General features: G+C 63.8%; 57 protein-coding genes, 1 tRNA gene, 1 pseudogene and 1 riboswitch (1 of these 60 running past the window's edge). Of the genes and pseudogenes, 30 read left to right on the top strand and 29 right to left on the bottom strand.

Going from position 1 to position 53,954, the window contains the following annotated elements:
- Positions 1-436: the 3' portion of a DinB family protein gene (locus Mgrana_RS05600; RefSeq protein ID WP_119356620.1), read on the top strand. Its footprint begins 32 nt before the window's first position; the window shows 436 of its 468 coding nt (coding positions 33-468); its start codon lies beyond the left edge, outside the window; the stop codon is at positions 434-436.
- 18 nt (positions 437-454) lie between these two features.
- Here the strand turns inward: Mgrana_RS05600 and murA are convergent, their stop codons facing one another.
- Positions 455-1,738 carry a UDP-N-acetylglucosamine 1-carboxyvinyltransferase gene (murA, locus tag Mgrana_RS05595; RefSeq protein ID WP_119356619.1) on the bottom strand — a complete coding sequence of 428 codons (1,284 nt, stop codon included), beginning with the start codon at positions 1,736-1,738 and terminating at the stop codon, positions 455-457.
- A gap of 198 nt (positions 1,739-1,936) precedes the next feature.
- Between murA and Mgrana_RS05590 the strand changes: the two genes are divergently transcribed.
- The gene (locus tag Mgrana_RS05590; RefSeq protein WP_119356618.1) at positions 1,937-2,164 is read left to right on the top strand and encodes a transcriptional regulator; all 228 of its coding nucleotides are present in this window, start codon (positions 1,937-1,939) and stop codon (positions 2,162-2,164) included.
- Positions 2,165-2,179: 15 nt separating this feature from the next.
- On the opposite strand, the gene rsmF is transcribed toward Mgrana_RS05590, so the two are convergent.
- On the bottom strand, positions 2,180-3,559 hold the full coding sequence (gene rsmF / locus Mgrana_RS05585) for a 16S rRNA (cytosine(1407)-C(5))-methyltransferase RsmF (protein ID WP_119356617.1): 1,380 nt from the start codon (positions 3,557-3,559) through the stop codon (positions 2,180-2,182).
- An 18-nt stretch (positions 3,560-3,577) separates the two neighbouring features.
- Here rsmF and acpS point away from each other — a divergent pair, with 18 nt between their 5' ends.
- Entirely contained in the window at positions 3,578-3,943 is a 366-nt protein-coding gene (gene acpS, locus Mgrana_RS05580; RefSeq protein ID WP_119356616.1) for a holo-ACP synthase, read from the top strand.
- Positions 3,944-3,963: 20 nt separating this feature from the next.
- Here the strand turns inward: acpS and Mgrana_RS05575 are convergent, their stop codons facing one another.
- The gene (locus Mgrana_RS05575; RefSeq protein ID WP_119356615.1) at positions 3,964-6,408 is read right to left on the bottom strand and encodes a BamA/OMP85 family outer membrane protein; all 2,445 of its coding nucleotides are present in this window, start codon (positions 6,406-6,408) and stop codon (positions 3,964-3,966) included.
- 87 nt (positions 6,409-6,495) lie between these two features.
- Between Mgrana_RS05575 and gpmA the strand changes: the two genes are divergently transcribed.
- Entirely contained in the window at positions 6,496-7,242 is a 747-nt protein-coding gene (gene gpmA, locus Mgrana_RS05570) for a 2,3-diphosphoglycerate-dependent phosphoglycerate mutase (protein WP_119356614.1), read from the top strand.
- 40 nt (positions 7,243-7,282) lie between these two features.
- Here gpmA and yqeK read toward each other — a convergent pair whose 3' ends face one another.
- The 7 genes from yqeK to Mgrana_RS05535 form a co-directional block, all read right to left on the bottom strand.
- Complete coding sequence (yqeK, locus tag Mgrana_RS05565) at positions 7,283-7,849, bottom strand: bis(5'-nucleosyl)-tetraphosphatase (symmetrical) YqeK (RefSeq protein ID WP_119356613.1); 567 nt, start codon at positions 7,847-7,849, stop codon at positions 7,283-7,285.
- Positions 7,824-8,396 (bottom strand): nicotinate-nucleotide adenylyltransferase, encoded by a 573-nt coding sequence (gene nadD, locus Mgrana_RS05560; RefSeq protein ID WP_119356612.1) that lies wholly within the window; start codon positions 8,394-8,396, stop codon positions 7,824-7,826. The genes yqeK and nadD overlap by 26 nt, the downstream gene beginning before the upstream one ends.
- 50 nt (positions 8,397-8,446) lie before the next feature.
- On the bottom strand, positions 8,447-9,697 hold the full coding sequence (gene obgE / locus Mgrana_RS05555) for a GTPase ObgE (protein WP_119356611.1): 1,251 nt from the start codon (positions 9,695-9,697) through the stop codon (positions 8,447-8,449).
- A gap of 75 nt (positions 9,698-9,772) precedes the next feature.
- Entirely contained in the window at positions 9,773-10,048 is a 276-nt protein-coding gene (gene rpmA / locus Mgrana_RS05550) for a 50S ribosomal protein L27 (protein WP_119356610.1), read from the bottom strand.
- Between the two features lie 19 nt (positions 10,049-10,067).
- Positions 10,068-10,373 (bottom strand): 50S ribosomal protein L21, encoded by a 306-nt coding sequence (gene rplU / locus Mgrana_RS05545; RefSeq protein ID WP_119356609.1) that lies wholly within the window; start codon positions 10,371-10,373, stop codon positions 10,068-10,070.
- Positions 10,374-10,528: 155 nt separating this feature from the next.
- Positions 10,529-10,604, bottom strand: a tRNA-Ala gene (locus Mgrana_RS05540).
- A 41-nt stretch (positions 10,605-10,645) separates the two neighbouring features.
- Positions 10,646-11,233: a Uma2 family endonuclease gene (locus Mgrana_RS05535; RefSeq protein ID WP_119356608.1), complete on the bottom strand. Its 588-nt coding sequence runs from the start codon at positions 11,231-11,233 to the stop codon at positions 10,646-10,648.
- Positions 11,234-11,503: 270 nt separating this feature from the next.
- On the opposite strand from Mgrana_RS05535, the gene Mgrana_RS05530 reads away from it, so the two are divergent.
- The 3 genes from Mgrana_RS05530 (at position 11,504) to Mgrana_RS05520 (ending at position 13,861) form a co-directional block, all read left to right on the top strand.
- A complete protein-coding gene (locus Mgrana_RS05530; RefSeq protein ID WP_119356607.1) occupies positions 11,504-11,884 on the top strand; it encodes a prepilin-type N-terminal cleavage/methylation domain-containing protein in 381 nt (126 codons plus the stop codon).
- 68 nt (positions 11,885-11,952) lie between these two features.
- Positions 11,953-12,318 (top strand): type IV pilin protein, encoded by a 366-nt coding sequence (locus Mgrana_RS05525; RefSeq protein ID WP_119356606.1) that lies wholly within the window; start codon positions 11,953-11,955, stop codon positions 12,316-12,318.
- Between the two features lie 94 nt (positions 12,319-12,412).
- Positions 12,413-13,861, top strand: a complete 1,449-nt coding sequence (locus tag Mgrana_RS05520; RefSeq protein WP_119356605.1) for an O-antigen ligase family protein — start codon at positions 12,413-12,415, stop codon at positions 13,859-13,861.
- Here the strand turns inward: Mgrana_RS05520 and Mgrana_RS05515 are convergent.
- From Mgrana_RS05515 to ispD, 4 genes are all read right to left on the bottom strand, one after another.
- Positions 13,858-15,369: an ABC transporter permease gene (locus Mgrana_RS05515; RefSeq protein WP_119356604.1), complete on the bottom strand. Its 1,512-nt coding sequence runs from the start codon at positions 15,367-15,369 to the stop codon at positions 13,858-13,860. The genes Mgrana_RS05520 and Mgrana_RS05515 overlap by 4 nt on opposite strands.
- Entirely contained in the window at positions 15,370-16,368 is a 999-nt protein-coding gene (locus Mgrana_RS05510) for a thiamine ABC transporter substrate-binding protein (RefSeq protein ID WP_240631263.1), read from the bottom strand.
- Between the two features lie 124 nt (positions 16,369-16,492).
- Positions 16,493-16,590, bottom strand: a riboswitch (TPP riboswitch).
- A gap of 35 nt (positions 16,591-16,625) precedes the next feature.
- Entirely contained in the window at positions 16,626-17,456 is an 831-nt protein-coding gene (ispE, locus tag Mgrana_RS05505; protein ID WP_119356602.1) for a 4-(cytidine 5'-diphospho)-2-C-methyl-D-erythritol kinase, read from the bottom strand.
- 4 nt (positions 17,457-17,460) lie between these two features.
- Positions 17,461-18,099, bottom strand: coding sequence for a 2-C-methyl-D-erythritol 4-phosphate cytidylyltransferase (gene ispD / locus Mgrana_RS05500; RefSeq protein ID WP_119356653.1), 639 nt, complete (start codon positions 18,097-18,099; stop codon positions 17,461-17,463).
- A gap of 96 nt (positions 18,100-18,195) precedes the next feature.
- Between ispD and uppP the strand changes: the two genes are divergently transcribed.
- Both uppP and Mgrana_RS05490 read left to right on the top strand, forming a co-directional pair.
- Positions 18,196-18,966, top strand: a complete 771-nt coding sequence (gene uppP / locus Mgrana_RS05495) for an undecaprenyl-diphosphatase UppP (protein ID WP_119356601.1) — start codon at positions 18,196-18,198, stop codon at positions 18,964-18,966.
- Between the two features lie 71 nt (positions 18,967-19,037).
- Positions 19,038-21,815, top strand: coding sequence for a DNA translocase FtsK (locus tag Mgrana_RS05490; protein WP_119356600.1), 2,778 nt, complete (start codon positions 19,038-19,040; stop codon positions 21,813-21,815).
- Positions 21,816-22,389: 574 nt separating this feature from the next.
- Here the strand turns inward: Mgrana_RS05490 and Mgrana_RS05480 are convergent.
- On the bottom strand, positions 22,390-22,620 hold the full coding sequence (locus tag Mgrana_RS05480; protein WP_119356599.1) for a hypothetical protein: 231 nt from the start codon (positions 22,618-22,620) through the stop codon (positions 22,390-22,392).
- 150 nt (positions 22,621-22,770) lie between these two features.
- The gene (locus tag Mgrana_RS05475; RefSeq protein ID WP_119356598.1) at positions 22,771-23,448 is read right to left on the bottom strand and encodes a hypothetical protein; all 678 of its coding nucleotides are present in this window, start codon (positions 23,446-23,448) and stop codon (positions 22,771-22,773) included.
- A 42-nt stretch (positions 23,449-23,490) separates the two neighbouring features.
- Between Mgrana_RS05475 and Mgrana_RS05470 the strand changes: the two genes are divergently transcribed.
- Positions 23,491-24,162 (top strand): DsbA family protein, encoded by a 672-nt coding sequence (locus Mgrana_RS05470; protein WP_119356597.1) that lies wholly within the window; start codon positions 23,491-23,493, stop codon positions 24,160-24,162.
- 64 nt (positions 24,163-24,226) lie between these two features.
- A complete protein-coding gene (locus tag Mgrana_RS05465) occupies positions 24,227-24,916 on the top strand; it encodes a DsbA family protein (RefSeq protein WP_119356596.1) in 690 nt (229 codons plus the stop codon).
- Positions 24,917-24,934: 18 nt separating this feature from the next.
- Here Mgrana_RS05465 and Mgrana_RS05460 read toward each other — a convergent pair whose 3' ends face one another.
- The gene (locus tag Mgrana_RS05460; protein ID WP_119356595.1) at positions 24,935-26,065 is read right to left on the bottom strand and encodes a cysteine desulfurase family protein; all 1,131 of its coding nucleotides are present in this window, start codon (positions 26,063-26,065) and stop codon (positions 24,935-24,937) included.
- Between the two features lie 7 nt (positions 26,066-26,072).
- A complete protein-coding gene (locus Mgrana_RS05455) occupies positions 26,073-26,546 on the bottom strand; it encodes an RrF2 family transcriptional regulator (protein ID WP_119356594.1) in 474 nt (157 codons plus the stop codon).
- A gap of 139 nt (positions 26,547-26,685) precedes the next feature.
- On the opposite strand from Mgrana_RS05455, the gene Mgrana_RS05450 reads away from it, so the two are divergent.
- Positions 26,686-27,672, top strand: a complete 987-nt coding sequence (locus Mgrana_RS05450; protein ID WP_119356651.1) for a malate dehydrogenase — start codon at positions 26,686-26,688, stop codon at positions 27,670-27,672.
- Positions 27,673-27,720: 48 nt separating this feature from the next.
- Here Mgrana_RS05450 and Mgrana_RS05445 read toward each other — a convergent pair whose 3' ends face one another.
- Both Mgrana_RS05445 and Mgrana_RS05440 read right to left on the bottom strand, forming a co-directional pair.
- Positions 27,721-28,239 (bottom strand): phosphoribosyltransferase, encoded by a 519-nt coding sequence (locus Mgrana_RS05445; protein WP_119356593.1) that lies wholly within the window; start codon positions 28,237-28,239, stop codon positions 27,721-27,723.
- A gap of 2 nt (positions 28,240-28,241) precedes the next feature.
- Positions 28,242-29,468 (bottom strand): aspartate kinase, encoded by a 1,227-nt coding sequence (locus tag Mgrana_RS05440; protein ID WP_119356592.1) that lies wholly within the window; start codon positions 29,466-29,468, stop codon positions 28,242-28,244.
- A 128-nt stretch (positions 29,469-29,596) separates the two neighbouring features.
- Here Mgrana_RS05440 and Mgrana_RS05435 point away from each other — a divergent pair, with 128 nt between their 5' ends.
- The 6 genes from Mgrana_RS05435 to Mgrana_RS05410 are packed head-to-tail and all read left to right on the top strand — an operon-like array spanning position 29,597 to position 33,289.
- Positions 29,597-29,929 carry a cupin domain-containing protein gene (locus tag Mgrana_RS05435; RefSeq protein ID WP_119356591.1) on the top strand — a complete coding sequence of 111 codons (333 nt, stop codon included), beginning with the start codon at positions 29,597-29,599 and terminating at the stop codon, positions 29,927-29,929.
- The gene (locus Mgrana_RS05430) at positions 29,929-30,408 is read left to right on the top strand and encodes a DinB family protein (RefSeq protein ID WP_119356590.1); all 480 of its coding nucleotides are present in this window, start codon (positions 29,929-29,931) and stop codon (positions 30,406-30,408) included. The genes Mgrana_RS05435 and Mgrana_RS05430 overlap by 1 nt, the downstream gene beginning before the upstream one ends.
- On the top strand, positions 30,405-31,175 hold the full coding sequence (locus Mgrana_RS05425; protein ID WP_119356589.1) for an enoyl-CoA hydratase-related protein: 771 nt from the start codon (positions 30,405-30,407) through the stop codon (positions 31,173-31,175). Before Mgrana_RS05430 ends, Mgrana_RS05425 begins: the two co-directional genes overlap by 4 nt.
- A 42-nt stretch (positions 31,176-31,217) precedes the next feature.
- A complete protein-coding gene (locus Mgrana_RS05420; protein WP_119356588.1) occupies positions 31,218-31,862 on the top strand; it encodes a CBS and ACT domain-containing protein in 645 nt (214 codons plus the stop codon).
- Positions 31,863-31,867: 5 nt separating this feature from the next.
- Positions 31,868-33,004 (top strand): acetoin utilization protein AcuC, encoded by a 1,137-nt coding sequence (locus Mgrana_RS05415; RefSeq protein WP_119356587.1) that lies wholly within the window; start codon positions 31,868-31,870, stop codon positions 33,002-33,004.
- A gap of 54 nt (positions 33,005-33,058) precedes the next feature.
- On the top strand, positions 33,059-33,289 hold the full coding sequence (locus tag Mgrana_RS05410; protein WP_119356650.1) for a DUF1653 domain-containing protein: 231 nt from the start codon (positions 33,059-33,061) through the stop codon (positions 33,287-33,289).
- Between the two features lies 1 nt (position 33,290).
- On the opposite strand, the gene Mgrana_RS05405 is transcribed toward Mgrana_RS05410, so the two are convergent.
- The 3 genes from Mgrana_RS05405 to dnaJ form a co-directional block, all read right to left on the bottom strand.
- Entirely contained in the window at positions 33,291-33,767 is a 477-nt protein-coding gene (locus tag Mgrana_RS05405; RefSeq protein ID WP_119356586.1) for a GNAT family N-acetyltransferase, read from the bottom strand.
- A 123-nt stretch (positions 33,768-33,890) separates the two neighbouring features.
- Positions 33,891-34,115 carry a cold-shock protein gene (locus tag Mgrana_RS05400; RefSeq protein WP_119356585.1) on the bottom strand — a complete coding sequence of 75 codons (225 nt, stop codon included), beginning with the start codon at positions 34,113-34,115 and terminating at the stop codon, positions 33,891-33,893.
- Between the two features lie 169 nt (positions 34,116-34,284).
- Positions 34,285-35,364, bottom strand: a complete 1,080-nt coding sequence (gene dnaJ / locus Mgrana_RS05395) for a molecular chaperone DnaJ (RefSeq protein ID WP_119356584.1) — start codon at positions 35,362-35,364, stop codon at positions 34,285-34,287.
- Between the two features lie 107 nt (positions 35,365-35,471).
- Here dnaJ and Mgrana_RS05390 point away from each other — a divergent pair, with 107 nt between their 5' ends.
- The 5 genes from Mgrana_RS05390 (at position 35,472) to Mgrana_RS05370 (ending at position 41,412) form a co-directional block, all read left to right on the top strand.
- The gene (locus Mgrana_RS05390; RefSeq protein WP_119356583.1) at positions 35,472-35,822 is read left to right on the top strand and encodes a PadR family transcriptional regulator; all 351 of its coding nucleotides are present in this window, start codon (positions 35,472-35,474) and stop codon (positions 35,820-35,822) included.
- A 9-nt stretch (positions 35,823-35,831) separates the two neighbouring features.
- On the top strand, positions 35,832-36,701 hold the full coding sequence (locus Mgrana_RS05385; protein ID WP_240631262.1) for a hypothetical protein: 870 nt from the start codon (positions 35,832-35,834) through the stop codon (positions 36,699-36,701).
- 47 nt (positions 36,702-36,748) lie between these two features.
- Positions 36,749-37,759 carry a permease prefix domain 1-containing protein gene (locus Mgrana_RS05380; RefSeq protein WP_119356582.1) on the top strand — a complete coding sequence of 337 codons (1,011 nt, stop codon included), beginning with the start codon at positions 36,749-36,751 and terminating at the stop codon, positions 37,757-37,759.
- Between the two features lie 333 nt (positions 37,760-38,092).
- A complete protein-coding gene (locus Mgrana_RS05375) occupies positions 38,093-40,741 on the top strand; it encodes a valine--tRNA ligase (protein ID WP_119356581.1) in 2,649 nt (882 codons plus the stop codon).
- A 2-nt stretch (positions 40,742-40,743) separates the two neighbouring features.
- Positions 40,744-41,412 carry an HD domain-containing protein gene (locus Mgrana_RS05370; protein WP_119356580.1) on the top strand — a complete coding sequence of 223 codons (669 nt, stop codon included), beginning with the start codon at positions 40,744-40,746 and terminating at the stop codon, positions 41,410-41,412.
- On the opposite strand, the gene Mgrana_RS05365 is transcribed toward Mgrana_RS05370, so the two are convergent.
- From Mgrana_RS05365 to rocF, 4 genes are read right to left on the bottom strand one after another with little or no spacing between them, the layout of a single operon-like run.
- A complete protein-coding gene (locus tag Mgrana_RS05365; protein WP_119356579.1) occupies positions 41,370-43,328 on the bottom strand; it encodes a single-stranded-DNA-specific exonuclease RecJ in 1,959 nt (652 codons plus the stop codon). The two genes, Mgrana_RS05370 and Mgrana_RS05365, sit on opposite strands and share 43 nt — an antisense overlap.
- A gap of 7 nt (positions 43,329-43,335) precedes the next feature.
- Positions 43,336-43,653: a LapA family protein gene (locus tag Mgrana_RS05360; protein WP_119356578.1), complete on the bottom strand. Its 318-nt coding sequence runs from the start codon at positions 43,651-43,653 to the stop codon at positions 43,336-43,338.
- Between the two features lie 31 nt (positions 43,654-43,684).
- Positions 43,685-44,392 (bottom strand): 1-(5-phosphoribosyl)-5-[(5-phosphoribosylamino)methylideneamino]imidazole-4-carboxamide isomerase, encoded by a 708-nt coding sequence (hisA, locus tag Mgrana_RS05355; protein ID WP_119356577.1) that lies wholly within the window; start codon positions 44,390-44,392, stop codon positions 43,685-43,687.
- A gap of 27 nt (positions 44,393-44,419) precedes the next feature.
- Positions 44,420-45,310, bottom strand: coding sequence for an arginase (rocF, locus tag Mgrana_RS05350; RefSeq protein ID WP_119356576.1), 891 nt, complete (start codon positions 45,308-45,310; stop codon positions 44,420-44,422).
- A gap of 142 nt (positions 45,311-45,452) precedes the next feature.
- Here rocF and Mgrana_RS05345 point away from each other — a divergent pair, with 142 nt between their 5' ends.
- On the top strand, positions 45,453-46,013 hold the full coding sequence (locus Mgrana_RS05345) for a YceD family protein (RefSeq protein ID WP_119356575.1): 561 nt from the start codon (positions 45,453-45,455) through the stop codon (positions 46,011-46,013).
- On the opposite strand, the gene Mgrana_RS05340 is transcribed toward Mgrana_RS05345, so the two are convergent.
- On the bottom strand, positions 46,010-48,067 hold the full coding sequence (locus Mgrana_RS05340; RefSeq protein ID WP_119356574.1) for a (Fe-S)-binding protein: 2,058 nt from the start codon (positions 48,065-48,067) through the stop codon (positions 46,010-46,012). The genes Mgrana_RS05345 and Mgrana_RS05340 overlap by 4 nt on opposite strands.
- A 102-nt stretch (positions 48,068-48,169) precedes the next feature.
- Here Mgrana_RS05340 and Mgrana_RS05335 point away from each other — a divergent pair, with 102 nt between their 5' ends.
- Genes Mgrana_RS05335 through Mgrana_RS05325 form a run of 3 tightly spaced genes read left to right on the top strand, consistent with a single transcriptional unit; the run spans position 48,170 to position 49,789 of the window.
- Positions 48,170-48,418, top strand: a complete 249-nt coding sequence (locus tag Mgrana_RS05335; RefSeq protein WP_119356573.1) for a hypothetical protein — start codon at positions 48,170-48,172, stop codon at positions 48,416-48,418.
- 53 nt (positions 48,419-48,471) lie between these two features.
- Positions 48,472-49,554: a rod shape-determining protein RodA gene (rodA, locus tag Mgrana_RS05330; RefSeq protein WP_119356572.1), complete on the top strand. Its 1,083-nt coding sequence runs from the start codon at positions 48,472-48,474 to the stop codon at positions 49,552-49,554.
- 52 nt (positions 49,555-49,606) lie between these two features.
- Entirely contained in the window at positions 49,607-49,789 is a 183-nt protein-coding gene (locus Mgrana_RS05325) for a Sec-independent protein translocase subunit TatA/TatB (RefSeq protein ID WP_119356571.1), read from the top strand.
- A 35-nt stretch (positions 49,790-49,824) separates the two neighbouring features.
- Here Mgrana_RS05325 and Mgrana_RS05320 read toward each other — a convergent pair whose 3' ends face one another.
- Positions 49,825-50,619: a class I SAM-dependent methyltransferase gene (locus Mgrana_RS05320; protein ID WP_119356570.1), complete on the bottom strand. Its 795-nt coding sequence runs from the start codon at positions 50,617-50,619 to the stop codon at positions 49,825-49,827.
- A gap of 170 nt (positions 50,620-50,789) precedes the next feature.
- Here Mgrana_RS05320 and Mgrana_RS05315 point away from each other — a divergent pair, with 170 nt between their 5' ends.
- The 3 genes and pseudogenes from Mgrana_RS05315 to Mgrana_RS05305 form a co-directional block, all read left to right on the top strand.
- Positions 50,790-52,850, top strand: coding sequence for a zinc metalloprotease (locus Mgrana_RS05315; protein ID WP_119356569.1), 2,061 nt, complete (start codon positions 50,790-50,792; stop codon positions 52,848-52,850).
- Between the two features lie 75 nt (positions 52,851-52,925).
- Positions 52,926-53,438, top strand: a complete 513-nt coding sequence (locus Mgrana_RS05310) for a hypothetical protein (RefSeq protein WP_119356568.1) — start codon at positions 52,926-52,928, stop codon at positions 53,436-53,438.
- Positions 53,439-53,475: 37 nt separating this feature from the next.
- Positions 53,476-53,954, top strand: a pseudogene (locus Mgrana_RS05305) (PASTA domain-containing protein); the annotation flags it as partial.

Below are 53,954 nucleotides of genomic sequence, written 5' to 3'. Positions count from 1 at the left end.
ACAACTCCTGCGCGGCGGAAACGCCCACGTCCCCTTCGCCCAAGCGGTGGAGGGTTTCCCCCTCGAGCGGGTCAACCAGCGGCCCCAGGGTCTGCCCTACTCGGCCTGGGATTTGCTCGAGCACCTGCGCATCGCCCAGCGGGATATCTTGGACTTCATGGTCAACCCCCACTACAAGGAGCCCCATTGGCCGCAGGATTACTGGCCGAGCCGTCCAGGCGATGCCCAAACCTGGCAGGCCAGTGTGCATTCATTTGAGGGGGACCTCGAGCGCATAATCCACCTGGCCCTCGACCCGCAAATTCAGCTCGACGCGGCAATCCCCCACGGCCAAGGGCAGACCTACCTGCGGGAGTTCCTGCTTGCCGCCGACCACAACGCCTACCACATCGGGCAGTTGGTCTTGCTGCGGCGGCTCCTGGGGGCCTGGGGTTAGATACCCTCTGAGAACGGGTTAGTCTGCTGCCAGCGAGAGTTCGGGGACCCGAACTCCGATCTGTGCGCCCAGGCTGTGCAGGCGATTCTCGATATCGTCATAGCCACGCTCGATGTAGCGCATCCCGCTGATGTGGCTTTCCCCCTCTGCGGCCAAGGCCGCGATGATCAAGCCCCCCCCCGCCCGAATATCCTTGGCCTCGACGGCCGCCCCAGTGAGGGTACGCCCCTGAATCATCAGGGTGCGGTCTTTGAGGGTGACCTCGGCCCCCATGCGGGCCAGCTCGCTGGCGTGGGTAAACCGATCGGGGTAGATGCGATCCGAGACCAACGAGGTGCCGCTGACCGTAGCCAGATAGGCCGAGACCGGCGGCTGAAGGTCGGTGACAAACCCAGGGTATTCCCGAGCCTCAACGTTGAAGGGCTGTGGATGGGGGGTGGCCTCGAGGCGCACCCAATCCTTCCCCGTCTCAATTTTGTGGCCTGAGTGGGCCAGCTTGTCGAGCAAGGAGTCCATGTGGAAAGGCTCCACATGGGTCAGGGTGACGGATCCCCGGGTGGCCGCGGCCGCCAAAAGGTAGGTTCCGGCCTCGATCCGGTCGGGGATCACGCTGTAGGTGCCCCCCCCCAGCACCGGCTTGCCCTTGACCTGCAGGATGCTGCTGCCACACCCTCTGACCTCCGCTCCCAGCTGGGTTAGGAAGTTGCACAAGTCCACGATCTCCGGCTCCTGGGGGGTGTTGACCAATACCGCCTCACCGCCCAGCGCAGCCGCCATCAGGGCCTGCTCCGTGCCCCCCAGGGTGGGCAGGTCGTAAACCACCCGGCCCGAGGCCGGCTTGTGGCGCCTTGCAGTGTAAGCCACGCCCTGCTCCGTAATCTCGGTGGTGACCTCAAACCCCAGCGCGCGCAGGGCTTTGATGTGCTGATCCACCGGTCGCTCAGCAAAGTTGCAACCGCCCGGCAGCGGCACCGTCCCCTCTCCCGCCCGCGCCGCCAGGGCTCCCAGCACGTTGAAGCTGGCCCGCATCTTGCTGACCAGCTCGAAGGGGGCATCGGTTCGGATGATTTCGGGGGTGTGCAGGTGGAGGGTGCGCCCTTCCCAGGCATGGCGGGTGCCCAGGTGGCCCAGAAGCTCGAGCAGCACCTCGATGTCCCGCAAGCGGGGGACCTCGGTGAGGGTCACCGGTTCAGCGGTCAGCAGGCTCGCAGCCATCAGCTTCAGGGCTGAATTCTTAGCCGGGAACACCCGCAGCTCCCCCTGCAAAGGCTGTCCACCACGGATGGTTAGGGTTCGGTCCATATCGGCGAGATCATCTCCAGGTGCAGCGTACCGCAAAAAATGTGTAGATCCTGTGATCCTTGGAGTCTTACACATCTTACTCACTTTGAGTATGAATAGCATCTCCCACATTGTCAAGCGCAAACGTACCGTGCTAAAGTGTAGGCATAAGCGCACTTGAGTATTCGTGCAGGGTCATACTCAGGGTCGCGGGTTCTTATGCCGAAGAAAGAGAAAAAACGGCTCCAGGTGGTCATTAGCGACGAGCAGGATGCCCTCCTAACCAAGCTGGCCTACGAGCTTTCCAGCCCCGAGCAGCTGGTCTCGAAGTCGGAGGTCATCCGGCTGCTGATCGCCACCGGCAGCCAGGAAACCGAAGGGCGCAAGGAGGAACTGCGGGAGCTGTTGAAGCGGCTCGAGGCCGAGGACAGCGAAAAAGGCTCTTGAGGCTGAGGGATCCGTTTATAGCCCGGTCTTTCCTGGACGCAGGATCCCGCCCTTGAGTTTTCCCCATCCCAGTGGGAACTCCCCCACCTCGGTTTGCAGGGCCGCCAGCGCCCAGCCTGGCTCCCCTTCCGCTTCCACCGGCTCGCCCAGGGCAAACTTGAGGGCTCGAGGGTCCTCCGCCCCCAACCGCACCACCGGCCCCACCTCTGCCGGCCTTAGCGCGTGGGCCAGCGACTTGGCCGGCAGAAAGCGCCCCGAACCCCGGTGTTGTCCGGTGCGGGCCTCCCCCAGATAGAGTCCGGGGGCCGGGGCCTTGAGGCCGGAGAGGCTGGGTAGATCCTGGGGGAGAAGGTACAGGTGGCCGGAGCGCTGCCAGATTGGGCCTTCAGGAGGGGTTTTCAGATGCTCCGTGGCCCAGGCGCGCCAAAGGGCCTCCACCTCACGCGGGAGCGGGGAAGGGCGCTCGAGGGGCGGGCGATTCTCTAGGCCCTCGGTCTTTCGTAGCCTGGCCAGAAAATGCCCTTCCCCCCGCAGTTTATGCGGCCACAGCCGGGCCGTGCGGGAGAGGGCGGGGTTCCCATCGCCCCACTGGGGAACCCCAGGGGAGAACGACGGGTCAAGGTGGGCGTTCTCCAGTTCCCAGCCTGGATTACCCCGCAGGAAGGCTGCGATCACCTGTTCGTTTTCTTCCGGTGCGAAGGTGCAGGTCGAGTAGACCAAAATTCCCCCAGGGCGCACCAGATCGCCCGCCGCCCCGAGCAGGCCGCGCTGAACTCGAGCCGCCCGGGCCGGAGCCCCCGGCCCCCAGTGGCGCACCACCTCGGGGTCCTTGCGAAACATCCCCTCCCCTGAACAGGGGGCATCCAGCAACACCCGGTCAAAAAAGGCCCCCCACTGGGCTGCCAGCCGCTCGAGGGGGCTCGAGACCACCGCCACCCCCATCCCCCAGCGTTCCAGGTTTTCCAAAAGCCCCGGCATCCGCCCGCGATCCACCTCATTGGCCACAAGCAACCCCTGCCCCTGCATCCTCGAGGCCAGATGGGTGGTCTTACCCCCCGGAGCCGCGGCCAGGTCCAGCACCCGCTCGCCCGGCTGAGGATCCGCCAGCACCCCTACCGCCTGAGCGGAGGGCTCTTGAATGTAGTAAAGCCCCGCATAGTAATAGGGATGGGGTCCGGGCCGGGCCTCCGCCGGATAGTAAAAACCTTCCGGGGACCAGGGAATGGGCTCGAGCCGCCAGGGGCTGAGCTCCTGCAGTTGTGCTGGGCTGAGCTTGAGGGTGTTGGTGCGCAGGCCATAGCTGCGGTCCTCTGAGGCCAGCGCCGCCCTAAACGCAGGATACTCGGCCCCCAACAGTTCAGCCATGCGGCTTAGAAACGGCTTGGGCAACTCCACAGCGTACAATCGTACCCGATGGCCATCCTCGCAATTGGAACCGATCTTGTGGCCCTGGAGCGGCTACGCGGGGTCTGGCAGCGCCACCCCCAACGCTTCTTGCAGCGCCACTTTACCCCCATAGAGCTGGAGTACTGCCTGAGCCAAACCGACCCGCTGCCCTCGCTGGGCGCTCGATTCGCCGCCAAGGAAGCCTTCCAAAAAGTCTGGCCCCAAAGCTTCGGTTGGCGTGAGGTTTGGGTAGAAAATCGGGGACGAAAACCCGAGCTCAACTTCAGCACAGCCATCGCTCAGCACATGCGCTTAGAGGGCTTGCGTGCGCACCTCTCGCTGTCACATGAGCGGGCCTACGCCCTGGCCGTCGTGGTCCTGGAGCAGCCATAAAGCAGCCGCTCCCCATCTACCTAGTAGGAGACCCCCAAGCGCAAGCTCAGTTTGCCGGTGGGATTTCTCTGGCTAAACCCATAATCTATGCGCAGCGGCGGCAGCACCGCCCCCAGCAAGTCAAGGTTAAGCTGAACCCCTACCCCAGCCCCCAGATAGAAAGCATCCGGCTGGGTCGTCGCCGGCCAAATGCGGCCAAAATCAGTGAACACAAAACCGTAGAGATTGGTTCCACCCTGGGGGTTAAGGCCAAAGTCATAGCCGTATTCGACCGTCCCGGATACAAGCGAGGTCCCCTTGTCCAGGAAGCGAGGATCATAGCCCCGCAGGGTGGTGATGTCGGAACTATTGCCGCCCAAGCTAAACTTCTGGCTATCCTGGGCGGTCCCCAAAATGGTACCCAGCGAAAGCCGTACCGCTATAGCCTGCCGCGCCGCCTGGTCCAGGCGGAAATAGGTCTTTCCCGTAATCACTACCGGCACGTACTGAGTTGGCGCGCTTCCGCTGGGGAAGGTGAGGCCATAACCGGTGCTGACCCCCACCGAGAACCCCTGGGTGGGGAAGTCGGGCCGATCCACATCCGAGTAGGTGGCCGAAAGGTTAAGGCTCAAGCTGCCATAGCTATTGGGCAGGAGGGCCTGGGCCGCATCCTGGAAGGGCTGGCCGATCTGCACATCGGTGCGGGACTGGAGGAAGTCGGTAACGTACTCATAGCCAAACCCAGCCCCTATGAGGAGTTTGGGCAAGCTCGCCGACCAAGGGCGGCTGGCGCTGATTCGGAAGCCGGTGCGCCGCTCGGTGTACTGCCAACCGGTGTTGTTGTTGTTGGCGTCGTAAAGGGTAATGTTGGGATTAAGGCTGCTGTAAACACCGAAGGTCAGCGAGGTTTTAACCTCCTTGAGGTCGGCGAAATCGGTGTAGAGCCAGGGTATGGTGTAGGAAGCGCTGAAGGTGAAGAGCTGTCCGGTGGGGTTGGGGTTAGCCCCTATGGTGATGTTGTACTGGTGGGCCAGCCCCCAGAGGTTAATATCGTTCACCCCAAAGCTGCCTTCCCAGCCCGTGGTGCTGCTCCAGCCAATCGCCGGCTGAAAGGTACCGGTTCGGGCTTCCTTGAGGCTCAGCACCACCGTAATTTGTCCAGGCTGGTCGGTGCCCTGGAAGGTTACGGTAGGGGGTTCAGAGAATAGACCGGTACGCAAGAGGTTGGAGATCCCCTGCCGCAGCGCCGGGACCGAGAGCAGGGTTCCCGGTTTGGGCAGCTCACGAAGCACCACCTCCGGTTGGGTACGGGTCAGGGGTGGGTCTATGCGGTAGCCTGCGATGTGCAGCTCAGTGATCCGCTGGGTATAGGTTCCGTTATCAAAGCTGGGACTGGGTTGCTGCACCAGGTCATAGCCCGCGTCCCGGTACAGGCGCAGGATACGGGCGAAGTCTTCTTGGGCCAGGGTGGGGTTGTACTCGTCCCCAGGCTTGAGCCGTAACACGGAGAGGATCTGTTCACTGGGGATTGCGGTATTCCCTTCGATCACTACCTTGTTGATGGTGCCGTAGCGCTGTGCTCCAGCCTGGAAGGTCAGCCGCACCCCATCCTCGCCGACCGGCTCGGGGGTAAAGTTGACCACCCGGCCAATCTGCTTGGACAGGGCGTTCACCCCGTCTAGGATCTGGTCTACGTTAAAGGGATCACCCACCTTGAGGCCCAGCGAGCTGATATTGAGGTCTGGAGCGTTGATCTCAGCGATCTTCAACTCTTTAAAAGCCACCTTGAGGACCCCGTCCTCGAGCGCCGTTTTGGCCAGATCCACCCCGCTGCCCCGAAACCCGGCGTTGGCATAGATCTCCCCGACCTGCTGTACCGCGCTGCGGAAGCGCTCAAAGCTGAACTTGCCGTTCTCGGGAATGTTCTGCAACAGCCCTTCCACCTTGTCTTTGGGCACATAGGTGGGGTTGGCCACCTGGACGCTTTTGACCTCGGGGCTCTCGTTCACATTGAAGTTCAGCTCCACCCCCTGAGGGGTGTCCTTGGCCTCGGGGGTGATGGTGGGAACGAAGGGGAAACCCTGGTTTCGGTAAATCTGCGCCAGGGCATCCGCAGCCTCAGTGGCTTTCTTGGCGTTGAAGGTCGAGCCCACTCCGATGGCCTGCTCGGTCTCGAGATACCTGAGCACCGCGTCGGGCGGAAAGGCTTTGGAGTTGGTGGAGACCTTGACGATGGGCGGGTTGGGGGTTACCTCGACAATCAGTTTTTGACCCTCGAGGCTCACCTTGACGTCTTTAAAATACCCGGTCGCCAGCACCGCGGCTTTAGCCTGGGCTAGATCCCCCGGCTCGTCACCCACCCCAAAGGGCAGGGCAATGCGGGCAAGGGCCTGGAGCACGGGATCAGCCCCGCGCACCTCGACCTCTTGAATCGGCGCTGCGAAGGCAAAGCACACGAGTAGCAGCAGCGAGGATAATCGCTTCATGGCTTCAACAGTATTGAACTCTGGTGAACGCGGTGTGAGAGGGAGCAAAAGCCTGTAGTACCCTATATGAGGTTGGAGGCTATAGACATGCACAAAATCGTACTGCTGCGGCACGGAGAAAGCACCTGGAATCAAGAAAACCGTTTCACCGGCTGGACCGACGTAGACCTAACCGAGCGGGGGGTCGCTGAGGCTCACGAAGCCGGGCGGCTGCTGCGCGAGGGGCAATACACCTTCGATGTGGCCTACACCTCGGTGCTCAAGCGGGCCCTGAAAACCCTCTGGATCACCCTCGAGGAGCTCGATCAGCTTTGGATTCCCGTACACCCCTCCTGGCGGCTCAACGAGCGGCACTACGGGGCCCTGCAAGGGCTGAACAAGGCCGAGACCGCGGCCAAGTACGGCGAGCAACAGGTGCTCGAGTGGCGCCGCAGCTACAGCATCCGGCCCCCCGCCCTGGAGCCCTCGGATCCCCGTTATCCAGGTCACGACCCACGCTACGCCCACCTAGACCGCCACACCCTGCCCCTCACCGAGTGCCTGGCCGATACCGTGGCCCGCTTCCTGCCCTATTGGCAAGACACCATTGCCCCCGCGGTGCGCGAGGGCAAACGGGTGTTGATTGTGGCTCACGGCAACAGCCTGCGGGCACTCATCAAGTACCTGGATGGGATCTCCGATGAGGAGATCGTGGGCCTCAACATCCCCACCGGCATCCCGCTGGTCTACGAGCTCAACGCGCACCTCGAGCCCCTGCGCCATTACTACCTAGGGGACCCCGAAGAGGTAGCCAAACAAATGCAGGCCGTGGCCAACCAAGGCAAGGCCCGGTAGGTCACCGGCCTAACCTTAGGTCGCTGCTCCGGCTTGGCCCTCAGTGGGAACCCGTTCCATTCTTGAGCCGGCGGTAGGCTTCCACGGTGCGCGGGTGCGGGGTGATGCCTTTCCCCTGCAGATAGGTAACCTTGCTGACCACGGCCCGCTGATAGGCCTCGAGCAACGCCCCCTTCAAGGCCAGCTCGCGGATGTCCTCGTTAACCCCACGCCCCGGCTCACTGCTGTCGGCCACATAGACCGCCATGCCAATCTGGTGGGCCGGGTTCACCCCGTACACATGCCCCTCGATGGCCTCGAGCACCTCTGGGTCGTGTACCCCCCACCCCTCGGCCAGCCGCCTCGAGACCCGACCGTGCAGGGCCAGCGGGTGGCTGCGCTCCACCTCGTTTTCCGGAGGGGCCTGCTCGATCAGCTCCTCAGGGCTCATATCCCGGGCCGCATCGTGCAGAATCGCCGCTAGGTAGGTTTTCTCTTCATCGAGGCCATTGGCCCGAGCAATCTCCAGGGCCAGATCCGCTACCCGCAAGATGTGCGCAAAGCGGTTCGGGCTTACCCGCTGCTGCACCTGCTGCAACAGCTCAGCGGTAGAGACGGTGTTTGACAATGTATTCCTCCACCAACCGGGGCACCAGGTAGCGGATGCCCTGGCCTTCTCGTAAACGGGAGCGTATCATACTGCTGGAAATTTCCAAACCGGGGATCTCGAGGGTGTGCACCCGGCTGGAGAAAAAGGGATCCATCCGGTAGGTATACCCTGGACGGGTCACCGCCACCAGCTGAGCCAGCTCGGTCAGCCGCTCGGCCTGGTGCCAGGTGTTCACGTCGTTGTAGGCGTCTGCCCCGGTGATGAAAAACAGCTCGAGGGGGGGGGGCCACCCCCGATGGAGTCCCTCCAGGGTGTCCACCGTGTAGCTGGGGCCTGGGCGGTCCAGCTCTAAGCGGCTGGCCACCAGCCGCTCATCGTCGGCGGTGGCCAGCACCGTCATTTCATGGCGGGCCTCCGGCGGGGCGATGGGGGTTTTGTGGGTGGGGCGAGCGGTGGTGATAAACAGCACCCGCTCCAGCCTCAGCGCTTCACTGGCCTCCGAAGCCACCAGCAGATGGCCGTTGTGAATGGGGTCAAAGGAGCCGCCGAATATCCCCAGTCGCATCGCGCCCATCCTCCCCATTCCGGCCCTCAAGCCCCCGAGCTTGTGCGGGCCTAGTCCACCTCAGGAATATACTCGAACTCCTGATCCCCCAAGCGAACGGTATCCCCCGCACGCACCCCATGCCTTTTGAGCACCGCCTCAATGCGGTAGCGCTTGAACAGATCCTGCAGGTAGCCGCTGGCCTCGAACACATCGCCTTTGAGCCGGCTCAGGTGGCGCTGAAGCTGAGGGGCCTCGAGCTCATAAACCCCCTCCTCGACCTCGGTCACCTTGACATAGTCGGCCTCGGGCGGCTGGGGCACCGGCGCCTCGAGCCGGGGTTTGGGGGCCGCCTCAACCAATGAGAACAACACCCCGACCAGCTCGGGCAACCCCTGGCCTTGGGTGGCCGAGACCGCCAACACCGGCAGGCCAAACCCGGTCAGCTCCGCGATACGCTCCTGTAGTTCCCCAGGCTCCAACAGATCGGCCTTGTTGAGGGCGATCACCGATGGGCGGCTCAGCAGTTGAGGGTCATAGGAGCGCAGTTCAGACCGCAGCAGCTCGAGGGTCGCCCGGGGCTCCTGGCTGGCGTCCAGCACATAGAGCAGCACCCGGGTCCGGGCGATGTGTCGCAGGAACTCCAGCCCCAACCCTTTCCCCTGTGCGGCCCCCTCGATGATGCCGGGGATATCGGCCATGGTGATCCGCCGGTCCTCCCGCTCGATCACCCCAAGCTGCGGGGCCAGGGTGGTGAAGGGGTAGTTGGCGATCTTGGGATGGGCTGCGGTCAGCGCCGCCAGCAGGCTGCTCTTACCGGCGTTGGGGTACCCCACCAGCCCCACATCGGCCAGAAGCATCAGCTCGAGGCGTAGCCTGCGCTTTTCCCCCAGCTCACCCGCCTCAGCAAAGCGCGGGCCCTGACGGGTGGGGGTGACGAAGTGCAGGTTACCCCGTCCACCCTCCCCACCCCGGGCGGCCACAAAGGTCTGCCCCTCTTCAATCAAGTCGGCCAGCAGTTCACCGGTGGCGGCGTCAAAGACTCGAGTGCCTCGAGGCACCTCTACCACCAGATCTTTACCGTCGCGGCCATACATCCCCTTGCCCAGGCCATGCTCCCCCTTTTCGGCCTTGTACACCCGTTTAGACAGGGTAGAAAGCGAGTCAACCTGGCCCAGCGCCCGCAGGATTACCGAGCCGCCTCGGCCCCCATCGCCACCATCCGGCCCCCCTTTGGCAATGTAGCGCTCCCGGCGAAAGCTAATGCTGCCGTCACCGCCATTTCCGGCGGTGACGCTAATTTCTAGGGTATCGCGAAACATACGCTCAAAGATAAAGGCCGAAGGCAGGTGCGCGGCCCAGGGGCCTCTCGCCTCGGCTTTCGGCCTTTGGCTGGATTAGTCGCTGGCAGCAGCGGGCTCAGCGGCCTTCACGGTCACATAGCGGCCCATCCGGCCCTTGTCCCGAAAGGCCACCACTCCATCGGTCAGGGCAAACAGGGTGAAGTCGCGGCCCATCCCCACCCCTTCCCCAGCCTTGAACTTGGTGCCTCGCTGGCGCACCAACACATTCCCCGCCAACACCTGCTGCCCCTCGAAGCGCTTGACCCCCAACCGCTTGGACTGAGAGTCGCGCCCGTTCTTGGTCGAACCTAAACCTTTTTTATGTGCCATATCAATCGCCCCCTATAGGCTAGGCGCGGATCTCCTTGACCAAAATTTCGGTGTAGGGCTGACGGTGGCCCTTCTTACGGCGGTAGTGGATCTTGGCCTTGAACTTGGCCACGATGACCTTCTTGCCCTTGCCCTGCCCCAGCACCTCGGCCACCACCTTGGCCCCAGGAACCGTGGGGGTACCCCAGACCGTTTTTTCTCCGCCCAGCATCAGGGCATCGAACTCCACGGTCTCGCCGGGGTTGGCCTCGAGCTTCTCCACCCGCAGCTTGGCCCCAGCCTCGGCGCGGTACTGCTTTCCACCTGTTTTGATGATCGCAAACATAATCACTCCGTAAGGGTCGCCGCTGGGGATGCTATAGCAATCGAAACCAGCGGCTCGGGCCTTTCAACCCAGCCAACTGACCACTATAGCGGCTGCCGGGAGATCCTTCAAGCCCAAAGAGAAAAACCCCGGCTTGCACCGGAGTTTTTATGAGGTGGTGGAGCTGAGGGGATTCGAACCCCTGACCTTCTGAATGCCATTCAGACGCGCTCCCAACTGCGCCACAGCCCCGCAAACAGCAAAGGTAATGTTAGCGGCCCTGCTGGGGGTTGTCAAGCCTGAAACTCGGGATCGGGGCGCTCGAGCGGCACCTCCAAGCCCTCATACACTTCGTCTAGGCTGAGCTCCATCTCTGGGCAGGGCACCGGGAAGCGGCCCTCCCCCGCCACATCCAGGTAGAGCCACCGCTTGCCCTCGCGGTAGTAGCCCTCGACCCTGCGCGAGAGCGAGTCCACCAGGATGTACGCTTTGAGGCTGGCCATCTTCCGATACTTGTGCAGCTTTTCGCGCCGGTCGGAGCCTTCGGTGCCTTTGGAGAGCACCTCCACAATCAGGCACGGAGACTTTTTGTAATAGGTCTCGTTGTCATCTGGGTCGCAGACCACCATCACATCGGGGTAGTAGCCGGTAAGCCGGTCTACCTTGAGCTTCATGTCGTTTGCATACACCCGGCACGGCCCTTTCCGCGCAGCCTGCCAAAGATGCCCGGCGATGTTCATGAGCACCCGATTGTGCCGGTCGCTGGCCCCCGCCATCGCGTAGAGGATCCCGTCCACCAGCTCGTGCTTGGTCTGGGCCTTCTCCTCAAAGGCCAGGTACTCCTCGAAGCTCACCGGCTTCAAGACCTTAGCGAGGCTCATGTCCTCAGTCTAGCCAGGCCTGAGGCCATGTCAAACCGCCTTCCTGGAGGGCATAACTTACACCCGTGACCGAAGATTAAGACGCTGTAACGCCGGAGGCCCCAAGTTGGGTTATTTGCCGCATCGCCCCTGAAGTCCCCAGGCTATACTCATCCTCGGAGGTCGGGAAGAGCCCGGCCCCACCATAGGCAAACCGGCCCGAAGCCCTCTTTAGCACTACCGCAATACCGCGCCCATATAAATCATCTCGCGCGGAGCCCAAGGAGAACCATGAAGAAGCAAGGCTTTACCCTGATCGAGCTGTTGATCGTGATCGCCATCATCGCCATCCTGGCCGCGGTGCTGATTCCCAACCTGCTCTCGGCTCGCCAGCGGGCCAACCTGACCGCCGCCCAGGCCTACGTGCGCAACGTAGCCACCCAGTTGGAGGCCCAGCGTGACCCCTCCACCGGCGCTCTGCCCACTGGCATGAACACCTGCGCTCTGGCCAACCCCGGGGCTGCTGTCCCGGCTGCAATCACTCCTGGCAGCTGCACCATTACCTTTACCAACAACAACAACGACTTCACCATCACCGCGAGCAGCTTGAGCAACGCCGGCAAATCCACCATCACCTACCAAAGCCAGAACGGGGCCTTCAGCTTCAAGTAAACCGCAGGCCTTTCCTGGGAGGTGGGGCAGCCAAGCCTCACCTCCCTTGCTCTAAAAAGAACCCGGCTATGAGCAAACATGGCTTCACCCTGATCGAGTTGCTCATCGTCATTGCGATCATCGCGTTGTTGGCGGCGGTTCTGCTCACCAATGTCCTGGCGGCCCGCCAAAGGGCCAACCTAACCGGCGCCCAGGTGTATGTGCGCAGCGTGGCCACCCAGCTCGAAGCCACCCGGGACCCGCTGACCGGCGCACTGGACCCATCGGTCCAAACCTGCACGAGCAATTTCGGCCCCAAGCCTTCATCGGTTACCGCTTGCAGCATTGCCTACACCAACAACACCAATGATTTCGTCGTCACCAGCACGCTGAGCAACGCCGGCAAATCCACCCTCACCTACCAAAGCGAGAGCGGGGCCTTCAGCTTCCAGTAAACCACCGCCGGCCCCAAAGCCCCTGGGAAAGCCCCCAGGGGCTTTTAGGTCATATAACCCCACTGAACCCCCAGCCAAAGCTAAATTGGGCTCGATGCCCTCTACCCAGTATCTGCCCTTTGCCCAGCGCAGCCTGTTCATCTTCGCCCTGGTGTACCCTTTGGTTTTGTTTCCTGGGGCCCCCTTCATGCCTTTGGCCCAGTGGCAAAACTCCGGTTATGACTCCGCCGAGCTTTTCCAGCTCTTGCCCAAGATTTGCTTTCTGTTTCTGGCTGGGCTGATTGGTTTTATGGTCTCCCGCCCGATCCCCTGGCGGGAGCCTCTGGTCTGGCTGCTGGGGGGGCATCTGGGCTTAGTGGTTTTGGGGGCGATGCTCTCCGGAGATGACTTCACCTTCAACTTCCTGGGCCCTCCCCGAAGGATGGACGGCATCTTCTATCATCTTGGGTTGGTGCTCCTGGGGATCTTCGTGTACTCCACCCTTCGCCGGGACCCCCAAAGGGGGCTGCGCATCGCGCTGTTGGGGCTTTTTTGGTCGGGGGTCGTTCAGGCCGGGGTGGCCCTGCTCCAACGCCTCGGGGTAGATGTGTTTAGCCCCCTGGTGCGCTACTTTCCCTACAACGCCCCGGTGGGGACCATTGGCCAGCCGGGAATGCTGGCCGGGTTGCTGCTGGGCAGTTTTCTGGCTGCATTGGTTCTGTACCGGCTGTCTGAAGGAAAACCCCGCTGGGGAATCCTGCTGGGGGTGCTGGTGATCGCCGCGGCCATTGGGGTCAGTACCAATCGCTCCGCGCTCATTGCGCTGGTGGTGGGCCTGGTGGGGCTCAACCTTTCCCAGCGCTCGCTGGGGCTTTTCGGGGCCTCCATTCTGGCCATGCTGGCCCTGTTGGGGGGTAAATACCTCCTTCCCAACCCGCATGGATTTGCACGGGGATACGGGGATACCCTGACCTTTAAGATCCGGCTGCAGATCTGGCAGATCGCGCTCGAGGAGATCCAGAAAAACCCCCGGCTGCTCCTGACCGGCGGAGGCCCCGATGCCTTCAAGCTGGCCATGCTGCGAAATCCCCCGGTGGATCGGCTAATGGAGGCCTATCGCCAGGAGTTGAACTGGCCCTCCAACGCCACCATCTCCAAGGTGCAGGTCGTGCAAGACCCCGATGCCCCCCTCCGCACCAAGCAGCTCTGGGTCACGTTTAGCACCTATGGGGAATATAAGAACCACACCGTCGTCTACGATTTCCTTCTGGATAAAGCCCACAACTTCCTCTTGGACCGGCTCCTGGACTATGGTTTGCTGAGCGTGCTGATCTGGATACTGCTGTACCTATTCCCCTTATGGCGGGATATCCCCCACAAGACCTCGAGCTTTGGAGGGTTGGCCTGGATTCTGGTGGGGTTGTTTGTGTACTACCTGGCCTGGTTCCCTGTGGTGCAGGTGGAGCCCCTGCATGTCCTCCTCATCGCCGTCACCTGGGCCCTGCTCGTGCCAGAACGCATTTCTATCCGCTCGGTGAGGACGGTAGCGGCCAAAGCGGGTTAGTCCTCCTTTCGCCGAGCGATTCCAAGAAACAACCCACTTCCCACAAGGCACAGCAGCGCAGCCAGCACCAAGGCCTCGCCAAAAGGCGCTTGCCCCGGCCTCCCCAGGCGCTCGTAGATCGCCAGCGATAGGGTCGTCCATTCGGGCCGCTGAAGCACCAGCGTGGCCCCAAACTCCCCCATCACCGCGGCCAGGGCCAGAGCCAACCCACCCCGAAACCCCGGCTGCACCAAAGGCCATTCCACCCGCCAAAAGCGGCGCCAGGGGGTGGCCCCCAGCACCCGGGCGGCCTCGAGCAGGCTTTTGGGCATGGCCCGTAGGGAGGGCAGCCAGGCCCTGGCCAGCAGGGGATAGCTCAGCAGGGCGTAGGCCGCAATCAAGAGGAAGAGCGAGCCGCGCAGCCCAGGATAGGCCAGCAGGTATCCCAACCCAACCGCTACCGGCGAGACCAGAAGGGGCAGTAGCCCCAGCCCATCCAGAAAACGGTTGCCCCGCCAAACCGCATAGGCGTATAGCCCGGCCAGGGGCACCCCCATCAAGAGCGCAAGCCCCGCAAAAGCCAGGGTGTGGCCCAGGGCCAGCCCTGCCGGGGTGAAGTCTGTGCTGTGCCAAACGCTCTCCCAGGCCCCTGGGTATTGTAGGGCCCGGAAGAACAAGCTCAGCAGCGGGCTGTAGAGGAGCAGAAAGACCATCCCCAAACCCCCGGTAAGGGCCCAGGCCCCTCGAGCCGAGACGGGCCTGGGCGGCCCAAAGGTTCCAACCTGCAGGGCGAAGCGCTCCTGCAGGCGCAGGTAGAGAAGGAGCACCGGCAGGCTCACCGCTAGCTGCATCAAAACCAGGGCCGTGGCCTGGGGAAAGGCCAGCCGGTAAGCCAGGGCGGTGTAGGTCTCGACCTCGAGGGTCCCCCAGCGTATCCCGCCCAACAGGAGCGGCACCCCAAAGCTGGTGAAGCTGTAGAGGAACACCAGGCTCCCACCGGAAAGCAACCCCGGCATCAGCAGCGGAACCCCTACCCGCCAATAGGCCCGCAGCGGGGTGGCCCCCAAGGTGCGGGCTGCCGCCAGGGGGGGCTCGAGACCCGGCAACAGGGCTACCAAGGGGCGCAGCACCAGCCCCAGGTTGTAGAGCACGCTGGCCCAGAACAAAATCCCAGGCGTACCGTACAGGTTAACCCCCAGCACCCCCCTCGGCCCGACCAGGCTCAGAAACCCGATCGCCACCACCACCGTAGGGAGCACAAAAGGCACCGTCGAAGCGGTCAGAAGGAACGCTCGCCCCGGAAAGCGGTAACGAAAAGCATAGGCCAGGGGCAGGGCCAAGAGGATGCACAACAGCGAGGAGCCCAGCCCATAAACCAGGCTCCAGCCCAGGCGGCCCCAGTAATAGGGATTGGAGAAGGTCGCCCCTATCCCCTCCCCCAGGCCTAAAGCCAGAATCCGGCCCAGCGGATACAGCAAGGCCCAACCCAAAAAGGCCAGTACCGGGAGGGCCAGCAACCAGCGCGACATTCAGCGGCTCGGGGCCTGACCTTGCAGCACGGTGCGGGTCCACTCCTCGATCCAACGGTCGCGGTTTGCGGCAATCCACTCCGGGGAGAGCCGGACCGGTTGGCTCGGGGTCTCGGCCCATTTGAAAACCTCGGGCAGGGCCGCCCCGCGCAGGGCCGGAAACACCCACATCTGGGTGGGAATGGCCTCCTGCACCGGCTTGGAGAGCAGCCAGTCAATGAACTTCTGTGCCGCGGCTAGGTTCTGGGTTCCTTTGAGGATCCCGGCAAACTCAACCTGGAAAAACGTGCCCTTGGGGAAGAGCAGGTTTCCGGTAGGCGGGGTGCTGGGCTTGGGCCGGGCCTCGCTGTAAAACAGTTCGGCGGCGGGGCTGGTGGTGTAGGAGACCACCAACGGGCGGTCTCCCCCGGCTCGAGTGAAATGAGTATAGTAGGCCTCGCTCCAACCGTTGGCCACCAGGACCCCATTCTTCCGCAGGTCGGCCCAGAAACCCAGGTAGCGATCCTCACCAAACGCCGCCACCGTAGTCAGCAAAAAGGCCAGCCCCGGCGAACTGGTGGCCGGGTTTTCCACCACCAGCAGCTTGGCGAACTCCGGCTTGGCCAGATCGGCCAGGCGGGTGGGCAAGGGCTTATTCCTGAAGTAGTCCTTGTCGTAGTTGAGGGCCACAAAACCATAGTCCACCGGGGTGGCGTAGCCCTGGGGGTCAAGGAGGGTCTCTGCCCGCAGGTTTTTGAGCTGGGGCGAGAGGTAGCGCTGCAAGATTCCCGCAGCCAGGGCCCTCGAGAGCAGGGTGTTGTCGAAGCCGTAAATTACATCGGCAATGGGCGCCCCTTTGCTCAGAATGGCCTTGTTGAGCATGGCCCCTGCGTCGCCGCCTTTGAGAAACCGGAGCTTGATCCCGGTCTGGGCCTCGAACTGGTCCACCAGGCCCTTGTCCATGGCCCAGCTATCGTGGGTCAGAACGGTCAGGGTGGTCGCCTGGGCCCAACCGGTCATGAACCCCTGAAAACCGATCCCCCAGAGCACCGCCCCGAGCAGCAGGGACCAACCTCTAACCTTTGGCTTTACCAACATAAATCCCCTCCGGTCACCGGGGAGGGGATGAACCCAAGCGTCAGGCTTTAGCCTGTTGTCACGCTCCCTACGTCGGTGCTAACCGATTCAGGTTCCAAGGGACTCTCTCAGCCGCCCTTCCGGGCAGCACCCCCGATGACTCCCCCAGTATACCAAGCCCCCCTGAGCCACAAAACCCCTTACCCCACGGTGCGGGTGGCCTGAACCCAGAATCCGGGGTGGCGCTTTCGCAGCCCCTTGGCGATGGCGGCAGCCTCAGCCGCATCGCGGGCCAGCCCGAACAAGGTCGAGCCCGACCCCGACATCAAGACCCCAAAGAGTCCGGCCTTTTGCAGTTCGGATTTGAGCTGGGCCAGCCCAGGCTCGAGCCGAAAAACCGGCCCCTCCAGGGTGTTCCAGTAAGGCGGTGGATCCCCGGCGCGCAGGGCCTCGAGGATGGCCGGCACATCCAGCGCGGGCTGCCACTCCCGAGGTTGCAGGTGGGCATAGGCCTGCGCAGCAGAGATGGCGATTCCGGGATTGATCAGCACTAGGTGCAGCCGAAGGGGCTCGAGCGGCCGCAGCCTCTCCCCCACCCCACGCCCCTCCGCCAGGCCAGGGTTGAGGAAAAAGGGCACATCCGCCCCCAGCCGAAGGGCCAGGCCCGGCAGGTCGAGGGGGGCGGGATAGAGTTCGGCCAGGGCCCGCAGCACCGCCGCAGCATCCGAGGAGCCTCCCCCCAATCCCGCCGCCAGCGGGAGGTGCTTCTCCAGCCGAATCCGCACCCCCCCAGGCCGACCGGCGGCTTTCAGGTAGGCCTCCGCGGCACGGTAGGCCAGGTTGGCAGGCCCCGGGTCCAGCAGGGCCTGGGTCACCTCGAGCTCGATCCCCTGGGGGGTGGGCTCGAGCCACAGCCGGTCACCCACCTCCAAGGCGGCGAAAACCGTGTGCAGTTCATGGTAGCCGTTGGGCAGCCTACCCAGCACCGACAAGCCCAGGTTAACCTTGGCTGGGGCTAAGACCTCGAGCATGCCCTCAGCCTTCCCACACCTGGGCCAGCCCCTCGGCCAGCAGCAAGTCTTCGGGATAGGTCACCTTGAACATCCGCCGATCCCCCTCCACCAAGGCCACCGGGTGCCCCAGCGAGATCACCAGCTGGGCATCATCGGTGAACTCTGTCGAGGCCGCCTGAGCCGCCAGATGGGCTCGCCAAAGCAGCTCGCGCTCGAAGCCCTGGGGGGTCTGCACCAGGCGGTAGCGCTCGCGGGGAAGGGTCTCCCCGTACTCGTGGTGCAGGTTTTCCACCAAGGTGTCCGGAACCGGAGCCACCAAGGTGGCCGCACCCCTGCCGCGCACCGCTTGCAAAAGCCGCTCCACCGCTGCCCGCACCACAAAGGGGCGGGCCACATCGTGCACCAGCACAAGGGTGCCGCTGGCCACCCTGAGGGCGTTAAACACGCTCCCTTGGCGGGTCGGGCCTCCTACGACGGTTCGCACACCCGGCCGGGTAAACCCCGCCCCCGGCGGCAGGGCCACAATCCGCTCGTCGGCCCACTCGAACCCCTCCAGAGCCCATTCCAAAAGGGTTTTGCCCCCGACCTCGAGGAAGGCCTTAGGCCCCCGCCCCAAGCGTTCTCCAGAGCCCGCAGCGGGAAACAGTACCGAAATCTTCACGGGGGAATCGTACACCATCCACCGCAAAGCCCGGTTTAGGCGGCGGTGAAGTAATTTTCACCGACCCTTCACGCTGGGCATGGTATCCTCGCGCTCGTGAATGTCTTGGATACAGTGGTCTTGGGAATTGTTGAGGGGCTCACGGAATTCCTGCCGGTTTCCTCCACCGGGCACATGAACCTGGCCCGGCACCTGCTGGGCATTAACCCCTCCAGCGAATTCGCCAACAGCTTCGAGGTCATCATCCAGCTCGGCGCTATCCTGGCCATCGTGGTGCTGTACTGGCCCCGCTTGATCCGCGACGGTGAGGCCTGGAAGCGAATTATCGCGGCCTTCATCCCCACCGGGCTCATCGCCTTTGGTTTGCGCCACCAGATTGACCACTGGATCAGCAGTGTGCCCCTCACCGTGCTGATGCTGGTGCTGGTGGGGGTGGTGTTGATCATCGCGGATCGCCTGCTGGCCGGACGGATACAGTACAAAGACATCAACGAGGTGCCCCTGGGCTGGGCTGTGGGCATCGGGGTCATCCAGGCCTTCTCGGTGATTCCAGGCACTTCGCGCTCAGGGGCCTCCATTTTGGGCGGGATGCTGTTTGGGATGAACCGCACCGCCGCGGCTGAATTCTCTTTCCTGCTGGCAATTCCCACCATGATTGCCGCCAGCGGCTACAAGTTCGTCACCGGAACCCATGCCTTTACCGCTGGGGAATGGGGCTTGCTGGGTTTGGGATTCGTCATTGCCTTTGTGGTGGCTATCGCCTCGGTGCGCTTCATGATGGGGCTGCTGCCGCGCTATGGTTTTGTCCCCTTCGGCTGGTACCGGGTCATTTTAGGGGTTCTTTACGCCGCGTTTTTCTTGCGCTGAGTCCCCTCGAGCCAACCGCCTTTTATTCGTGCTTCTCTCGGCAATTCCGCAATATGTTACAATCGTAAGCGATGGCGAAGCCGAAAACCAAAGGCGACAGGGCTAAACCACCAACTCCAATCGAACGCAAGCGAGACCTCGAGGCCCTCTCCCTGCTTAGCCTGGGACTGGCGGTGGCCAGCGGGGTGGCCATCTACACCGGCTCCAGGCTAGCGGGGGGGCTGGGAGCCAGCCTGCAAACCCTGCTATGGGGCAACCTGGGGGTGGTGGCCTGGCTGATCCCCCCGGCGCTGGCGATCCTGGGCGGGCTGCTGCTGCTGGACCGCCCCTTGGGGGGGTTCGTGCGCACCAGCGGGCTCATCTTTGCGGGAGGGGTTGTGGCGCTACCGCTGGTGGCGCACGTCTCCAAGCCTCATGGGGGGACACTGGGAACGCTGAGCCACGGCTTTCTGTTGGCCAACCTGGGGCCCTTAGGGCTGCTGCTCCCGATGCTGGCCCTCAGCGTTGTGGCGGACCTAGCCCTGCGCCAGCGACCGGGATACCTGCTGGGGCGGGGGGCCCGCCGGGTGGCGCTGGCGGGGCACCGCCTGGTACGCGCCTTTCGGTTGGCCCAGGGGGCGACCCGCTTACAGGTTGAGGCTCGAGCCCTGGCCGAGCGCTATCCAGAGCACAAGGCCCTGCACACCCTGGGGGAAGACCTGGAGCGCTTCCGCAAAGCCCCCCGCGACGAGGCCGAGCTGGCTGGGTTTGCTGGGGTGCTCGAGGGCTTCCGAGCGGAACGGGCCCGGGAGCTGGCCGAGAAGCTCCAGGCCGAGGTGCGCCCCCTCCCGGCCCGCCTCGAGCGCCTGGCGGCGGCCCTGGCCGCCCCCTTGAAGGGAGAAGGCCTGGCTCAGGCCCTGGAGGAGCGCCGGGCCGCCTTGCTGCTAGAGATCAACACCCTGCAGGCCAAAACCCAAACCCTGATCCGCCAAACCGACCAGGCCGCTAAAGGGCTGGGGCATCCCAGCACCAAAAGTCTTCTGGAGGCCTGGGATGCCCACAGTGCCCGACAGGAGGAGTGGCGCAAGCTGGAAGGCCTCACCGGCGACCTCGAGGCCCGGGTAGATGCCTGGCTGCGCTGGGCGGAGTGGGCCGAGGCCGCCCCCACGGAAGCCCAGCCGGCTGGGCTGCGGGCCCTGTTGGAGCGGGGCCTCTCCACCGACCCACCGGCCTTCGAGGTGGCTACGGCCAAGCCCGAACCGGTGATTGACTTCGATTTCGTATTCCCTGAACCGGAGTCAAAAGAAAAAGTTAGCCAATCGGCGATCCCCGTTCTGGAGGTGAAACCGCTCGCGCAGCCTAAGCCCTCCAGCCCGCAGCCCGCTCCAGTCCCCAGCCGCAAGAACTCCACCGCCCTGGCCCTGCCTGGCTTCGACCTGCTGGACAAGCCCGAACCCCCCAAATACGACCCTCGAGCCCTCGAGGCCAGCACCCGCCGCCAGGTAGACCTGATCAACGAGACCCTCAAGCACCACGGGGTGGAGGCCAAGGTGGTGAGCTGGTCGCGCGGCCCCACCGTGACCCGCTTCGAGCTCGAGCCCGCCCCCGGCGAAAAAATCAGCCGGGTGCAGAACCTCCACAACGACCTGGCCCTGGCCCTGGCGGCGGGCTCGGTGCGCATCGAGGCCCCCATTCCCGGCAAGAGCGTGATTGGCCTCGAGGTGCCCAACACCGAGCGCGAACTGGTGCGCTACAGCGAGGCCATCCAGTCCAGCGCCTTCGCCCGCAGCAAGGACACCCTGCCGATGGTGCTGGGCAAGAGCATTGACGGCGAGGTCTGGGTGAAAGACCTGGCCCGCATGCCCCACCTGCTGATTGCCGGCTCTACCGGCTCGGGCAAGTCGGTGGCGGTGAACACCCTGATCACCAGCCTGCTCTTCAAGTACCTCCCCACCGAGCTGCGCTTCCTGATGATTGACCCCAAGATGGTCGAGCTGACCCCCTACGAGGGCATCCCCCACCTGGTGCGCCCGGTGGTCACCAACCCCGCCGACGCCGCCGGGGTGCTGCTGGGCGCGGTGGCCCACATGGAGCGGCGCTACAAGATGCTCAGCCAGGTGGGGGCGCGGAACCTCGAGCAGTTCAACCAAAAGATGAAGTTGGCTGGGGAACCCACCCTGCCCTACCTGGTGATCGTGATTGACGAGCTGGCTGACCTGATGATCACCGCCCCCAAGGAAGTCGAGCAGGCCATCCTGCGGCTGGCGCAGATGGCCCGGGCTACTGGGATGCACCTGATCTTGGCCACCCAGCGCCCCTCGGTGGACATCCTGACCAGCCTGATCAAGGTGAACGTGCCGGCCCGCATGGCCTTTGCGGTCTCCTCGGGCTTCGACTCGCGCACCATCCTGGACACCTACGGGGCTGAGCGATTGGTGGGTCAGGGTGACATGCTCTTCCACCAGCCGGGTCTACCCAAACCGGTGCGTCTACAGGGGCCTTTCCTGTCCGAGACCGAGGTGCACCGCATCGCTGAGTTCTTGCGCACCCAAAGCTTTGAAGACGCCTTCGCCCAGCAGTACGCTTCGGATTTCGAGGGGCCGCTGCAGGTAGCGGGTGAGGGCGGGGGCAGTGGGGAGGTTGACTTCGGCGACCCGCTCCTCAAGAAAGCCGCCGAGATCGTGATTGAGGAGGGCTACGCCTCGGTCAGCAGGCTCCAGCGCCGCCTCTCGGTGGGCCATGCCCGAGCGGGCAAGCTGGTAGATGCCCTCGAGGCCATGGGCATTGTGGGGCCCCACCAGGGCAGCAAACCCCGCGATGTGCTGATCACCCGCGACCAGCTCCCCGAATACTTCGGTGGTGAAGCCTAGCGTGTAGGGCTCCCCAACCCACCGAAGCTCAACAATGGCCGGTGGGGCGTGAGGTGTGGCATGGAAACCCCCACAATAGACGAAGTTCAGCAAGCGCTTCAGCCCATCGCTTCGCTCATCAGCAAGTCGGAAAAGGCCCAACAGAAGCTCGCATCTGGAACGTAGCAATACACGATGTTAGGGGATAACCTCAAGGCCCTACGCACCGCGTCTGCGCTGATGAATAAGGCAACGGATGCTGGCGAGAAATTTACCCGGGACGACTTGCAAAAGGCTCGGAGGGCCTTTGCCTCGATGATCAGCAGGGTCGAGGAATCGCAGGCAAAGCTCGCACCCGGAACCCCTCAGCACACTTTGCTGCAAAGTAGGCTCAGGGCCCTGCGGGTGGCAGAAGCCCTGATACGGGCGGAGTTGGGTAGGGTCTCAGAACAAGCCAAACCTTGAACGCAAAGAGCAAGCCGGCCCTCGAGCCAGCCCCAACATCCGCCGAGGAATTCAAACTCGAGGGCGCGGTATTTGAAACACCCATCCAAAACCGCACCCTGTACCGGGCCGCATTTGGCGGGGAGAAACCCTAAGCCACCAGCCTCGAGGTCTTGAGACTGTGCCAAACCCCGGGGGTACACCACAGTTCGGCCTGACCCTTGAGGTAGAGGCCCTCCAGGACTTCTCGAGGGGCATAGCGGTACAGCCAGGAAACCTGAACCTCGGCGCGCTCGCCCGAATCCTCGTGGATGAGTTCTACCCGGTCAAAGGTGGCCGGAACCCAGCGACAGCGCAGACGAAACTCCAAGAACGAACCCATACTTCCTCCGTTCTCGGGTCTGGCCCTTGTGTCCAGCGCGGGCTGCCTCTAGCAACCGTATTGACGCAGCAGGACTCCCGTTTCGGGCGGCTACTCCCCCAAATATTAAAGCTCAGGATAGACCGGCGTGCGGTGAGAAGTTTTAACAGTTTACCCAAGCCAAGGGAATCCCCGTGGGTCTGTGGTAAATCTTCGCACCAGGGTTTCATCATCATGGGCTCGAACCTGGGCTAGAAAGGGAAAGTCCTCAGGCCGAACGCGGAGCTTGGCTCGAGGTTTGACCGGCTTGAGGCTGGCCCAATGCGGATCGTGAACAGTCCAAGCTTGCACCCTGTAGGGCGGCTGCTGAACAAAGCCTTCACGGGGTAAAACGTATACCACCCCTTCGCGCCAAGGTTTCTTAGCCAAGGCGTGGTCGCTAATGGAGAAAAAATAATGGGTATCGCTCAAAGTCCCGTTAGGTAGCTCAAAGCGCAAGGCGGAATTGAGCATCCGCATGGGTCCCCGGGTGCGATCCAATATCGCGTAGAACATCGGCCAGATGCCATCTGATGAGGCAAAGACCGCCGTCTGCTGGCTAAACTCATCGTCATCCGCTGCATTGGGTAAACGCGGCTCAAACGCGGTGATATCTGAGTCTACCGAGCCATGCAGCAGCAAGTCTTTAGACTCAGCCAACCAGTTCAAGAAAACCCATTTGGGGACAGACAAATCTTCGGGCAACCAATCCCCCTCGGGCACGCTGGCGAGGACGGCCTCGAGCTCCCCCTCTAACTCAGGGCTCAGCCTGAACTCGGGCCGGGGTAGCCAGTAGTCAGGAATTTCCACCCTTTCAGAATAAACCTCACCCTTGGCAGCTACACTGGGCTTATGCAACGGAGGCTTTTTATCGGGGTGCTGCTGACCGCACTGGTTCTGGCTGGGGTGCTGCTGTTTGTCACCCGCCCGCGCCCCACGGCAGCATCCACCCCCACAACAAGCACAAACCCCGCCGAGGGTGCCCGTTTCGCCTTCGGTCCAGAAGGCGCCAAGGTGACGGTGGTGGAGTTTTCCAACTACCTCTGCCCGCACTGCCGCGACCACGATAACGAGGTCTTCCCCCAGATCCAGCGGGACTACATCAATACCGGCAAGGTGCGCTACCTCTTCCGCGACCTGCCCTTTAGCCTCCCAGATGGCTCCCCCCAGCCGAATGTGGTTCGAGCCGGAGAGGCCGCAGCCTGTGCCGCTGAGCAAAACCGCTACCTCGAGTACCGTGAGATCCTGTTCCGCTCGCAAACCCTCTGGGGAGGGCTGAGCCTGGATAACCTGGACAAGTTCCTCGAGGACCTGGCCCGGCAGCTCAGCCTGGACACCGCCAAGTTCACCGCCTGCCTGACCTCCGGTAGCCAGCGCGCCGGGGTGCTGGCCGACCAACAGCTAGCCGGGCGGCTGGGCATCAGCGAGACCCCCACCTTTATCGTCAATGGCCAACAGTATGTCGGGGCCCGCAGCTACGAGGAGTGGAAGGCCCTACTGGACAAAGCCCTGGCTCAGAAATAACCCCCTTCCCCGGTTCCTCGCAGCTCCTGTCGAGCTCTCACCTGAAGCTGCTAGACTACTCTTCATGCAACGAACCCTCTTTATCGTGGTCGCTGCCGTCGCGGTCATCCTGGCCGGGGTGCTGTTCTTCGCCCTGCGACCCAAGCCCACCGTTTCACTCAACGACGCTGCCCAAGGAGCACGATTTGTCTTCGGCCCAGCGGATGCCAAGGTCACGGTGGTAGATTTCTCCAACTACCTCTGTCCCCACTGCCGCGACCACGCCCTCGAGGTGCTTCCGGTGATCAAGAAGGAATACATCGACACCGGAAAGATCCGCTATGTTTTCCGCGATTTTCCCTTCACCGGGCAAGACAGCGTCATCCGAGCTGGGGAGGCCGCGGCCTGCGCTGCCGATGCCAACCTCTTCTTTGAGTATCACGAGGCCCTGTTCCGCTCTCAGGCCCAGTGGGCCAACCTCTCCGGCGACGCCCTGGATCAGTTCTTTGCCGATGTGGCCGGGCAGCTTGGGATGGCCCCGGCCACCATGCTGGAATGCCTCAAGTCCGGCAAGAAGCAGGCCGGGGTGCTGGCCGACCGCGACATGGCCGCCAAGCTGGGGCTGGACTCCACCCCAACCTTTATCGTGAATGGGGTCAAGTTCAGCGGAAGCCGGGGCGCCGACTCGCTCAACGGCTGGCGCAAGATGCTCGACGACGCGCTGGCCGGTAAACCGGTACAACCCCCGCAGGACGGGGTCTCGAGCCAGCAGTAACCCCCCAGTAACCCCCGATTAGGCCACTGCCTGGGCCCGCGCCACCGCTTGGCTAAAGGCCTGAACGGCCTTATCCACCTCGGCCTCGGTGCTGAAGCGCCCCAGGCTGAAGCGCACCGAGGCTTTGGCCTCGGCTTTGCTCCGTCCAATGGCCAGGAGCACATGCGAAGGCTCCAGGCTGCCCGCCGCGCAGGCCGAACCTGAGGAAGCCGCGACCCCCATCAGGTCGAGGTTGAGCAAAAGCCCCTCCCCATCCACACCCTTTGCGGTGACGTTGACGTGCTTGGGGCTGCGCCGGCTGGGGTGCCCGTTGCGCTCAACCCCAGGGATGCCCAAGAGGCCCTGCTCGAGCCGATCCCGCAGGCTCAGCAACCTCGAGGTCTCCTCTTCCCACAGCCGCATGGCTTTCTCGGCGGCTAGCCCCATGCCGTAGACCCCAGGCAGGTTTTCCGTGCCGCCGCGGTAGCCCTGTTCCTGCTTACCCGGCAGCAGCGGAAACAGCTCGAGGCCCTTGCGAACGTACAAAGCCCCCACCCCCTTGGGGCCGTAAAACTTATGGGCGGCGATCGAGACCAGGTCTGCCCCCAGATCCTCGACCCGGCTGGGCACAACCCCCACGGCCTGCACCGCATCGCTGTGGAGGGGGATTCCCCTGTCTTGGCAGATCTGGGCAATCTCTCGCAGCGGATACACCGTTCCTAGCTCGTTGTTGACCGCCATCACGCTGACCAGGAGGGTCTCGGGGCGCAGGGCCTCGGCCACCTGCTGGGGGTAGATCATGCCAGAGCGGTCGGGGGGCAGAAGGGTCACCTCAAAACCCAGGCGCTCGAGGTTGCGGAGCGCGCCGAGGACCCCCGAATGTTCAACCTGGGTGCTGACGATATGCCCCCCGCGCGGGGCCTTGGCCAGGGCCAGCCCGAGAATCGCCAGGGCGTTGGCCTCGGTGCCCCCGCTGGTGAGGATCAGCTCGCGAGAACGACACCCCAGCGCCGCCGCGACCCGCTCCCGGCCCTCCTCGAGCAACCGCCGGGCCTCGCGTCCGGCCGCGTGCACCGAGCTGGGGTTGCCATAGACCTCGAGCACCCCCTCCATCCCCGCCTTCACCTCGGGGTCGAGCGGGGTGGTCGCGGCGTAATCCAAGTAGACCATGCCCACCCTAATGACCGGCCTGCAGGGGCGAGGGCTGAGGGCTTGGCTCGAGCTGAACCAGCCTGCGCTGCTCGATCTGCCGGCGCTCCTCCACCAAATCCTTCAGCGAGGTGCTGCCCAACACCCCCCGCATGGCCAGGTCAACCTTCTTCCAGAGCATTTCCGTAGAGCAACTGCCGGTCTGCCAGCAGGACTCGGGATCGCTCACGCAGATGACCGGGGCCAGGCTCCCCTCGAGGGCCTCCACTACCTCCAGGGCAAAGATCTGGTCGGTGGGGCGGCCCAGCTTGTAGCCGCCCTTGGCCCCCCGCACACTGCGGATAAACCCGCTGCGGCGGAGCTGAGCCGCGATCTGCTCGAGGTAGTGCTGCGAGATCCCCTGGGCCTCCGCCACCACCTGCAGGGGCACTGCTGCCGGCGCCCGCAACCCGATCTCCACCAGGGCCCGAAGGCCATACTGCGCTTTGGTCGAAACCCACATGCCTCTACTATAAAATGCCAAATCCCGTGTGGAAATCCAGGGATTACATTTAGGTGTGGAGCGCTTTGAACCCTTCGCCCCGCTCGGCGTATGATTGGGGATGGTGCCTGGACCCCAGGCTATTCGAAAGGAGTTGCTGATGAAATCTCCCGTCCGTGTCGCTGTTACCGGGGCCGCCGGTCAGATCGGCTACAGCTTGTTGTTCCGCATCGCTTCGGGCGAGATGCTGGGCAAAGACCAACCGGTGATCCTCCAGCTGCTGGAGATTACCCCGGCCCTCAAAGCCCTTCAGGGCGTGGGGATGGAGCTCGAGGATTGCGCCTTTCCGCTGCTCGCGGGCGTAGTGCAGACCGATGACCCCAACGTGGCCTTTGGCGACGCCGATTATGCCCTGCTGGTGGGGGCTATGCCCCGCAAGCAGGGCATGGAGCGCTCGGACTTGCTGCAGGCCAACGGGGCCATCTTCACCGTACAGGGCAAAGCCCTCTCCGAGAATGCCAAGAAGGGGGTCAAGGTGCTGGTGGTAGGAAACCCGGCCAACACCAACGCCCTCATCGCCTATCACTCGGCCCCCAACCTCTCCCCCCGGCAGTTCCACGCCATGACCCGCCTGGACCACAACCGGGCCCTCTCCCAGCTGGCCGCCCGCCTGCACAAACCAATCTCCAGCATCAAGAAGATGACCATCTGGGGCAACCACTCGGTCACCCAGTACCCCGACCTCTTCCACTGCGAGGTAGATGGGCAAAACGCCTATGAGCTGGTGGGCGACCACGAGTGGTACGCCAACACCTACATCCCCACCATCGCCAAGCGCGGTGCCGCCATCATTGAAGCCCGGGGGGCCTCTTCCGCCGCCTCAGCCGCCAATGCCGCGATTGACCACATGCGCAGCTGGGCTCTGGGCACCCCGGAAGGGGACTGGACCAGCATGGCCGTAGCCTCCGATGGTTCTTATGGCGTGGAGGAGGGGCTGGTGTACAGCTACCCCTGCGCCTGCAAGGACGGGGATTTCCGCATCGTAGGGGGGCTCGAGATCAACGAGTTCAGCCGGGCCAAGATGGACGCCAGCGCCAAGGAACTCTCCGACGAGCGCGATGCGGTGAAAGCCTTGGGGTTGATCTAGTCGCCCTGCCCCCCTGCACGGACGCACCCTGGGTGCGTCCGTGTTTGCTTAGGCCTGACTGGGGGCCTGGCCCAGGCTGGCCCACCCCTGGGCCGGGTCCCAGGGGTAGACGATCCAGGCATCGGTCTCGCTGGCATAAAGGTCGGGGCCGTCGCCGGGGAAACGATTCTTCTTGGGCTTGAAATGGAGCACCGCCAGAGTGGGCTTCCCCCCGGCCAGCTTGACTCGAGCCCGCACCGCCACCGCGGTCTTGCCCGAGTCCCACACGTCGTCCACAATCAACACCCGCTTGCCCAGCAGAAGGGTATCGCCGGGGAACTGCAAAAAGTGAGGTTCCTCCAAGGTCTGGCCCTCTGCGGTGTAGAACATCACCGCGGCGGTAAGGATATCGCGTAGGTCGGTGGCTTCAGAGAGCAGACAGGCCGGGATCATCCCGCCTCGGGTCACCGCCAGGATGCAGTCATACTCGCGCGGGTTGATCTTGCCCAGCAGCTTGTGGACCAGATGGGTGATGTCCTGCCAGGACAGATATTGCTTGCCGGTGTAGCCCTGTAGCTCTTCGGACATGGCTAGGCCTCCACCGGCTTGTCCAGCTCAAAGGCCCGGTGCACCGCCCGGAGCGCGGCCTCGGCAAACTGGGCAGGGATGACCACCGAGATGCGCACCTCGCTGGTGGCGATCATCTCGATGTTCGCCCCCACGCTCGAGAGGGCCGTGAACATCTTGGCTGGGATGCCCGGGGTCGAGGCCAGGGCTTGCCCCACGATGGAAATCTTGGCGATATCGCGGCGCAGGTTGGCCTCCCCCCCGATCTCGCGCAGCAGGGGCTCGAGGGCCTCCAGAGCGTCTTCGGCGAAGTCCTGGTTCACCGTAAACGCCATCTGGGTGCGGCTGGGGTCGTGCCCAGGCACCCCCTGGATGATCATGTCCACCGCGATCCCAGCCCGTCCCAAAACCTCGAAGACCTGCGCGGCCACCCCAGGCCGGTCAGGAATGCCCACCAAGCCAATCTGGGCGTGCTCATCGTCGAGGGCCACGCCGGTCACTGCCCGTCCAAGTTCCATCTTTGCCTCCGTTACCAGGGTTCCAGGGTTGTAAGAAAAGCTGCTGCGCACGTGAATGGTCACCCCATACTTCTTGCCGTACCAGACCGAGCGGGGATGCAGTACCCCTGCGCCCAAGGCGGCCATCTCGAGCATCTGGTCATAGCCGATCACCGGAAGCTTCTGGGCCTCAGGAATCATGTGCGGGTCGGTGGTGTACACCCCTTCGGTATCGGTGAAGATCTCGCACTCCTTAGCCCCCAGGGCCGCAGCCAGGGCCACTGCGGTGGTGTCCGAGCCACCCCGGCCCAAGGTGGTGAGCTCCCCCTCGGGGGTGGTCCCCATAAAACCGGTGACCACCGCCACCTCCCCCCGCTCGAGGGCGGCCTGAATGAGCCTGGGCTCAACCTTCAGGATCCGGGCGTTGCCAAAGCGACCGTCGGTGGTAAACCCGAGCTGGGACTGGGTGAAGGCTCGAGCGGGGATTCCCATCGCCGCCAACTGGATGGAAAGCAGGGCCGCCGACTGCTGTTCGCCGATGGTGACCAACATATCCAGCTCGCGGGCCGGAGGGCGGGGATTGACCCGCCTGGCCATGGCGATCAGCTCATCGGTGGTGCGGCCCATGGCCGAGACCACCACGGCCAACCGGTTGCCGCGTTCACGGTAGTGCTGGATGCGCTGCGCGACCTTGTGGATGCGCTCGAGGTCGCCCACACTGGTTCCGCCATATTTTTGCACGACCAAGGCCATAATCTCGGGAATACTACCATGCCCAGCGGCCCCCTCAACAGCGCAGCACCTCGGCCAGAGGGGGTTCGCGGCGGGTCTTGTGACCTGTACTCCCCGACGATTTATACTCGGGACAAAGGAGCGTTCTTATGCCAACTTTTCCAGAGTGGTTCAAAGCCTTCAAGCACGTCGAGCTGTGGCCGGGGATGGAGATGGCCGTCCTGTCCGGGCACAATGGGCAAATCGGGTTTCAGGAGATCCAAGAGGAAACCCTGGTCCCCGAGCACGCCCACGGTGGACAGTGGGGAGTTGTCCTGGAGGGCCAGATCGAGTTCACCATTCAGGGCCGGCCCCAGGTTTATCGCAAAGGGGAGTACTACCATATCCCTGCGGGAGTCCCCCACAGCGCCAAGCTCGCCGCCGGAACCGCGTTTATTGACGTGTGGGAGGGCCAGCGCTTTCCCCCAGAGCGGATGAAGTGATGACTGACTCGAGGCTCGCGCTTCTCCTGAAGTTGCTCGAGCAAGCCTACGACGCACGCACCTGGCACGGGCCAAACCTGCGGGGCGCCCTGCGCGGGGTGGACGTGGAGACCGCCCTGTGGCGGCCCCAGCCCGGACGGCACAACATCTGGGAACTCACCCTGCACTGTGCCTACTGGAAGCACCGGGTCAGCCGGGGCCTGCGGGGGGAGGAATCCGGAGGGGAGTTTCCGCGCAAACCCGCCAATTTCCCGGCAATTCCCCAAGCCCCGACCGCCAAGGCCTGGAAGGAGGACCTCAGGTTGCTGCAGGCTTGTCACCTCGAGCTGCGCCAGGCGGTTGCCGGGCTAAACCCTGAAGACCTCGAGCGAACCTCGGGCCGCTGGACCCTGGCCGATCAGGCCCTTGGGGTAGCCAACCATGACATCTACCACGCCGGGCAGATTCGGCTGCTGCGGCGGATGAAAGAGGACGCATGAGCGTTTTACTTTCCGAATTCCAAAATGGCATCCTGACCTTGACGCTGAACCGGCCCGAGGCCATCAATGCCTTTACCACCGAGCTGCTGCGCAGCTTGGCCACAGCGTTAGCCAAAGAGGCCTCTGGGCCGGAGGTTCGGGTGGTGCTCTTGCGCGGGGCCGGGCGGGGGTTTTGCTCCGGGCAGGATCTGCGCGAGTTTGAGGGCCAGGAGATCTCCTACAAGGGGCACCTGAAGAACTATCAAGCGGTGATCGAGAACCTGGTCAGCCTCAAAAAACCGGTTCTGGCCGCCATTCACGGGGCAGCGGCGGGGGCTGGGCTGTCCCTGGCTTTGGCTTGCGATCTGCGCATCGCCGCGGCGGACGCGGTGCTCAGCACCGGCTTCAGCCGGATTGGCCTGATCCCCGACGCCGGGATGAACTACCACCTTCCGCGGATTGTGGGGCACGCCAAGGCCCTGGAGCTCGAGCTGCTCTCCCCACGCCTCAATGCTGAACAGGCCCTGGCTCTCGGCTTGGTCAATCGCGTGGTGCCCACCGAGGGGTTTGCCGATGAGGTCTCCAAGCTGGCTGCGGAGCTGGCCAACGGCCCCACCAAAACCTTTGGGCTGATCAAGCAGGCCCTGTACAAAAGCCACCACAGCACCCTGGAGGAGATGCTCGAGTACGAGGCAATTCTGCAAGACCTTGCAGGCCGCAGCGCCGATCATAAAGAGGGGGTACAGGCGTTTTATGAAAAGCGCCCCCCCCAGTTCCACGGAAACTAGGCCGGGAGCAACCCTCCCCCATCCTCCGGTAAACTGGGCCCAATGTTGGTCAAAGATGTCATGCACCATCCAGTGCTCACCCTTGATCCCACGGTGAGCTTAGGCCAAGCCTATACGCGGATGTTAGAGCACAACATCCGCCACATCCCCGTACTTCAAGCCGGCAAACTGGTCGGGATGATCACCGACCGCGACCTCCGGCTGGCCACCAGCAGCTTCCACCCTGGGGGGCCCAAGCCCCCTGAAACCCCCGTCGGGGAGATCATGAGCCGGCCCCCTATCACCGGCGACCCCCTCGACCCCGTGGAGGAGGCCGCCCGGACCATGCGTGAGCGCAAGATTGGGGCCCTGCCGATCCTCGAGGGGGAAACCTTGGTGGGGATCGTCACCGGGATTGACCTGCTCGAGGCCCTCTTGCGCCTCACCGGGGTGACCAAGCCCAGTGGGCGGCTCGAGGTGCGCCTCCCGGATCACCCCGGTGAGCTGGCTCGGCTCACCGGATTCCTGGCCAATAAGGGCCTCAACATCCACTCCCTCCTCACCTACCCCTCGGGCCCGGAGGGGGTGCTGGTGGTTGCTCGGGTAGGGACCCCGGAGACCCGCGCCCTGGCGGAAGAGCTGCGCCACAATGGCTTCGAGGTGCGTTGGCCCCCGGATAAGTTCTCGCCGGGGTCCTCTGTGAGCTAAAACCGATGAGCGTACCCGTCTTTTACAGCCCCCACTACCTCGAGTACAACTTCGGGCCGCAGCACCCCTTCAATCCGATGCGGCTGGAGATGCTGCTGGACCTGCTGGGCACGCTTGGGCAGGCCCCCCTTTCAGTAGAGCCGCCTCAGGCCACCCGCGAGGAGGTGCGCGGGGTTCACCTGGAAGCCTTGGTGCGCCGGGTGGAGGCCGCCAGCCACGGGGTGCCGCTGCCAGACCTGGCCGCCTATGGTTTGGGAACCGGGGATACCCCGATTTTTCCCGGTATGGACGAAGCCACCCGCTGGCTGGTAGGGGGAACCCTCGAGGCCGCCCGGTGGATCGCACGGGGTGAGGCCAGGGAGGTATTGCAGCTGGGCGGAGGGCTCCACCATGCCCAGGCCGATCTAGCTTCAGGGTTTTGCGTCTACAACGATCTCTCCATCGCAATTCGGCACCTTAGCTCCCAGGGGCTGCGGGTAGCCTATGTGGACATTGATGTGCACCACGGGGATGGGGTGCAGTGGATTCACTACGAAGAGGAAAACGTCCTGACCTTCTCACTGCACGAGTCCGGACGCTATCTCTTTCCCGGAACGGGCCAGATCCACGAGATCGGCAAAGCCGCCGGGACCGGGCGCAAGCTCAACCTGCCCCTGGAACCCTTTACCGAGGACGGAAGCTACCTCGAGGTCTTTCAGATGGCCCTCGAGCCCGCGCTGCGCTGGTTTCGCCCGGATGTGATGGTCATTCAGGGGGGGGCGGATGCCCATTACCTAGACCCTCTGGCCGAGCTTCTGCTCACCACCCGGGGCTATGCCCAGCTCTTCCGGTTGCTCCGGCAGTACAGCGCCGAGTTCTCCGGCGGGCGGGCCCTCTACACCCTGGGGGGAGGCTACAACCTCGACTCCAGCAGCCGGGTCTGGGCCCTGCTGTACCTCAGCTTGCAAAACCAGCCGCTCCCCGATCACCTGCCTGAAGACTGGCTGCGGCGCTGGGGGACCCGGTTGGGCCACTTCCTGACCCACACCCTGCACGACCCAGAAGGCGGGTATGCGGAGATCCCCCGCAGGCTCGAGATCGAGGCCAGAAACCGCCAGGTAGCGGCCCGGATGCTCGAGACCGTCCGGCCCTACTGGCGCTAGGCAGCCCCCTGCACCCATCGAGCAGAAAGCATGTCACAATATTCGGGGGACGCTGTGCAGCTACAATCCGGTCTCTACGAACACTACAAAGGCAAGCGCTACTGGGTGTATGGCCTGGCTCGACACTCCGAAACCGAGGAGTGGCTGGTGGTCTATGAAACCCGCTACGGCCAGGAGCCCGAGACCCTTTGGGTGCGCCCCCTGAGCCTGTTCCTCGAGGATGTTGAGGTCGAGGGCCGCAAGGTTCCACGCTTTCGCTACTTGGGGGCCTCAAGCGAGTCCTAACTCAATTCGACAGGTTTTTGACGTACCAGCTCAAGCTGGGCCCGCCATCATGGGCATGGGTGTAGCCTTGTCGCTTCCAGAAGGCCTTGGCCTTTTCATTGTTGCCGTAGACCACGGCGAACAACCGCTCGGTTCGGCCCGAGAGCAGCTGCTCGAGCTGCTCCACCACCAGCTTTCCCAACCCTTGGTTCTGCAATCGCTCATCAATCAGCAGCAGGCTCACCGTAGCCGAATGCAGATCGGGATAAGCCACTTTGTAGTCCAGAAAGCCAATCACCTTCCCCTCCTGGAACAAGAGGTAGGCCTGGCGGCGGGTATCGTGGCGCAGGGTCTCGAGCTCGCGCTGGATATCGTTGAGGGTCGGGGTATCCCCTCCGATGAGGGCAATGTAGGTAGGGCAACGCAAATACAATTCGTGAACTACGGCGGCGGCCTCAGGGGTGACGGGCAGGAGTTCTAGACGCGCAGCAGTCTTCATGGCTTTGTTCCCATTTTAGTCCGCTAAATGAGGAGGGTGTGCTAGCTTGACCATTCAGCGCCCTTCCCCATAGGAGGCACAAAAAAGCCCCCACCCTTGGGGGCCAGACTGGCTTGGGAAAGCCTACATGCGCTGGGCAGGCTCAACCACGCTGACATTGGCGGCCTGAGGGCCTTTGCCGTTCTTACCGGGCTCTACCTCAAACTCCACCACATCCCCTTCATTGAGCGAGCGAAAACCGCGCGACTGAATGGCGCTGTAGTGAACGAATACGTCGGCATCCCCTTCCCGCTCGATAAAACCATAACCCTTCTCGGCATTGAACCACTTCACCTTACCTCTTTGCATACCGCTCCTCGTTCCAGGGGCTACCCTGATCCGGGACTGAGCTGCTTTAACTGCCTCGGCCTACGACCTCCCGAAAGGGCGCAACAAGGGCCAGCTCAGATTCCTCCCAGATGGCTTAACATTAGCACCCCCAAGCCAGAGGTGTCCAGCCAGAAGGGGCCTCAAGAACTCAGCCCCTAAATACCCGCTTGACCTTGTCCCAGAAGCCGTCCGGGGCAACCTCCTCGCCCACCTCCTCGGCGTACTGGCGCAGCAGGTCTCGAGCCCGGCTCGAGAGGTGGGTCGGCACCTTGATGTTCGTCACCACCTGCAGTTTGCCCCGCCCCCGTCCCCCAGGGTAGGGCAACCCCTTGTTGTCCAGCTCGAACACCTCGCCGTCGCGAGTCCCCGGCGGAACATGCAGCTCTATATCGCCTTCAAGGCCCGGGATCCGGGTATTGAGGCCCAGGGCCGCCTGGGCCAACCCCAGCTCGAGGGAGTAAATCAGGTTGGGGCCTTCGCGCTGCAGGTGTGGATGGGGGCGCAGCACCGGGCGCACAAACAGGTCTCCCGCCCCCCCCGGTCCCCAATTGCCCATCCCCGAAACCCGCAAAAGCTGGTTTTCATCAATCCCCGCGGGCATCTGGATTTTGAGGTGCTCCTCGCGGCGCACCCGCCCACTGCCCTTGCAGGTTTCACAGGTCTCTATCAGGGTATATCCCCGGCCCCGACAGGCCGCGCAGGGGGCTTGGGCCACCATATTACCGAAGAAAGTGCGCTGCACCTGCTCCACGGTGCCACGGCCCCCACAGGCCTTGCAGCGCTCGCGCTTGCCCCCCTGCCCACCGCAGGTCTCGCAATTCACCCAGCGCTCGTACACCACCTCTTTCTCAGCCCCATGGAGCACCTCGCTCAGCTCGAGCTCCACGCTGGCCTCGAGGTCTTCCCCCCGCGGGGCCCGGGCGCCCCCCCCTGGGGTGCGCATCCCAAACACCTGCTCAAATAGGTCAAAGAGATCGCCGAACCCCTGCCCGGCCCCGCCGGGAAAACCGCCTGGCGAGGCCGTTCCATAGCGGTCATAGTAGGCCCGCTTCTCGGGATCGCTCAGGGTAGCATAGGCCTCGTTGATCTCCTTGAAGTGTTCTTCCGCAGCCTTATCCCCAGGGTTTTTATCCGGGTGGTATTGCAGGGCCAGCTTACGGTAGGCTTTTTTCAGCTCGTCCGGGCTGGCTTCTCGGCTCACCCCCAGGATGGCGTAGTAGTCCTTCATCGCCCCTAATATAACCGCACGCAGGTTTTTTTATTGCAACTCATGACCCATCTCCTCGGCTCTTGACATAGATGAGCGCTATAGCTTATCTATAATAACAAGCGCTTATGAACCCTTCCCCCCACTCCAACCCCCAGGCCAATCTGCTCAAGGGCAATCTCGAGCTCATCCTGCTGACCCTCCTCCAGGACGAGCCCAAGTACGGCCTCGAGATCGTCAAAGAGGCCGCGCAGCGCACCGGCGGCTACTTCAACTTCAAGGAGGGCTCGCTCTACCCGGCCCTGCATCGGCTTACCCAGGCCAAGCTCCTGGAGGCCGAGTTCGCCTACCTGCCCCGGGGAGGGTCACCGGTGCGCTTTTACCGCATCACCGAGGCCGGGCGCAAAGTACTGGAGCGCAAGCGGCAGGAGTTTGAGGAGTTCACCCGGGCGGTGGAAGCCCTCACCCGGCCGGTTTAGGAGGCAGCGATGAACAAGCCTTTATGGGCCCTTCTGGTTGGCATCTGCTCCTTTGGCCTGGCCCAGCCAGAGGCCCCTGAGGTGGCCGCGGTACCCTGGAGGGTGGGCGGGGTGGTTCAGCCCAGCCTTCTGCCCCTGGAGCCCCTAGAGCGGTTGCTGGGGCCCAAAGGGGTAAAGCTCAAGGAGATGCTGGTGCTGGGCCGCAACGTGCTCGAGCTGAGCTTTCCCGCCACCCGCAATTCCCTCTATGTCCGGGTGGTGGAGCAAAACAACGCTTCCTATGCGGTCTTTGACGACATCCTGGTCAACTTGGCCCAGCTCGACCTGGGGGTGAACCTCCCGGTAAAGGTCGAGGGCTGGAGCACCCCCACCCTCACCATTGGGGCCACCCGCTTCAAGCTGGGCAGCCCAAGAAACCCGGTAAATCCCTATCTGGGCTATATGTACCTGGTGCGCAAAGCCCTGCTGGACCGGGGCGACGCCCCACCCTATCTGTCCAAGCTGCTCGACGATAACCCCCTAACCCGTTCTTGTGTCCATCAACTGGCCTCGAGCGACCCCGACGGTACGGTCTACGCCGTGGCCAGCCGGCGCTGGGCCGAGGTCAACCTCAAGGCTCCCTACGACCGTATTCCCGGCGGTTTTCCCCAGCCCTCGGCCTTTGACCTCGCTGCGGTGGAACAGGGGCGGCTGCGGCTCCGGCTGCCCCAGGCCACCGCGCAGTACGCCCCCAGCCTCGAGGCCTGGCAGCAGGCCAAAGACCCCGATACCCTGCTCCTGATCCGCCTGAGCGGCCAGATTTTGGATGGCAACGCGGTGTATCAGGTGGTGGTGCCCAGCGGCGGGGAAACCCTAGCCAGGGCCTGCCAGAAAGGCTAACGCGGCATCCGGCCCATCCCCTAGGTCAGCAGCGGTACACTTCACCTATGCCCCCCCATCCCTCGCTCGAGGCCTACCTGCGCCGCGCCACCCGGGGCTTATGGGGCAAGGAGCGGCGGCTGGTGCGGGCTGAGCTGGAAGGGCATTTCCACCTGCGGGTAGACGAGCTGTGCCTGAGCGGGCTCTCCCCCGAGCAGGCTGCCCTCCAGGCCTTAGCCGAACTGGGGAGCCCGGAGGCCGTAGGGGCGGGGATGCGCGGGGTCTACCTGCTGCCTCGGCTGTGGCCACCCCTGGGCCTCCTGGGTTTGCTGCTGAGCCTCGCCCTGCTCTGGCCCAAGGCACTGCCGGCTGTGGGCGCGATACCTTGGCAGTTGGACGCTCCCGGCACCGCCCTGCCCACCTTGGTGGGGCTCGAGGCGGTGAGCGCCGAGCTGGAGCAGCAGGGGGTGCAGATCGGGCGGATCCGCATCTGGAGCGTAGATCTGGTTGAGCTTCCCCTGCCCTCAGGGTCGCTGTTTGCCCGGGTGGTGCTGCAAAACGATCGGGAGTACCTGCCCTTCGACGACCTGGTGCGAAGCGCGGCCCAGGCGGGGCTATCCTTCCGGCTTTCGGGCTGGGACCATCCGGTACTGCAGGTGGGCGGGATAACCCTGCGCCTGCGCGGGCCGGTAGACCCATACTCGGTTTATGCCTACCTGGCCCGCCGGAGCGTGCTGGGGGTACAAGCAGGGCCCAGTCTGTTTCGCAGCCGAGGCCCCTGCGCCTATCGGCTTAGGGTGGGGGATCCCCCCGGCACAGTGTACGCCCTGCTGCTCCCCCAGGCCCGGCCCGAGGTGGGGATTGGGCCGGATGGAGCAATTCAGCCCGCGCTCGAGCCCCGCGTGGCCGATGTCGCCCCAGTCACAGCGGGCGGATGGCTCACCCTACACAGCCGCAGCCTCGAGCCAGACCTCAGCAGGGCCCTTCTGGTGCGGATGAGCGGCGAGGCCGAGGCCGGTCAGATGGGGTATCAGGCCGTCCAGCCCGGACCGATCAAAAACCTGGGCTGCTCCCGGTAAAGCCGGCCTGTTGTATACTATTTCCGGGCTTTGACCGGGAAGAGTAGGCTTTCCAGGCCCACCAGAGAGGGCGCTCCACCGGCTGAGAGGGCGCTCAGGGAACAGGAAAACCGAACGTCGCCCGCGAGCCCGCAGGAAGAAACTCCCTCCTGGAGCGTAGAGCCTGCCGGGGGTGCCCGTAACAGCACAACTCGAGCGCCTGTGGTGCGTTGAGGCTCAACGTCCCCAGGAAGCGCGGTGGTACCGCGGGGTAATCCTCGTCCGTGCACAAAAGTTTGCGCGGGCGTTTCAATTTTAACCCAAGCCCTTTCCAGTCCGCCTCGAGGAGCACCTATGAGCAACAACCAGCCGAACCCTGCCCCGTCCAAAGAACTGCCCAAAACCTACGACCCCCAGACGGTGGAACCGCGCTGGGGCCAGGAATGGGCCAGCAACCCCCTCAAGCCCGAACTCAATGCGGGCAAGGGCAAAGGCCCCTTTACCATCGTGATTCCCCCGCCCAACGTGACCGGCAACCTGCACCTGGGGCACGCCCTGGACAACACCATCATCGACACCATCATCCGCTTCAAGCGCATGCAGGGCTACGAGGCTCTATACCTGCCCGGCACCGACCACGCCGGCATCACCACCCAGGTGCTGGTGGAAAAGGAACTGGCCCAGGAAGGGCTTTCCCGCCACGACCTAGGCCGCGAGAAGTTCTTGGAGCGGGTCTGGGCCTTCAAGGAGAAAAACGGTGGCACCATCCTTCATCAGTTGCGCCGCATCGGGGCCTCCTGCGACTGGAGCCGCGAGCGCTTCACCATGGACGAGGGGCTCTCCCGCGCGGTGCGGCGGAGCTTTGTGGCCTACTACCACCAGGGCCTGGCCTACCGGGGTAAGCGCATCGTGAACTGGGACCCGGTGGCCCAGACCGTGGTGAGCGACCTCGAGGTCAACGTAGAGCCCACCCCCGGCAAGCTCTACACCCTGGCCTACCCGTTGGAACAGGGGGGCGAGATTCAGATTGCCACCGTGCGCCCCGAGACCATCTTTGCCGATGTGGCCATCGCGGTGAACCCCACCGATGAGCGCTACCGGCACCTCGTGGGCCAGAAGGCCCGCATCCCGCTGACCGAGCGCTACATTCCCATCATCGCCGATGAAGCGGTCTTGACCGACTTCGGCACCGGGGCGCTGAAAATTACCCCGGCCCACGACCCTACCGACTTTGAAATCGGGCAGCGCCACGGCCTGGAGATGCCCAGCGTGATTGACCTGCAAGGCCGCCTGACGGGAGAGCTGGTGCCCGAAGCCTTCCGGGGAAAAGAGCGCTTCCAGGCCCGTAAAGCCGTGGTGCAGGCTCTGGAAGAGGCCGGGCACATCCGCGAAATCCGGGACTACACCATTGCCCTGGGCTACTCCGACCGCACCAAGGCCCCGGTGGAGCCCATGCTGCTGGAGCAGTGGTTTGTGCGCATGAAGCCGGTGGCCGAAAAGGTGCTGGCGGGCCTGGACAGGGGCGAGATGCGCTTTGTGCCCGAGCGCTGGGAGAAGGTCAACCGCGACTGGCTCGAGAACATCAAGGACTGGGCGGTGGCCCGGCAGCTCTGGTGGGGCCACCAGATTCCGGCCTGGTACGACGAGGCGGGCAACGTGTATGTGCCCGACCTGGAGAACCCCGACCTAGACTGCGACCAGGACCCCCGCTACGCCCACCTGAACCTGCGGCGCGACCCGGACGTGTTCGACACCTGGTTCAGCTCGGCGCTGTGGCCCTTCTCCACCCTGGGCTGGCCCGATGAGACCCCAGACCTGAGCAAGTATTACCCCACCGACGTGCTGGTGACCGGCTACGACATCATCTTTTTCTGGGTGGCCCGGATGCAGATGTCAGGCTATCAGTTCACCGGCCAGGCCCCCTTCCATACCATCGTGCTGCACGGGCTGTACCTGGATGCCAGGGGCCAGAAGATGTCCAAGAGTAAGGGCAACGGCATAGACCCGCTCGAGCTGATCGACAAATACGGGGCCGACGCCTGCCGCTTCGCCTGGGACTACCTGGCCACCGGCGGCCAGGACATCCGCCACGACGAACGCCGCTACGAGCAGGGTCGCAACTTTGCCAACAAGCTCTACAACGCCACCCGCTTCGTGCTGATGCAGCAGAGCCCGGAGAGTGCCTCGGCCAGCCCCGCACCACAGGCCACAAGCCACCGGCCCACCCTGGCCGACCGCTGGATGATTTCCCGCCTCAACCGGGGTATCGCCGAAATCACCGAAGCCTACGAAGCCTTCGATCTGGGCCGGGCCGCCCGGCTGGTGTACGAGCTGGTCTGGAGTGAGTTCTGCGACTGGTATCTGGAGGCGGCCAAACCGGCTCTGCGCGAGGGCAACCAGGCCACCCGCCAGACCCTGGAATCCACCCTGGCGGCGCTGCTCAAGCTGCTGCACCCCATCATGCCCTTCATCACCTCGGAGCTGTACGAAACCCTGACCGGCGACCCCCGGCAACTGGCCCTGCAGGACTGGCCCACCGCAGGTGAGCGCGATCCAGAGGCCGAGAAAGCCTTCGAGACCCTGCAAGAAACCATCACCGCCACCCGCAACCTGCGGGCCGAGTTGGGCATTGCCCCGCAGCAAGAGGTAGCGGTACAGCTAGAAGGCCCAGGGGCCCAGCTGGTGATGGAAAACCTGGCCCTGTTCCGCTTCCTGGGCCGGGCCGAAGCCTCGCTGGGCAGCCCCGAAAAAGCCATTGCCCAGGTGACCCCCAGCACCACCGTCTACCTCCAGCCCGAAGGCGACCTGAGCAGCTTTCTGGAACGCCAAAAGAAGCGCCTGGCCGAGCTGGAAAAGCAGGTCGAACAGGGACAGAAAAAACTGGCCAACCCTGGCTTTGTCGAGCGGGCCGACCCGGCGGTAGTGCAGGCGGAGCGGGAGCGGCTAGCCGAGAACAGGGCTCAGCTCGAGCGCATCCGGCAAAACCTCGAGCGGCTGGGGTAGCCATGGAGCCGGGTTTCAGGCTCCCTCACGGAGGCCGCAAGCGGCTGATCGGCCGCTGGAACGCCCTGCTCCAATCGCTCGGGATGGATCCCGCAGCGCATTTCTCCCTGCTCGACGATCTGCTCATCCGCCACACCGAACCGCAGCGCTTCTATCACAATCTGGCCCACCTGGACACGCTGCTAGGGCTATTGCCGGCCAAGCCCCACCTGGAGTTTGCGGTCTGGTTCCACGATGCCGTCTACGACCCCACCCGCGCCGACAACGAGGCCCAGAGCGCAGGGCTGGCCCAGGAGAGCCTGGAGCGCCTGGGAGCAGAACCCGCGCTTATCCAGAAGGTTACCCAGATCATCCTGGCCACGCAAAACCATCGGTCAGAAGACCCCGATACCGCTTTGTTTCTGGATGCTGACCTGGCCATTCTGGGGGCCGAACCCAAGACCTACCGGGCGTATGCCCAGGCCATCCGGCAGGAGTACGCTTGGGTTCCCGAGGCGCTGTTCCGGGAGCGCCGGGCTCAGGTATTGCAAACGTTTCTGTCTCGCGAGCGCATCTATCAAACCGAAGCCTTCGCGCGCCTCGAGCCAACTGCCCGCGAGAACCTGCAGCAGGAGCTCGAAGCCCTGGCTCAACCCACTGCCGAGGCGCATTCCGCCAGCGCCTCCCAGTAGCGCTCCAGGCTCTCGCCTAGGGCCAGGGCCTCGCCCTGCCGGTAGGCTTGGGCCACCCGCCTACCCAGGGCCGCAAGCAACCCCTTGGATGCCGATTCCAGGCCAGCCAAGGCCTTCTCCGAGAGGGCCAGCCAAACCCGCTCCCGCCGCACTGGCTGGGGCGGGAGGCTAAACCAGTACTCGGCCTCTTCCGGCCCTACCGCTGCAACCCCCTGGCCCCGAAACCACTCTTCCCCTTCCCGGTTGACGTAAACCGGGGCCCGCTGGGCTACGGCTTCGCGCAGGGCCTGGCGAAAGGGGACCGGCCACACCCAGCCCTCCTGCTCCTGCTGGGCCGGACGGTAGGCCGCTGCCCGCAGCTCGAGGCTGCGCTCCCCCTGCCACTCGTTAAGCACCAGGCCCGCCGCCAGGTCTATGGGCCCCACTGGCAGCCGCTCCCCATTATCTTTCCACTTCACCACCCGCAGGCCACCCAAGCGAAAACTGAGGTGCCGGCCCTCCCCCATCAACCGGACGGCCTCGGGCTGACCCCGCAGGTAAAAGAGGGGCTCGGGGTTGCCCTCTCCTAAGGGCTCGAGATGCTGCAGCGCGGCATAGAGTTCGGCCAGATCCTCCCCCTCCAACCTCCCATCCAGCAAAATCTCGGGAACCGGAACCGGATACCCCGCCACATGGTTCCGAATCAACTCCGCAAAAGCAGGAATTTCCCGCTCTTCAATGGCAAACCCTGCCGCCGCAGCGTGTCCCCCAAAACGCTTGAGGTGCGGGGCCGCCAAGCGCAAGGCCCCCACCGCGCTGATGCCAGGCGTGGAGCGCACCGAGCCCTTGCCGTCGGCGATGATGAAGACCGGTTTGTAGTGGCGCTCCAACACCCGGCTGGCCACAATGCCCATCACCCCTGGGTGTCCCTCTGGGTCGTGGATCACGAGGGCCGGAGCGCTGGGCTCGAGGGTAGGCCAGATGCGCTCGAGCATCTCCTCTTCGATGCGCTGCCGCCGGGCATTGAGCTGAGAGAGGAACTCGGCCAGGGGGCGGGCCTGGAGCATGTCCTGGGTGGTGAGGAGCTGCAGGGCCACCTCGGCCTGACCCAAGCGGCTGGCCGCATTGATGCGGGGCGCGATACGAAAGGCAATCTCGCTGGCGCTAAACTCGCGGCAGTGCTCCGCGGCCAGCACCCGGAGGCCCAGGTGGGCCGAATTGCGCAGGCGGCGCAGGCCCTCCTTGACCAAGGCCCGATTAAAGCCCTGTAGGGGGGCCAGATCGGCTACCGTGCCGATGGCGGCCAGGTCGGCATATTCCAGGGGCGGATCCTTGCCCAGCAGTTCGTGAATCTGCCACAGCAGCAAAAACGCCACCCCCGAACCGGTGGGGTGGGGCTGGCCCTCCAGCCGAGGGGAGAGCATGGGGTGCACCACCATCCCCGGTGGCAGGACGGGGCCGGGCGAGTGGTGATCGGTGACGATCACCGAGACCCCCTGTTCGGTCAGCAGCCTCAGCTCGGCATGGTTGGAAATCCCGCAGTCCACCGTAATGAACAGCTCGCAGGCCTCCAGGTGATCCGGAACCCGGCTGGGCAACACCCCGTAGCCCTCCTCGAGCCGATGCGGGATAAACGCGTGCACCTCCGCCCCTAAAGCCCCCAACCCGGAGAGCAGAATTGCGGTTCCGGTAAGGCCATCAGCGTCATAGTCCCCATGGATGCGGATGCGCTGGCCGCGCTCTAGGGCTTGCAACACCCGAAGTGCGGCTTCCTTGAGGTTCTCCAGCCGGAGCAGCTCGAGGGGGGGCTCGAGGTCGGCCAGCGTGCGGAACCCCCGGTTCCACAGGGCCGCCGCCGCCAGGGGCGGTATTCCCAACTGCTCCACCAGGGGCCGCAGCTCCGAGATGTGCGGCCAGGGGCGCAAACGCCAGTTCATAACCCCCCTATCCCGGCTCAGCCCGATCCGGGATTACCGGAACCTCTTGGATCTGCTGCTTCTTCAGTCGGTCCAGCTCCCCCCGGGCTTGGCGCAGCTCACGCCCATAGCGGCTGAGACGGGTGCGGCAGGTGACCCAACCCGCCAGCACATACATCCCCATCATCGCCCCACCCAGCAAAAACGCCCCCGCCAGCAGCAGAGCCACATGAACCCTTCCCCACGGCGTACCCAGCAGGAGACCTGGCTCAAAGGTATACATGGCCCAGACCACCACCCCCACCGCCAGGGTGATGAGAAACGCCAGTCCGTTGAGGATCGCCATACTCTCAGTCTAACCTCAAACCGGAGGCGGTTCATCCGCCGACCCAATGGGAGAGCTGAATTTTCCCCTCATAGAGGGCCTTCCCGGCGATGGCCCCCTCAACCCCCAGGCGCTGTAGCCCCTCGAGGTCGGCATCGGACGCGATCCCCCCACCGGCAATCAAAAAGCCCGGCCAGGCCCGACGTACCTGCTCCACAGTAGCGAGGTCTAACCCGGTTAGGGTTCCGTCCCGGCGCACATCGGTGTAAATCAGGGTACGCACCCCCCGCGCCCACATCTCCCCGGCCAGAGGACGCACATCCGCTGCGGTGGCCTCCGCCCAGCCCGAGACCACCACCTCGAGGCCCCGGGCATCCAGGCTCACCACCACCTTTTCTGGCCCCAGCTCCTCCAGCATCGCATCCAGGGCGTTAGGGTTCCTCACCGCCGCAGTGCCCACCACCACTCGGGCTGCGCCCAACCCCAGCAGTTCCCGCGCCACCTCGAGGCTGCGGACGCCTCCCGCCATCTCCAAGGGGATCTCCAGCCGCCGACCGATCTCCCCAAGCAGAACGCGATTCTCACCCCGCCCGGTGGCCGCATCCAGATCAACGATGTGCAACCACCGGGCCCCTTGCTGTTGCCAGTGCAGGGCTGCCTCGAGGGGGCGCTCATAGTACACCGTCTCACGCTCGGGGTCCCCCTCGAAAAGCCGCACCGCGCGCCCATTCTGAATGTCCACCGCAGGAATCACCAGCACAGCGGCGATTCTAACACTCGGCGGGTTTCAGTAGATTTTCTTCCCCAGCAAGCTGCTGGCCAGCTCGACCATGATCCGGGCGGTACGGTTTTCCCGGTCGAGGATGGGGTTAACCTCGACCAAATCCAGGCTGGTTACGATCCCGGCATCCGCAAAGAGCTCCATCAGCAGATGGGCCTCACGGTAGGTCAGGCCCCCTGGAACCGGCGTACCCACCCCCGGCGCCACCTCGGGGTCTAGCACATCAGCATCCAAGGAGACATGAACCCGGCTGAAGCCCTGGAAGCGCTCGAGCACCGCTGCCGCCACCTCAGGGATGCGCAAGCGGTCAATTTCCTTCATGGAGTAAACGCTCATCCCGTGCTCGCGCAACACCGCCACCTCGCCGGGGTCGAGGCTGCGGATCCCGATCAGGGCCACGTCCTCGAAGCGCACCGTAGGGCCTTCGGCACCGAGGTTGGCCAGCCGGGGATCCCCCAGGCCGCAAAGGTGGGCCAGGGGCATCCCATGGATGTTTCCGCTGGGGCTGGTCTGAGGGGTATTGAAGTCCGCATGGGCGTCCACCCAGATCACCCCGACTCGCTCCCCCCGGCTGGCCCCGGTCACCGAGCCCATGGCAATGGAGTGATCCCCCCCAAGAACCACCGGAAAGGTCTCGGGGCTCATCTGGCCCAGGGTTTCGATGGTCTCGAGGCAGGCTTTGCGAATGGCCTCCAGGTATACCAGGCCCCCACCCCCCGATGGGCGCAGGCTCTCCACCACCGGCACATCCACATCGCCATAGTCCAGCACCGAGTGCCCCAAACCCTCCAAAACCTCCTGCAGCCGGGCATAGCGCAGGGCGCTGGGGCCCATATCCACCCCACGCCGCCCCTGTCCCAGATCCATCGGTACCCCTAAAATCCCAATCCGCTTCATATATGCAACAGTTTATACATATCTCAGCGGAACACCCCGCAAAGGTGTTCCCCTGCACCGTGCCCTAGGGCCGGATCGGCCAAACTGAGGGCTTGTACAGCCTTGCAGCCCCTGGGCTTCAAGCAGAAAGTAAGCTGAATCCATGAACCCATCCCAGCCCATCCACATCAATCTGGCCCGGCTGCTGCGCGAAGGCGGAAGTGCCGAGGCCGAGGGGGCCATTCAGGAAGCCCTGGACCTGGGGGGCGAAGCCCTCCCCCTCGAGGGCCAAGCCCCCTGGCGGGTCAGCGTTACCCGCGTCAGCGGCGAGCACGAGTACGAGTTCTGGATGTCCGGGGAGATCACCGGGAACGCCATCCTGGAATGCCGCCGTTGCCTAACCCCCACCCCCACCCCCATCCGGGCCTATTTCCAAAACCTCCTGCGCTACGCACCGGGGGTCGAGGGCCTGGAGGTGCTCGAGCAAGACGACGAGGAGATCTTCCTGTTTGGCCACCCCAACCTGGATCTCCAACCCCTGCTCACCGAGGCCTTCGCCTTAGAGCTGCCCATCACCGTGCTGTGCAAGGAGGATTGTAAGGGCCTATGCCCGGTATGCGGGGCCAACCGCAACCAGACCGACTGCGGCCACCTCGAGCCCTCCAGCCGCCTGGGCAACGAGCTGGAGCGATGGCTGGATCATCTGGATCCGCCCCAAAACTAACCCGCCTTCGCGTCCCCTTTACGAATCCCCTGCAGCACCAGCTCCGCTAGGTCCAGCACCTGCGGAGCGCTTCCTTCGGGCTCCTGGGCCGTTTCCACATTCATCATGGCCATGCAGAACGGGCAGCCGACCGCGATGGTCGAGGCTCCGGTTCCCTTGAGCTCACGGTAGCGGTTGGCCGAAACGCGCTCGGTCCCCGGCTCTTCCTCCTTCCAAAACTGCGCCCCGCCGGCCCCACAGCAAAAGCTGTTCTTGCCGTGTCGGCTGGGCTCGAGGAGCTTGAGTCCGGCTGCCCCCAGCACCTCACGGGGCTCCTGGGTCACCCCGTTGTGCCTCCCCAGGTAGCAGGGGTCATGGTACACCACGCTTGGGTGGCCCTCTGGGCTCATCGGCAGGGGTTGGAGCTTATGGGCCTCGAGCAGCTCGGTGATGTATTGGCTGTGGTGCTTCACGGTATAGGTGCCGCCAAAATCCCTGTACTCATTGGCAAGGGTGTGAAAGCAGTGGGGGCAGGTGGTGACGATGGTTTTGGGCTTGGCCCCTGCGGGGGATTGGCCCTGCCAAGCGTTGAGCACCGCCACATTTTCCTCGGCCAGCTGGGCGAAGAGGTATTCATTGCCCGCCCGCCGGGCGGCATCCCCGGTGCACTTCTCCTGCTTGCCCAGCACCGCCCAGGAGACCCCCGACTCGCTGAGGAGCTCTGCGAAGGCTCGAGCGGTTTTCTGGGCCCTGGGGTCATAGCTGGGGGCACACCCCACCCAATAGAGCACCTCCGCGCTGGGGTTTTGCTCCACGGTCTGGACTTCAAAGGGCAGGCCCTCGGCCCAGCCCATCCGCTTATCCTGACCCAGGTTCCAGGGGTTGCCGTTGCGCTCGAGGCCCCGGAAGGCGTTGTTAAGCTGGGCGGGGAACTCCCCCTGCATCATCACCCGCTCGCGCCGAATATCTATGATGTGCAGCATTTGCTCGTTGCCCACCGGGCAAACCTCAATGCAGGCATTGCAGGTGGTGCAGGCCCAGATGCTCTCCTCGTTGGTGGCGAACTCCATCAGCGGCCTGGGGCTGGGCTGGCCCGAGGCAAAGGCCGGCAGGAGATCGTTGAGTTCATAGCGCTCCGAGATCAGCATCGCTGCCGGGGACAGGGCCTTACCGGTGGTATAGGCCGGGCATACCTCCTGGCAGCGGTTGCACTGGATGCAGGAATAGGCATCCAGCAGCCGGGGCCAGGCGAAGTCCTCGAGCTTGGCCACCCCCAACCCGGTTTCCTCGGCCTTCTCGAAATCCATTGGACGCAAGGCCCCGGGCTTCTCCTTCTTGAAGGCCAGGTTGAGCGGGGCCAAAAACAGGTGGATGTGCTTGGAGTGGGCAAAATAAGGGAGGAACACCAGAATCGAGCCGATGGCCCCCCACCAGAAGAGGTGCTCGATAACCGCGATGGTGTTCAGATCGAGGGGCGCCAGCAGGCTTCCCAGCGCCCCGGCCACGGGTTGAAAAGGGTCGTTGCCGAGTTCCGCCGACTGCGCCGAGCGGTGCAGCAGGCGGCTACCCACGTGAAACAGGATGAACGTGGCCACAATGGCCGAGTCTCGAGGAATACCGCTGCGCACCTTTTCATGGAGCGGGGTCTTGGGGTTCCAGCTAAAGGTATGCTGGCCCGAGCGGCTGCGCCGCCGGATCACCAGACCGATCATCCCCAGAAGGATCAAAGCGGTGAGCAGGTCTCCGGTCAGGTTAATGCCGTTCCAAGCCCCCCCCCGCAACACCACCGGGAAGAGCCCCTCAATCACGTCCAGAACATTCAGCAGCAGGTAGTAGATGAAGCCGTAAAACACAAACGCATGCAGCAAGGAAACCCAGGGTCGCTTCTTGAATACGGTCTGCTGGGTGAGGGCAGCCCATAAGCCGCGCCCCAGCCGGGCCGCAAGGTGATCGAAACGGTTCTCCGGCTGGCCCCGGCGAATGGCCCGGTAAACCTGATAAAACCTCCAACCGCCATAGTACAGCGCGACCAGCACGGCAATCACGAACAGGATTTTTTCAGGAACGCTCAGCATGCTGTTCTCCAAGTTGTACTTGGTATAAGCTTAGCCGCTCGGCTCGAGGAACGCTACACCGCGCAGCCCCGCCCGCCAAGTACGGTACAATCAGCTCGAGCCATGAACACCTTCGCCATAGCCTGGATTTTGCTGCTGGGCTTTGCCTTTTTCAACAACTTCACCATTTACCGGATGCTCAGGCAACGGGGCCGGGTGGAGCTGCTTTGGATCCCGCTGGTGGCCACCCTCATTCCCATCCTGCTGTTTGCCCTCTGGCCGGGCGCGCTGACCCTGTTGGCATTTCCGGTTCTACAAAGCTTTGGATTCTGGTGGCTGTTTCGGCGGCTGTCCTCAGCGGAGTCCCGCTAACCCCCACCGGAGACCCTTAGCCTCTGCTAAGGGGGAGGGGCTAGACTGGTGGGGTGATTGCCCGCCGCATCCCGGTTTTTGCCTATGACTGGGCCACCATCGGCCTGGTCTTGCTCATCAACCTGATTGGGTTGATGGCGCTGTACAGCGCCGCCCCTAGCCAGGGGGTCTTTGTCCAGCAGATCATCGCGACCGTGCTGGCCATTGCAGGGGCCATGCTGATCCAACTGTTCTCACGCCGCCAGGTGTTTTCCTGGGCTTATCCGCTGTACGTCCTTTCGATTGTGCTGCTGGGGGTGGTGTTGGTGGTCGGGCATGAGGTCAATGGGGCCAAGGCTTGGCTAGGGGTGGGGGCCTTGAGCTTTCAGCCCAGCGAGTTGGCCAAGCTGGGGCTGGTGCTCACCCTGGCCCGCGTACTCAATGGGCGCTCTCTGGAGCGGGTGGTGGATTACGTGGTGCCGACCCTGCTGGCCCTGCCCATCCTGGGGCTCATCTTCCTCGAGCCCGATCTGGGCGGAACCCTGGTTCTGGCGGTGGGATTTGCGGGGATGCTGTTCGTGCGCGGGATGCCCATCCGGCACCTCCTCATCGCTACTGTGGCTGCGGCAATCCTTGTCCCCACGGTGGTCTGGCCCCATCTGAACGCGTACCAGCGGGAGAGGGTTACCATCCTTTTCGATCTGTCCAAAGACCCTCAGGGCAAGGGCTTTCAACAAATCCAGTCCACAATCGCGATCGGCAGCGGTGGGCTCTTTGGCAAGGGATACGGCGAAGGCACCCAGACCCAGTTAGGCTTTGTGCCCGAGCGCCAGACCGATTTCATCTTCGCCGTGCTCTCCGAAGAATGGGGCTTTGCTGGGGCGGTGGTGCTGTTGGCGCTCTATGCCCTGCTCTTCTTCCGAATGGGCAGGATGGTGGGTGAGTGTGTGCGGCTCGAGGATCGCCTGGTCATCGCGGGGATTTTCTCGATGTTGGCCTTCCAAACCATGGTCAACATCGCGGTGACCCTGGGCCTGGCCCCGGTAACCGGCCTGACCCTGCCGCTGGTCTCCAAGGGCGGCAGCAGCTTGCTGATGGTTTATGCCAGCGTGGGGCTGGTACTCCTTCTGCACCGCGACCGGTACCGAGAGGTCTGACGGTCTCCCCCCGTCAGAGGCGTATACTCGAGAAACCCTCAGGAGGAACCTTATGTTCGGACTTGGACCCGCAGAGCTAATCATCATTTTGGTCATCGTGGTGTTGTTGTTTGGGGCCCGAAAGCTGCCCGAGCTGGCCCGGGGACTGGGCCAGTCGGCACGTGAGTTTCGCAAGGGCCTGGATGCCGAGGAGGAGAAAAAACCCGAGGAGCCCAAGGGAGAACCTAAAGCCTGAGGCCAGGGTTGGAGGAATGGCGCTCCCCCCAATCGCTACAGCGCTCTCGAGGTACGCAGCATAAACTTCCAGGCGATGGGGTATTCAAGGTCGGGGTCGGCATAGGCTTGGGAAACCCAGTTGGCCAGTTCGGCGACCGAGAGGCGAAACACCTCTTCGGGAACCTCCCAGGTGAAGGAATAGATGCGCTCGGCAATGGCCTCGAGGCTCATGCGGGGGCTGCGCAGCTCAACCCACTCGACCACCCCCCGGGTTTTGGGCTCTAGCCCATGCCTCAGCAACCCCTGCTCCACCTCGGCCAGCCTGGCCCGGTGGCGGCCCCGCGACAGCGGGTAGCCCAACCCCGCGAGAATATCCCTCCAGCGCTGCTGAATCTTCCAGTCCTCGCTTTCGCCCTCGGTCTGGTCCCACCCCTCGAGCAACAACCCTCCAGGGCGCAGCACCCGTAGGCATTCGGCCAAAACCCGCTGCCAATCGTCCAGCATGTGCCAAAAATGCACCGCGATGACCGCATGCAAGCTGCTGGTCTCCAGCGGAATTTCCCGCGCATCGGCCTCCAGCAGCCGCACCTTGCGCGAAACCCCGGCCACTTTCTGCCGCAGCACCTCGAGCATCGCCGGGTTCGCATCCAGGGCCATGTAGCGATACCCTCGGGCAATGATGGGCACCGCGATGCGCCCAGTACCCGCACCGATCTCGAGAAAGAGCGGGTCACGGAACAGCTTCTCTACCGGTGCGGTAAAGGCCGTAGCAATGCGCCCCGACACCTCGGGCGGATGATACCGCGTGCGGTCATAAGTGAACGCCACTCGATTAAGGTGAGAAGCCATGCTCTGGGCTCATGATAGCAATAGTGGGCTCATTGTCCAATCAAGAAACCCTAATCTCCTGTATGCCGCCTTACGGATCGGCCTGGGGGGACGGGTATAGTAAACAGGGCCCTACAAGCATTGCCGGATTGCGGTGCCGCTCGAGGTCTGCATCGCACAAGGAGGGGTTCATGCGGAAGTGGATCTGGATCGTCGGACTGGCTGCCTTGGCGGCCTGCAATCAACAGCCCAACACCCCGCAGGTGCTCAAGCCGGGAGGGTGGGTTGAGATTGATCAGAAGCTGGATGTGAATGTGGTGTTTGTGGGGTTTCAGGAGGGGCGGGGGGAAAACCAGATCAACCCTCGAGTGTTCCAGTCCGGTCTGCCCACCAGTTACCAGACCCTCAACCGCTACCCCAACTTCTACGGCTTGAAGGAGTACACCGGCAACAACTTCGACTTCAACTACAAGATCAAATTCGCCGATACCGCCTTTGCCGACAAGCTGTTCGCCTACCTGTCGAGCATCGCCGTACCCAAACCACTGACCACCTATCAACGCTCCTATAACTGCCAGAAGAACCTGGCCAACCCCAATGACCCCAGCACCGATCTCCCCTGCCCGGCTGCGGCCACCAACACTGCCCTCCAGATCCCCGACACCCCCAGCAGCAACCACTGGATCGATGCCGCCAGCGTGGAGCAATGGTTGGTGCAGAACGCCCCCAGTATCGGGGTAGACCCGACCAAGTACACCGTGTTCTTCCTCAACTGGTATGGCCGCCCCGATTTCCGCTTCCATGTGTACACCAAAACCGACGACCCCGACCCGGACACCGGTTACAACTTCGGGCAGGAGCGGGCCAGCCGCAAAATGATCGCCTGGGGAGGAACCCCCGCGAACCCCTCAGGCGCGGTGGGGCGAGTCTGGTTCGTGGATCTCTCGGCAGGGCCGGAGCGCTGGAGCGATAACTGGGACATCACCCGGGCCGATGTGGACGGAGATCAAGTGACCGACTACCGCATCCCCCCATTTTGGGAGTACGGCAGCCTCAAACCCACCTACCGCCCCTTCAACAACCTCTCCGGGGACCTGGCCAAGATTACCCGCTATGTGGCGGTCAACCTGCTGTTTACCCCCTCACCGCTTTATCGGGTGCAGATCACCCCGCCGCTGATGCCCAGCAACATCCAGGTCACGGTCAGCGTATACCAGGGGGATCCGACCGTGGATGGCTCGAGCTTCATCCAGAGCGGCCTGATGAACACGCGCTGGAACGCCCTGCAGCCGGTGAACCGCTTCAGCACCAAAATCAGCTCGATTCCCTACACCGCTGCGGCCAAGCAGGCCTACGATTGCGTGGCCACCCAGAATCCCTGCGACCCTGGCTCACAGATCAGTCAAGCCGGAGGGGATCTATTTCTCTACAACTTCGCCCAGCTTCCAGGCGTACTGAGCGCCAACCAAACCCCCGGCACCGACTATCAGGTCCCCGTCTTCGCCTATCACGAGCCCAACCCTGATCCAAACGTGCCAGAGCCCTTCCTAGGGCTGGCCGACGACGACTGGACCACCGGCACCCAGAGCATGGTCTATGCCATTGACAGCCAGGCCGACCGGGCCCTGGGGTATGGGTTTACCACCACCCTCATTCATGAGGTGGGCCATCACACCGCGCTCTCGCACCCCCACGACGGCTATGACCCCGGCGAGGACGTGGATTACGGGGCTGGGGGTCCCTTTTACTATGCCCAGCTCGGGGATGAGTCGCACAGCATCATGAGCTACATTGATCTCAGCAGCGAGTTCGGGCAGTTCAACCGCGACAGCATGAACCGCTATCTGGTCGCCGCCTATCTGAACCAGGCCAACGCCATCCTCAAGGTGGCGGCAGACAGCGGGCAAAGCAACAGCATCCAGGCGCAGGTGCTCAACGCCGATGCCTCCGCCCGGCGGGCTTTGGCCTCTTACCAGGCCATGAACTATGATGGCGCCGCCCAGCAGGCCAAGGCCGCCTACAGCGCGGTGGTGGCGGCTGTGCAGAGTGCTGGGGTCAGCATCCCCAAGTTCGTTTGGTACGAGGGCTTCACGCTCTTCAGCACTGCGGCCAGCACGGTGATGCGCAATATCCTGCACAGCCAGGGGCTGCGCAAGCAGGGTGTGGTGGGGCAAAGCCTCTCGGGCACCCGGATCCTCCACTACTTCCCCATTGATGACACCCGTTGGGCCGAGCGGCGCAACCTGCCTTAGGCTCGGGAACCCTCATTAATCTTCTGGAGGCAGAAACTCGCCGGGGCCTAATCTACCCCCTTCATAATGGAGGGGATGAACCTGCCTCGAGCCTTTGCCGTGGGGGTGCTGGGGCTGCTGGGGGTGTGGGGCCAAGCCCCGGAGCCCGACCCAGGCCGGGGGGTGGCGTATGCTCCGGTGTTTGACCTGGTTCGGCTGGTGAACGGCTGGTGGGCGATGGAGCAAAATCGCTTGGTGGCCCTCAACCCAGACCAGGCCCAGCAGGCCCTGCCGCTGCTGCGCTCCCTGGCCGAGCCCCCCCACCTGAGCCTCGAGATGGCTCAGCAGACCCGATTTGCCCTCGAGGCCCTTCTCACCCCGGCCCAGCAGCAGTGGTGGAGCGCGTATCAGCAAGCCCAGCAACAGGCGTTTCAGCGCTGGTCGGCAAAAGTCCGCACCCTGGGCCCTGTCAACTTATATGCCTATACCGTACCCGGTTACTGGTCCATGCTCCAGGAGATCGGCACGGGGCAGCCCTTCAACCCCTTTCGGCGCCCCCCCAACGCATCTACCCTGGCCCGGCTGATCGCCCGGCTGGAGGGCCGGTAAAAACCCCAGCCCGCCAGGGGCGGTATAATCGCCAGGGATGACGGTGCTCGACGATAAGTATGCGGTCCTCGAGGAAGCCCCTGCCCAGGGCTTTCTGCGCGTCTACCGGGTACGCCGTGAGGATGGGCCCGAGGGGCGGCTGTACTGGTTCGAGGTCCATACCCCCCAGGCCAGAACCGCCTTCCATCGCTATAAAAATGCCCTAAGGCGGCTCGAGGGCAGCGAGCACCTGATCTCTGGGGTACAGATCTCCGCCAATCCTGGGCGCTATTACGTCTTTTGGCCCACGGCCGCTCGGGCCGTGGTTCGCCCCAAAAAGCTCAAACCGATCCTGGATATCCTCGAGCCCTTTGGGTATCTCCAGGAAGACCTCACCCTGAGCGAGGAGGCCGGTCGGCCGCTGGTCTGCGACCTCAAGCCCCAGATCACCCCCCCTGCGGCCAGCCCCGAGAACCTGCCCGCCCTGCCCGCGGATCCCGGCCCCGCCCCGGCCCCCAGGGTCTCGCTGAGCCAAGC

The organism is Meiothermus granaticius NBRC 107808, assembly GCF_003574355.1.
Classification (GTDB): Bacteria; Deinococcota; Deinococci; order Deinococcales; family Thermaceae; genus Meiothermus; species Meiothermus granaticius.
Note: the sequence above shows the minus strand (reverse complement) of the source record. Positions and strands in the feature narration are given on the sequence as shown.

Bases quoted from the DNA above. Each gene is read 5' to 3' on its own strand.
- murA (WP_119356619.1), bottom strand. From the start codon at position 1,738: ATGGACCGAACCCTAACCATCCGTGGTGGACAGCCTTTGCAGGGGGAG.
- Mgrana_RS05590 (WP_119356618.1), top strand. From the start codon at position 1,937: ATGCCGAAGAAAGAGAAAAAACGGCTCCAGGTGGTCATTAGCGACGAG.
- acpS (WP_119356616.1), top strand. From the start codon at position 3,578: ATGGCCATCCTCGCAATTGGAACCGATCTTGTGGCCCTGGAGCGGCTA.
- Mgrana_RS05575 (WP_119356615.1), bottom strand. From the start codon at position 6,408: ATGAAGCGATTATCCTCGCTGCTGCTACTCGTGTGCTTTGCCTTCGCA.
- gpmA (WP_119356614.1), top strand. From the start codon at position 6,496: ATGCACAAAATCGTACTGCTGCGGCACGGAGAAAGCACCTGGAATCAA.
- nadD (WP_119356612.1), bottom strand. From the start codon at position 8,396: ATGCGACTGGGGATATTCGGCGGCTCCTTTGACCCCATTCACAACGGC.
- obgE (WP_119356611.1), bottom strand. From the start codon at position 9,697: ATGTTTCGCGATACCCTAGAAATTAGCGTCACCGCCGGAAATGGCGGT.
- rpmA (WP_119356610.1), bottom strand. From the start codon at position 10,048: ATGGCACATAAAAAAGGTTTAGGTTCGACCAAGAACGGGCGCGACTCT.
- rplU (WP_119356609.1), bottom strand. From the start codon at position 10,373: ATGTTTGCGATCATCAAAACAGGTGGAAAGCAGTACCGCGCCGAGGCT.
- Mgrana_RS05535 (WP_119356608.1), bottom strand. From the start codon at position 11,233: ATGAGCCTCGCTAAGGTCTTGAAGCCGGTGAGCTTCGAGGAGTACCTG.
- Mgrana_RS05530 (WP_119356607.1), top strand. From the start codon at position 11,504: ATGAAGAAGCAAGGCTTTACCCTGATCGAGCTGTTGATCGTGATCGCC.
- Mgrana_RS05525 (WP_119356606.1), top strand. From the start codon at position 11,953: ATGAGCAAACATGGCTTCACCCTGATCGAGTTGCTCATCGTCATTGCG.
- Mgrana_RS05520 (WP_119356605.1), top strand. From the start codon at position 12,413: ATGCCCTCTACCCAGTATCTGCCCTTTGCCCAGCGCAGCCTGTTCATC.
- Mgrana_RS05515 (WP_119356604.1), bottom strand. From the start codon at position 15,369: ATGTCGCGCTGGTTGCTGGCCCTCCCGGTACTGGCCTTTTTGGGTTGG.
- Mgrana_RS05510 (WP_240631263.1), bottom strand. From the start codon at position 16,368: ATGACCGGTTGGGCCCAGGCGACCACCCTGACCGTTCTGACCCACGAT.
- ispE (WP_119356602.1), bottom strand. From the start codon at position 17,456: ATGCTCGAGGTCTTAGCCCCAGCCAAGGTTAACCTGGGCTTGTCGGTG.
- Mgrana_RS05490 (WP_119356600.1), top strand. From the start codon at position 19,038: ATGGCGAAGCCGAAAACCAAAGGCGACAGGGCTAAACCACCAACTCCA.
- Mgrana_RS05480 (WP_119356599.1), bottom strand. From the start codon at position 22,620: ATGGGTTCGTTCTTGGAGTTTCGTCTGCGCTGTCGCTGGGTTCCGGCC.
- Mgrana_RS05470 (WP_119356597.1), top strand. From the start codon at position 23,491: ATGCAACGGAGGCTTTTTATCGGGGTGCTGCTGACCGCACTGGTTCTG.
- Mgrana_RS05465 (WP_119356596.1), top strand. From the start codon at position 24,227: ATGCAACGAACCCTCTTTATCGTGGTCGCTGCCGTCGCGGTCATCCTG.
- Mgrana_RS05460 (WP_119356595.1), bottom strand. From the start codon at position 26,065: ATGGTCTACTTGGATTACGCCGCGACCACCCCGCTCGACCCCGAGGTG.
- Mgrana_RS05455 (WP_119356594.1), bottom strand. From the start codon at position 26,546: ATGTGGGTTTCGACCAAAGCGCAGTATGGCCTTCGGGCCCTGGTGGAG.
- Mgrana_RS05450 (WP_119356651.1), top strand. From the start codon at position 26,686: ATGAAATCTCCCGTCCGTGTCGCTGTTACCGGGGCCGCCGGTCAGATC.
- Mgrana_RS05445 (WP_119356593.1), bottom strand. From the start codon at position 28,239: ATGTCCGAAGAGCTACAGGGCTACACCGGCAAGCAATATCTGTCCTGG.
- Mgrana_RS05440 (WP_119356592.1), bottom strand. From the start codon at position 29,468: ATGGCCTTGGTCGTGCAAAAATATGGCGGAACCAGTGTGGGCGACCTC.
- Mgrana_RS05435 (WP_119356591.1), top strand. From the start codon at position 29,597: ATGCCAACTTTTCCAGAGTGGTTCAAAGCCTTCAAGCACGTCGAGCTG.
- Mgrana_RS05430 (WP_119356590.1), top strand. From the start codon at position 29,929: ATGACTGACTCGAGGCTCGCGCTTCTCCTGAAGTTGCTCGAGCAAGCC.
- Mgrana_RS05425 (WP_119356589.1), top strand. From the start codon at position 30,405: ATGAGCGTTTTACTTTCCGAATTCCAAAATGGCATCCTGACCTTGACG.
- Mgrana_RS05420 (WP_119356588.1), top strand. From the start codon at position 31,218: ATGTTGGTCAAAGATGTCATGCACCATCCAGTGCTCACCCTTGATCCC.
- Mgrana_RS05415 (WP_119356587.1), top strand. From the start codon at position 31,868: ATGAGCGTACCCGTCTTTTACAGCCCCCACTACCTCGAGTACAACTTC.
- Mgrana_RS05405 (WP_119356586.1), bottom strand. From the start codon at position 33,767: ATGAAGACTGCTGCGCGTCTAGAACTCCTGCCCGTCACCCCTGAGGCC.
- Mgrana_RS05400 (WP_119356585.1), bottom strand. From the start codon at position 34,115: ATGCAAAGAGGTAAGGTGAAGTGGTTCAATGCCGAGAAGGGTTATGGT.
- dnaJ (WP_119356584.1), bottom strand. From the start codon at position 35,364: ATGAAGGACTACTACGCCATCCTGGGGGTGAGCCGAGAAGCCAGCCCG.
- Mgrana_RS05390 (WP_119356583.1), top strand. From the start codon at position 35,472: ATGAACCCTTCCCCCCACTCCAACCCCCAGGCCAATCTGCTCAAGGGC.
- Mgrana_RS05385 (WP_240631262.1), top strand. From the start codon at position 35,832: ATGAACAAGCCTTTATGGGCCCTTCTGGTTGGCATCTGCTCCTTTGGC.
- Mgrana_RS05380 (WP_119356582.1), top strand. From the start codon at position 36,749: ATGCCCCCCCATCCCTCGCTCGAGGCCTACCTGCGCCGCGCCACCCGG.
- Mgrana_RS05375 (WP_119356581.1), top strand. From the start codon at position 38,093: ATGAGCAACAACCAGCCGAACCCTGCCCCGTCCAAAGAACTGCCCAAA.
- Mgrana_RS05370 (WP_119356580.1), top strand. From the start codon at position 40,744: ATGGAGCCGGGTTTCAGGCTCCCTCACGGAGGCCGCAAGCGGCTGATC.
- Mgrana_RS05365 (WP_119356579.1), bottom strand. From the start codon at position 43,328: ATGAACTGGCGTTTGCGCCCCTGGCCGCACATCTCGGAGCTGCGGCCC.
- Mgrana_RS05360 (WP_119356578.1), bottom strand. From the start codon at position 43,653: ATGGCGATCCTCAACGGACTGGCGTTTCTCATCACCCTGGCGGTGGGG.
- rocF (WP_119356576.1), bottom strand. From the start codon at position 45,310: ATGAAGCGGATTGGGATTTTAGGGGTACCGATGGATCTGGGACAGGGG.
- Mgrana_RS05345 (WP_119356575.1), top strand. From the start codon at position 45,453: ATGAACCCATCCCAGCCCATCCACATCAATCTGGCCCGGCTGCTGCGC.
- Mgrana_RS05340 (WP_119356574.1), bottom strand. From the start codon at position 48,067: ATGCTGAGCGTTCCTGAAAAAATCCTGTTCGTGATTGCCGTGCTGGTC.
- Mgrana_RS05335 (WP_119356573.1), top strand. From the start codon at position 48,170: ATGAACACCTTCGCCATAGCCTGGATTTTGCTGCTGGGCTTTGCCTTT.
- Mgrana_RS05325 (WP_119356571.1), top strand. From the start codon at position 49,607: ATGTTCGGACTTGGACCCGCAGAGCTAATCATCATTTTGGTCATCGTG.
- Mgrana_RS05320 (WP_119356570.1), bottom strand. From the start codon at position 50,619: ATGGCTTCTCACCTTAATCGAGTGGCGTTCACTTATGACCGCACGCGG.
- Mgrana_RS05315 (WP_119356569.1), top strand. From the start codon at position 50,790: ATGCGGAAGTGGATCTGGATCGTCGGACTGGCTGCCTTGGCGGCCTGC.
- Mgrana_RS05310 (WP_119356568.1), top strand. From the start codon at position 52,926: ATGAACCTGCCTCGAGCCTTTGCCGTGGGGGTGCTGGGGCTGCTGGGG.